Below are 57671 nucleotides of genomic sequence, written 5' to 3' on the forward strand. Positions count from 1 at the left end.
ATGTCGATGTGATTTGTGAAGAGCTTGGTTTATCTAAACCGACCAGCTATCGCTATTTAAAAGAATTAGTTTCGGCTGATATTTTGCAACGCTTAAATGGAACTTCAGGCGATTACACCCTTGGTCCTAAAATTGCTGTGATGGACTATATTTCTAGAACCACCGATCCATTGGTTCAAATCAGCAAACCATTTATGCAAGAAATTTCAGAACGTACAGAGCTTTGCTGTTTACTGACACATTTAAATGATGACTATTGTATTGATGTTCATCATGAGGTGTATCGTGATGAAACTTTACTTTCTTATGGTCGTGGTTGCCCTCGTCCCGTATTTATGGGCTCCTCACCTAAAGTGATCATGGCGCATTTATCTAAACAAAAAATTCATGAATATTACCTTCGCTTTGCAACACAATTAACTGAAGTTGGTTTTGCTGAAAATGAAGAAACCTTTGTTAATAAAATGAAAAAAATAAAAAAACAAGGTTATTATTTTTCACAAGGCGAACTTGATCCAAATGTTTCTGGCTTATCTATCCCGGTGAAGTTTTCAAGTAAAGAAGCGCCTTTAGCATTGACCGTACTTGCTTCAAAAAATCGTTTTGAATACGTCAACACCCCAAAACTAATTGAAACCTTGCAAGAGTCTGCTGCACAGATTGAAAAACGCTATCAAGCACTCTCTGCCAATGACCAATTATCTGAATTTCACCCATAAGCGCAATCATCTTGATAATTTAACATTTTGTAATGTTTTTATCTCTTGATAATGTTTTTATATTCTCATAATATGATTATGTTCTTCAGTAATCCATGATTTTTTTGGACATTGTTTTTGCGAAAACAATTCCTCCTCAGAGTAAGGAAGCCTATGTGTTTAAACATAGGCTTTTTTATGTGCAATTTTTTTATCCATTAAGTTTACTTTTAAGCCATTAAAAAAATAATTAGAGTAATTGGCGAATCATTTTCATTGAGGAATAATCTAAAGCAGCCAATAACAATGATGCATAATTTTAATTAAGGAATGTTATGAATATTCTCATCGTCCATGCACACCCTGAACCCCTTTCATTTACAACCGCAATGAAAGATCATGCTGTAGAGGTCTTGGAAAAATTAGGGCATCAAGTAGAAGTTTCAGACTTGTATGCCATGAATTTTAATCCAATCGCATCACGAGAGGATTTCTCAGAACTGAGTCATCCTGAATATATGAATTATGCTTTGGAGCAACGCCATGCTTGTAAAAATAAGCAGATTGCCGCAGACATTCAGATTGAAATTGAAAAAGTACAAAAAGCAGATTTAGTGATTTTAAGTTTCCCCATGTATTGGACGTCTGTACCTGCCATCTTAAAAGGCTGGATTGATCGCGTATTCGTTTCTGGTATTTTCTATGGTGGTAAACGTTTTTATAACCACGGCGGAATGGTGGGGAAAAAAGCCTTGTTAAGCTTTACCTTGGGTGGCCGTGAACATATGTTTGGTGATCATGCGATTCATGGTTCAATTGAAGACTTGTTACTGCCGATCCAACGTGGAACTTTAGCTTATGCAGGCTTTGACGTGTTGCCACCATTTACCGCTTACCATGTCCCATATATTTCTAATGAAGCACGCCAACAAATCCTGCTTGATTATCAGCAATATTTACATAACTTAGAAAATTTACCTGCATTAGACTTTCCTAAACTTGAACAATTTGATGACAAGCTTTATCCACTTGGATAAAAGTAACGAAAAGTCAAATTTACACGAGGCGCTAAAATTCGTGTGGATTTGGCGAGGGTATGTTTCCAATAACGTTGGGTCTGCCCTTGCATCACAATCAACTGACCACTGTGTAAAAGTAAATCTACTTTTTTAGCTTTCCACTTGTGCTTAAAACTGAATTTTCGAGTAGCGCCAAGACTCAATGAAGCAATCACCACATTGTGGTTGGGCGCTTCCAATGATGGCTCATCATCACTATGCCAACCCACGCCTTGTGAACCATTTTCATATAAATTTGCCAAACAGGAATTATAAGTTTGCCCTGTGAGTTGCTCGATATGCTGTTTGAGTCGATATAAAGCGGGATTCCAGATATGGGCTTGTTTTGCCATACCTGAATAATGATATTGGTAATCATCATCGCCATACCACACCACTTTGCGCTCAGTTTTATAATATTGACCATGCAAATAAACTTCATCATGTTGCCAAGCCAAATGCTGTAGAAAATAGTTTAAATATTTTTGACTTTGTTCATGATCCAAAATTAAGCCAAAGTCTTTTACTACCCCATCATAAGGCAGTAAATTATCTTGTGCTTCAGGTTCAAATAAATCTAAATTCATGGTCTAAAATGAGCTACGGGTTCATCCAACAATGAATCAATATTTAACATGAAACAAGTCATTTTTGATCAAAATTAAACAACTTTAATATGAAGAATAGTAGGTCATATCATGGATAAATATACAAATTAATTCAGCAAGTTGAAGAATTTAAATAGAATTTTGAGCGTGAAGATTTGGACTAGTGTAAGGCATTATTAAAATCTTTCACAATTCAAAACATAGCAATCACTTGTAGCAAAGTTTATTCAGCTTTAGACTAAAACCAAGCTGATAAAAAGCAAAAACCTATGAATTTATGGCAATTATTTCAAAAATTACGCCCCTTTGTACGCCCCTACCGCTGGCTTGTCATCGTTACCTTAGTGTTAACGTTGATTGGCTCACTCACCGCTCAGGTCAATGCCCTCACACTTAAATATGCTGTAGACAGCATTAACCATCTGATCCAAGCAGGACAAGGCCTAGCGGATGGATGGCACATTATCATTACCATTACTGTGGTTTTATTGGCCAAAGAAGTCATCAATGCAATTGTTCAATTTGGGCAAAAATCATTTGGTGAAAAACTCAGAATTTTAATTTCACAGGATTTATCTCAGGGCATTATCGAAAAGTTTATTACCTATCGATTGGCCTTTTTCGATCAGAAAAATAACCAAGCAGGAAAATTACAAACCCGTATCGACCGTGGAGTTAGCTCGCTCACTCGGCTGGTACAAATCTTTTTTATTGATATTTTACCGTTATTTACCAGTGCAATTATCGCTTTAGCCCTAATGTATTATGCCAATTTCTGGGTGGGTGTGGTCGCGACAATCATTGTACCAATTTACTTTTGGCTGACCTTTAAACAATCACAAAAGCTTTCCGGCAAACGCCGAGCCTTGCGCGATAACATGGAAAAGAAGAATCAAGGTATTTTGAGTATTATTAACTCAATTACAGTGATTAAATCTTTTAATAAAGAGGCTGTTGAATCCACCAAGCAACTGAATTTACAAAAGTCACTGACTGAAAATCAGATGCAAACTCGACAAACCAGCTATATTTTTGATGGTCTAAAAACCTTTATCGAACAAGTTGGTGTAGTCCTGATCATTATCTTAACTGCTTACTTTGTTTTAGATGGACAAATGAGTATAGGGATGATCATGTACCATGTATTGTTGTTCAATAACGTGTCTGCACCGATCCGCTCTTTGCATCGTATTTATGATGAAATTAACTCAGCAATGATCTATTCAGAAAGCTTCTTTGGTATCTTAGAAGCAGATCATGAAATCGAAGCAAGTGGTTTAATGAAACCTCAAATTCATGGCAAATTTGGATTGGAAAATGTTGATTTTATCTACCCGAATGGTCATCAAGCCTTACATCGGATTAACATGACTATTCAACCCAATAAAATCACAGCCTTAGTCGGCTTATCAGGTGCGGGGAAATCAACCTTAATCAGCCTACTGGATAAATTTTATGCCCCGAACTCAGGCTGTATCAAACTCGATGGGATTGATTTAGAGCAACTCGATACACACTATTTAAGAGAACATATAGGCTTGGTATTGCAAAAGAATCATATTTTCCAAGGCTCAATTTTAGAAAACATTCGTTATGGTAAGCCCCATGCAAGCAATGAAGAAGTCATCGCAGCTGCCAAAAAAGCCTCGATTCATGAGCAGATTTTAAAATTACCCCATGCCTATGAAGCAGATGCCTTGCTATTGTCTGGCGGACAGCAACAGCGAATCGCACTTGCTCGAATGTTCCTTAAAAACCCGCCAATTATCTTTTTAGACGAGCCCACAGCGAGTTTAGATGCCATCGCTTCAGAGCAAATCAAACAAAGCTTAGATGAGATTAAACAAGGCCGAACTGTGATTATGATCTCGCATAGCCTTTCACAAATTATTGATGCCGATTACACCTATGTGATGAAAGAAGGACAAATCGTTGAGCATGGTGAACATCATAATCTTTATCATCAAGATGGTGCTTATAAGGAAATTTTTGATGCAATGGCTAAAAGCTTAAATATCGAAAAAATTGCACGAACTTTTGAAGATGATGGCGAGGAAGAAACTCATAGCTAAAGTCTAGTTGGTGCTTTGTATTAACCTACAGAAGCTCATACTGATTAAATTGCTTTCTGCAGCATTGGATCATTCAAGATATGCCTATCTGCTAACGAGATAAATTATCTTTTATGGACTATTCCCACATACAAATAAAAAGCCACTCTATGTTCTAGAATGGCTTTTTTCTTTTTAGAGTAATAATTTAGAGGCTAATCATTTCCATTTTACTGCTTGGACTTCAACTTTTTTAGGATTGTCCGTTTCAGCACTACTGCAACCACAACCGCCACCGCATCCACTCACCATCGCAGGCTGAATCCATTTGGCTAAACGATTCCAACTTTGCGACTGACAAAATTGAGCCAGTTTAGAAAACACCGAATACGCTGACTTTGGGAAGACTTTCTTAAATACAAAAATTGCACTCCAAATCACCAATACCGCAATAATCAAAAATTCAATCATCTCTAGCTCCTTTGCTTCAAGATTCTGGCTTATAGACCAAAATAACGTGACGCAATTTGATAAGTGAGGAAAGCCATTAAATAAGCCAAACCAAATAGATAAACTGTCATACCAGCAACAGTTTTCCAAGAACCTGTTTCACGTTTTACCGTAGCCAATGTCGCTAAACAATGCGGTGCATAGATAAACCACACCAACAACGATAAACCTGTTGCAACTGACCAGCTTAAATCACCCTGACTGATCAGATGTGATAAACCTTGAGCGACTGCATCATCATCCGCTGCGGATAACGCATAAACCGTACCCAATGCTGCAACCACAACTTCACGTGCTGCCATCGCTGGAATTAAAGCAATACAGATTTGCCAATTAAATCCAAGCGGTTCAAAGATTGGGTGCATTACATGCCCCAACATCCCAGCAAAAGAGTAGTCAATATCGGGTAATGTCGCGCCTTCTGGCGGTTGAGGGAATGTACACAAGAACCATAACAAAATCGATAAAGCGAAGATAATGCCACCGACGCGCTTTAAGAAGATCTTGGCACGGTCTAACAACCCAATCCATACACTTTTTATATCTGGGATACGGTAGCTTGGTAATTCCATCAATAAAGCATGTTGTGATTTATCTTTCTGGAAAAACTTCAGCACGGTCGCAACAATGAGCGCACTCACAATTCCCGCCATGTATAAACCGAAGAGCACTAAACCTTGTAGATTAAGGAAACCCCAAACCATTTTCGCTGGAATAAATGCAGCAATCAGCAAGGCATACACTGGCAAACGCGCTGAACATGTCATCAACGGTGCAACCAGTATCGTCACCAAACGATCTCGTGGATCACTAATACTTCGAGTCGCCATGATCCCAGGTACCGCACAGGCAAAACTGGATAACAGTGGGATAAATGCCCGACCACTTAAGCCTGCTTTAAACATCAATTTATCGAGTAGAAACGCCGCACGCGGTAGATAGCCTGACTCTTCTAAAACCAAAATAAAGAAGAACAGAATTAGAATCTGTGGCAAGAACACCACTACACTACCTGCACCTGCAATGATCCCATCGACCACTAAGCTGTGAAGTAGTGGTTGGGTAATAAACTGCCCAATCCAGCCACCAAACCAGCCAAAAAATTCTTCAATACCATCCATAAATGGCGCTGCCCAAGCGAATACTGCTTGGAAAACAATAAACATCATCAGCGCAAGGCTAAGAAGTCCTAAAACGGGGTGTAAAAAAATCTTATCGAGAAAATCAGTACGTTTGTCTTCATGATCTAAAAAAATCACCACATCTTTTAAGATTTGGTCAATTTTTTCATGATTGGAACCTGAAAGCTTAACATCACTCAGTTCTGCACTTGGTGTGTGGAATTTTTCATTTTCCAAAGCACCCATCAAGTTTTCAATCCCTGCATTACGCACAGCAACCGTTTCCACCACGGGAATACCTAAACGCTGTGATAATTTTTGGGTATTGATCTGCATCCCACGACGACGTGCTTCATCCATCATGTTTAATACAAGCAGAATCGGTTTGCCTTGTTCAATGACTTCAAGCACAAGTCCCAAATGTAATTTTAAGTTGGTTGCATCCACCACACATAAAAATGCCTGTTGATCTTGTTCACCGGCAATTTTCCCCAAAACCACATCACGGGTAATGGCTTCATCAGGACTGGCTGCATCGAGGCTATACGTTCCAGGCAAATCCAGAACACGTACTGCACGACCAGAAGGTAAATTAAATGTACCCACTTTACGTTCAACAGTCACCCCAGCATAGTTGGCAACTTTTTGACGTGTACCGGTTAAATGGTTGAAAAGTGAAGTTTTACCGCAGTTAGGATTTCCCACTAAAGCAATACGTAAAGTTTCGCTCATGCGGAAGCTCCTTCTAATGCCTGATGTATTTCAATTTTTTCGGCTTCGATCTTACGTAACGCAAATCGAGTAAAACCAATTTGAATGAGAATAGGATCACCACCAAAAACACCTTTTGTGATCACTTGTACACGTGTGCCAGGCACAAAACCTAGAGTTTCTAAACGACTCGCCACTAAATCTGGCTGATTGACATTATCTTGCGAGGTGCGATTGACCTTTGCGATAATGGCAGTTTGCTTTACTTTCAAGTCTGACAAACGCACAGCAATTAACCCTAAAATTTACACGATAGACAGACTATTATACATACAAATGAGAATAATTACCAAGTAAGGTTTGATTACAATTCTCATTCAAATACGATATTCGACTTATGTTTTCTTTTAGTCTACATTCCATCAACAAATAAGTTTTAAACACCACCGAAGCCCATGCTAAATAAGAAACCACGTATTCCTGCTGCTGTTGCCATTCCTGAAAATCTAGGCTTTTTACAGGGATTCCGTGACTATTTAATTGCGCAAACGGTCAGTCCGCATACAAGAAACGCCTATTTATCGGACTTAATTCAATGTAGTGAATGTGTAAATTCTTACCTTCCGAATTGGACACATGAAGACATCTCCGATGTGCTTATTCAACTCACCAAACAAGGTAAAAGCCCTCGGTCAATTGCCCGTTCACTTTCTGCTTTACGTTCGTTTTTTAAGTTTTTACGTGAACAAAAGATTCGTTTAGATAATCCTGTCGCGACCCATAAAACCCCAAAACTCGGACGAGCACTGCCTAAAGATTTATCGGAGCAAGACGTTGAAGCACTGATCCAAGCACCAGACGTCACAACAGCGTTAGGTATGCGTGATCGCGCCATGTTTGAAGTGCTTTATGCTTGTGGTTTACGTGTTTCAGAGCTTTTAAATTTAAGATTAGATTTGATCAATTTAAAACAAGGCTATTTAAGAATCACAGGTAAAGGCAATAAAGAACGTTTGGTGCCTTTGGGGGGCATGGCATGTGAATGGGTAGAAAAATATTTAACAGAATCTCGCCCACAACTGTATAAATCCGCTACCGATTATCTATTTCTAACCCAACATGGTGGCATCATGAGTCGTCAAAACTTTTGGTATGCCATCAAGCGTTATGCCTTACAAGCTGGGATTCAAGCTGAGCTATCACCACATACCTTACGTCATGCTTTTGCAACGCATCTTTTAAATCATGGCGCTGACTTACGGGTGGTGCAAATGCTTTTGGGGCATAGTGATTTATCGACCACACAAATTTATACCCATGTCGCACAAATCCGTATGCAGCAACTGCATGAAAAATATCATCCACGTGCTTGATGGCTGAGCATGACGTGTATATCGGCAATTTACATCCCTTAATCAAGTTTTAAAGTACACTATTAAAAATTTTGTTATGCTAATTCCCTCAAATCATGCTGAAGAAACATAAAGAGTTATTTATGCAATTGAATCGTTCAAAATTGATGTTGGCTTGTCTTATTGCAAGCACGATGGCAGTGAGTGCTTGTTCAAAGAATCCAGACTCAAAAAAAGATGACACTTTAACTGCGACAGCACCTGCAACAGGTGAGGCATCGAATTTAACTGAGCGTGATGCAAAACAACGTCTAATCCAAACATTACAAGCCAATTTCAAAAAAGCTGGTGTTAAAGCCAAAATTTTAGATGCGAAACCGACTGAAATGCCCAATCTTTATTGGATCAGTATGGAAGGCATGAGCTCAGTCTATGCAACATCTGATGGTAAATTCCTGATCCAAGGCGATGTAATCCGTTTAGGTGGCGATAAACTCAGTAGCATTGGTGACAAAATACAAGCTGCAGAAAACAAGAAATATCTTGCTGAGTTAAATATTAAGGACCTGTTGGTTTACCCTGCGCAAGGTAAGGTTAAACATGTGATCTATGTATTTACTGATGCAAGCTGTCCTTATTGCCATAAACTTCATGAACATATCAGTGAAATCACGGCTAAAGGTATTGAAATACGTTATATCGCATGGCCACGTGGTGAACAATTTATACCGACGATGGAAAGTATCTGGTGTAGTGCAGACCGTAGTGCTGCATTTAATCAAGCCATTGCCGGTACTACACTTCCACCAGCAAGCTGTAAAAATCCTGTTCGCGACCTATATGCTTTAGGTCTAAAAATGGGTGTAAATGGTACCCCTGCAATCTACAATGCAGAGGGTGAATATCTGGGCGGTTATATGACTGCTGATGAAATTGAAAGCCGTTTAAATAAATAATTTTTATCAGTAAATTTACTATTATTTATAGCTCAATATAAAGATGCGTCAGACTCTAGAGTCTGGCGCATTTTTTAGCTATGATCTAAGCTTAATATAATTTATATACATAATTGGAGTGTGACGTGAAACCAGTTCGTCTGGCAATACTCGGTCTTGGAACCGTAGGCGGTGGTGCCCTTAAACTACTACAAGAAAACGCTGCTGAAATTAGACGTCGCACCGGCCGAGAAATTGAAATTACCCACGTAGGTACGCGTCGTCCACGTCCAGATCTAAATTTACCAGCAAGCATTAAACAGAGCGCCGACCTGCTAGATATCGTCCGCCAGCCTGATGTTGATGTTGTCGTTGAAGTCATGGGCGGTATCCACCCTGCTTATGAAGTCATGATGGAAGCCATTAAACATGGCAAGCAAGTGGTAACGGCAAACAAAGCTTTACTGGCAGAACATGGAAATGAGCTGTTTAAAGCAGCTGATGATCACCACGTACAAGTTGCCTTTGAAGCAGCGGTTGCCGGTGGTATCCCAATTATCAAAGTCATTCGTGAAGGCTTAGCAGCCAATAAAATTGAATGGCTGGCAGGCATCATCAATGGTACAGGCAATTTCATTCTGACTGAAATGAGTGAAAAAGGTCGTGCCTTTGCGGACGTACTCAAAGAAGCGCAAGAACTTGGTTATGCCGAAGCAGATCCAACGTTTGATGTTGAAGGCATTGATGCTGCACATAAGCTGACTATTCTTGCATCATGTGCCTTTGGTATTCCTTTACAGTTCGATAAAGTTTATACCGAAGGTATTACCAAGATTACTGCACAAGATGTGAAATACGCTGAAGAGCTTGGCTATAAGATCAAACACTTGGGTATTGCACGTCGTTCTAGCAAAGGCATCGAACTTCGCGTACACCCAACCCTGATTCCTGAAGAAGAACTTCTTGCCAATGTAAATGGCGTGAAGAATGCTGTTCTGGTTCAAGCCAATGCAGTTGGTCCTACATTGTATTATGGCGCAGGTGCAGGCGCAGGCCCTACTGCTTCTGCGGTTGTGGCAGATGTGGTTGATATTGTCCGTGATATCATTTACACAGAAGATGGTTCAGGTACTATTCCTCAGCTTGCCTTTGAAGCTCTTTCTGACTTGCATATCTTGTCGAGTGATGAGATGACTACAGGTTATTATTTGCGTCTAAATGCTGAAGACCAAACTGGCGTACTTGCAGATGTAACAACAATTTTAAGTCGCACGGGGATCAGTATTGATGCCATCATGCAGCAACCTCGCTTAAAAGATCTGATTCCTATCGTGATTTTGACTGATCCGATCGTCGAATCGAAAATGAATGAAGCGATTGCACAAATTCAAGCCTTACCTGCTATCCATGGCGAAATCGTACGAATTCGTTTAGAATTGCTCGATAACTAATCGGGTTTTAAACTCCTCTAAATTTGCAGCAATACCCTGCAAAGCGCCATTCAATGAATGGCTCAGCCTCTCCGAGTAGAGGCTTAGAGGTTAAAAGAATATCTTATTTGCTCTACACACAATTGGAACACCATCATGTCTAATGCCAATCGCTATACAGGACTTGTTGATCGCTATCGTGACCGCTTACCAGTATCGAAAACTACACGTGCTATTTCTTTAAATGAAGGTAATACGCCTCTCATTAAATTAGACAATATTCCCGGTATTATTGGTAAGAATGTTGAAATTTATGTGAAGTATGAAGGTTTAAACCCGACAGGTTCGTTTAAAGACCGTGGTATGACCATGGCAGTGACCAAAGCGGTAGAAGAAGGCTCTAAGGCGATTATCTGTGCATCTACAGGCAATACCTCTGCTGCTGCTGCTGCATATGCTGCTCGTGCGGGTATCAAAGCATTTGTGTTAATCCCAGAGGGCAAAATTGCCATGGGTAAAATGGCACAAGCGATGATGTACGGCGCGATCACTATGCAAATTCGTGGCAACTTCGATGACGGCATGCGTTTGGTTAAAGAAGTTGCAGACCAAGCACCGGTAACGATTGTTAACTCAATCAACCCATACCGCTTACAGGGTCAAAAGACCATTGCTTATGAAATCGTAGAAGCGTTAGGTCGTGCGCCTGACTACCACTGCTTACCTGTCGGTAATGCGGGTAATATCACTGCGCATTGGATGGGTTATACCGAAGCAGTTGCGAATCAACCTGTTGAAGCATTTGAACAAGTGGTTTATGACCCTGCAACAGATAAGTTTACAGGTCCAAACCCTGAAGGTCGTCCGATCATGGTCGGTTATCAAGCTTCTGGTGCTGCACCGTTCTTACGTGGTGGTCCTGTTGAAAACCCAGAAACAGTTGCAACAGCAATTCGTATTGGTAATCCTCAAAGCTTTAATCATGCTAAAGCGGTCGTTCGTGACTCAAATGGCTGGTTTGATGAATTGACTGATGCTGAAATTTTAGAAGCGCAACGTCTGCTTTCTATGTATGAAGGTGTATTTGTTGAACCTGCTTCTGCGGCATCTATCGGTGGTGCAATTCGTGATATCAAAGCAGGTAAAATTGCTGAAGGTTCTGTGATTGTATGTACTGTGACAGGTAATGGTCTAAAAGATCCTGATACTGCAATTAAACAATGTGAAGATGCAGTGATGCTGTCTATTGATGCAACAATGAATCAAGTGAAAGACTCTATTCTTTCAAATATGTAATAACGCATTCATTTATAAAAAACCAGTTGTGCGCAACTGGTTTTTTATATGCTCAAGCTCAACATTATTCTTCTTCATATTGGTCATAGCTATACTGTCTTGCCAAGTCCTTTTCTATACGTTGAATATCTTCAAGACTAATTTCCTTGATTTCAAATAAAGGCTGCTTGAGTAAAGGATTTACTGCATATAAAGCCTCATGTTTCGAATAAGCTATGCTTAACTTTTGCTCAGCCTCGTCATAGCTTAGACCTGATTCAGTTGCAATCAATGCTTCCAACAATCCTGGTTGCTCTGAAAGTTCTGATAAGGTTCCATTGAGATGAATAGAACAATAGTCATATTCAGCAAAAATTTTCCCCACACTCTTTCTAAGCACTTCTGAGTTTTCTGAATAAACCAAACCAGCAAAACCCTCATCATGCTCTTCAAACCATTGTTGCTTTTTCATCGACCATAAACCATAAAATTTCACTTCTTGATCAAACTGTATCAACTGAAATTTTTGCATCTCGGCAAGCTGAACAAATTCAAATGTATCCTCATCATTTAAGCTTGCAGGTAATACATCCATAGATAATTCATCATCATCCAGAATATGTTCACCACAACGCGCAAAGACAAAATCATCCAGTTGTTTTAATTGCGCCTCATCCGCTTCAAAAAGCGATTCAACTTCATATAGAGCAAAATCACGCGCACTCTCAATTTCAAGTTGCTTATAGGTTGCTTCTGCCTGTTGTTTATTGTCAAAAATATTGGCAATACGATTTCCCGCAATATAAAAAACCTCATCGTTATAGCCAAAGTATTTTGCACGTATCACATAAGTCGCCATACGAATCCCCTAATTTTTTGTTGATTGCATTGTCTGTTTTCGTTGATATAGACCTTGAGCACTGAAAGGTATTGCCATTCCATTATCCATCCACAATTCAAAATGCATGGCATTAAAAAAATCTGCTGGGCTATACACAATATTTTCCAATGGAGGTAATTCCCCAATACGCGGCAAAATATCGTAAATAAACCAACTGTTGTGGGTGATTAACAAAGAATGCAATTTGCCTGTTAAAGCCAGAGGTGACAACATCAGCTGTGAAAGCGCTTTATCCTGTAAATAATATTGATGTAACTGCTCGAGTTGCTGTTCAAAGTTTTTAGGTAAATGTTTAGCATCTATCGCATTAACAAAATCATTTAAGGTTGGAATAAAACGCTGTTGGTAGTCCACCAAGAGATGATCACGCTCACACAAGTCTTTAATATCAATTGACTTGCCTGCACTATTTTGAAGGCTATGCCCAAACACAGGAATCACCACCGAATTTACGCCCCATAATGTATGTAAAATTCGATGACGGGCATCACTGCATAAACTTTTGGTGCTATCAATAAATCCATGTATTTGATAATAGTCTTCTGCTTCACCGCCCCAACGTTTGGCAGAAATCCGTGCATGTTGCATTGCATTCATTATCTGAGGTCATCATTTCTTGTTGTTGCTCAACAGTAACCCATTTTAAAAAATAAGCGAATACAATTTATTGATGATGGTTTATTGATCTGCTTAATTTAAGCATAAAAAAAGCCCTTCATATTGAAGAGCTTTTTGTCATTTGGCTCGTTAAGTACCGTGAAAAACCAATTAGATACGTTTCGGTAAATTACTCACCCAATTTAATAAATTGGTTGCATCATTGGTACGTGCCTGAGAAGAACTTGCACCTAATAACACCACTACAGCTGGACGACTATTTACAGTGGTATGCATAACCACGCAACGCCCTGCTTCATTGATATAACCCGTTTTAGAAATATTAATATTCCAGCCACCATTACGTACTAAGGCATTGGTATTGTTTGATTTCAACACGCGATAACCTAAATTAAAGTCATAGTGTGCTGTTGTTGAAAATTGACGGATCAAGCCATATTGCGATGCAGCACTGACTAAAATCCCCAAATCTCGAGCAGAAGAAACATTACGTGGATCTAAACCAGTAGATTCAACATAATGGGTTGAGTTCATGCCCAATTGACGTGCTTTTGAATTCATTGCAGCAAAAAACGCTTGGCGACCACCTGGGTAAGTACGGGCTAAAGCCGCTGCAGCTGGATTTTCAGATTTCATCAATGCCACAAGTAACATTTCAGCACGATTCATGGTATCGCCAACTTTTAAAGTTGAACTTGAATTCTTACCACCAGCACCCGCAAAATCGATTTGTTGCAAAGTGATGTCTTCAGACATATTTAAACGGGCATCTGCGGTAATCACCGCTGTCATCAACTTGGTAATTGATGCGATAGGCAACGCCATATTGGTATTTTTACTAAACAGGACTTCACCTGTTTTTGCATCCATCACCAACGCAGCACGTGCATTTACCGATGGTTGGCTGTTATAGGTATTGGTGTCATAAATCTGTACAGACTTATTGGTCAATGTTGTCGGTGCAGCATTTGACGCACGAATTGTTGTGGTTAAGGTGGTTGAGCCTTTTGGAGAAATATCCTCGCCATCATCATCCAGAGAGTCACCATTGAGTAACTGGCTGGCATCTGAAGAAGACCAATTTACAGTTGCTTGTCCGCTCCCCCCCGATGAGTTCATAATGATTTCAGCAAAACCGGTAGAACTCAAACTGAGTAGTACTGACAAACTCAGCACATGCATTAACGTTTTTTTTGGTTTTTTCACGATAACTTACTCACCTCAAGGAGGTATTCACAAACTTGCTAATTACCTCAAATATGACTTACATTTACACTCAAACGTGACTATATTAAAACAAATATTTCAATCACGCCGTATTATGCGTAAATATTGAATGGATATTAGGAATAGGATTGCCAATTTTGTTATGTCTTTGCAAGTCTTTTTTGCTTTATGTAACAAAAATGTCGATATTGAGAAATTTAAGGAGGTGTAAGTGATTACTGTTTTAGTGGTAGATGACCATGAATTAGTAAGAACCGGCATCTGCAGAATGTTAGAAGATCAGACCGATATTCAAGTCATTGGACAAGCAGAATCTGGTGAAGAAGCAATTACGATTGTAAGGCAACAACATCCCAATGTGGTTTTATTGGATGTCAACATGCCTGGAATTGGTGGTGTAGAAACTACCCGTCGTTTGTTACAAACCGCACCTGATACCAAAGTACTCGCTGTGAGTGGTTTGGCTGAAGAACCCTATCCATCGCTATTATTGAAAGCTGGAGCTCGTGGTTACATTACCAAGGGCGCGCCAATCACTGAAATGGTTCGTGCAATCAAAAAAGTCATGCAAGGTGGTAAGTATTTTAGTGCCGATATTGCCGAACAACTTGCAAGCTCTTATTTATCCGATACACAAACCTCACCTTTTGACGCGCTGTCAGAACGTGAAATGCAAGTTGCCATGATGGTGGTAAATTGTGTCAGTGCACAAGAAATTTCTGACAAACTCTTTGTCAGTGTAAAAACAGTCAATACTTATCGTTATCGTATCTTTGAAAAATTAGGACTTGATAGTGATGTAAAACTCACTCACCTTGCGATACGTTATGGTCTAATTAAGCCATAAATTGATTAAAACAATAATTTATCTTGAGTACGATTTATGTCGCCTACGGTAACGGTTCCCATTTATCAAACAATTTACCGTCTAGGCACACTGTATTCAGGGTATAGATTGGTTATTGCCTTTTGCTTAGTCATTATTTTTCTGATTACCCTTGAACATCAACCCGTACATTACCAATATCCCAGCTTATATTTTTATTCTCTAACCGCATTTACGCTGATCGCAGCATTACAAATGATGCTGCTCAAGTTCTACCCGCATGGGGTTGGACGACAATTTATTGGTTTTTTTATTGTTGATATTCCCTTTCTAAGTACCTTGGTATTTGCCCTCAATGGGCCAAATTTAGCCATCAGTATTTTGTTCGTGATTGCCGTTTTTACCGCGAATTTTCTGCTGAGTAAAAATAAAGCGCTATTCGTAACACTGGTTTCTGTGATTGCGATTATTTACCAACAGTTTTTAGGCAGCTTCTTCGATTTTTCAAATTTAAATAATATTAGTAACAGTGCCTTATTGGCTTTTTTATTTTTTATGGTCTATGGCATTGGGCAGATTGCAATTAATCGCTTCCAAGTTTTAGAGTCGTTAAATACCTATCAATCTCTTGAATTATTTAAGTTACAGAACATTAACCGCTATATTTTAGAACAGATTGAAGTCGGTTATTTGGTGCTCGATGAAAAGTGCAAAATTATCGTCAGTAACCCTGCTGCCTGTTTACTTTTGGGTATTTCACCACTTTACGCGCATGAGCAATATCATTTATCCAGCTTTCAACCGGACTTATATGAAATCTTAAAAGATGCCATGTTACGTGATGGAGAACGCTTCCAATTTGAATCGCATCAGTCCTCGTATACGGTCGACATTCGCGTACAAAAATTGATTGTTCCGCATCAAGCACTCACGCTTTTGGTCCTCGAAGATGCACAAAAAATTAATCAAAAGGTACAACAGCTCAAACTTGCTGCACTTGGTCAATTGTCCGCCAGTATTGCCCATGAAATTCGCAATCCACTTGCTGCCATTGCGCAGGCCAATGATCTCTTTATCAGCAGTGATCCAGAACAACAAACCATTTTAAATCAAATGATTACCAAACAGACCATCCGTATCAATAATATTATTAAAGATACCTTAGATATGGCAAAAAATAAAAAGATCCATACCTCGAAAATTAATTTTCAAGAATTTGTTGATGACTTATTACGCCATGATTTAGGGGATGCTCAGGAAAAAATCAAATTAGAAATTCAAGTTGATGTTTGGATCTATTTTGATGATTCTCATCTTCGACAAGTTTTAATCAATTTAGTCCGTAATGCATTACGTCATAATGATCAAAATGCTGAACAGATTTTAGTGCAAACGTTTAAAAATGAATCACACGTATATATCGATGTGATTGATTATGGGAAAGGCGTCACAAAACAAGATCTTTCGCAATTATTTCAGCCATTTTTTAGTACCGAAATCAATGGAACTGGTTTAGGATTGTACCTATCGCAGACGATATGCGAAGCGAATCAAGCGAAACTAATTTACGTAGAGCAAAAACAACAAGGGGCGTGCTTCCGTATCGAATGCCCACTCATGGATTAGATTAGGTTTTTGGGGATATGACTACACGACAACCATTGGTTTTACTTGTAGATGATGAACAAGATTTATGTATGTTAATGCAAATGAGCCTTTCTCGAATGGGCATCAAAACGCATATGGCACACCATTTACAACAAGCCAAATATTTTTTTAGTGAATATAAATATGATGCCTGTATTACCGATTTAAACCTCCCTGATGGTAGTGGTTTAGATTTGGTTAAACATGTATCGCAGCATTATCCTAAAACGCCTATTGCAGTCTTAACTGCATATGGAAATATGGAAATTGCGATTGCCTCGCTGAAAGCAGGCGCTTTTGATTTTGTCAGCAAACCGATTAACCAATTACATCTGCAACAACTTTTACAAAAAGCTTTGCATGTACCACAGTTAAGAGAAACGATCAGCGATGCGCCGCTTGAGGAATCAATGCTCATCGGTGATTCACAGGTGATTCGTAAGTTAAGAGAATCGATTAAAAAAATTGCCCGGTCACAAGCACCCGTATTTATCACGGGTGAATCAGGAACAGGCAAAGAGGTTGTTGCCAACCTCATCCATCTACTCAGCAACCGCAGTGATAGCCCTTTTGTTGCGATTAATTGTGGTGCAATTTCTGAAGAGCTGATGGAGAGTGAGCTATTTGGGCATAAAAAAGGCTGCTTTTCAGGTGCAACTCAAGACAAACAGGGCCTTATTCAAGCTGCCAATGGTGGTACCCTGTTTTTAGATGAAATTGCAGAGCTGTCATTGGCGATGCAAGCCAAACTGTTACGGGCATTGCAAGAAAAGAAAATTCGTCCTCTAGGCAGTGATAGCGAAATCGAAGTTGATTTTCGTATTATCAGTGCAACACATCAAGACATTGAAGCATTCGTTGAACAAGGCAAATTCCGCCATGATCTGTTCTTTAGAATTCATGTGATGGATATTGTCCTGCCGCCATTGCGCGAACGTGATTGTGATATTCTAATTTTAGCCAATCATTTTCTTCAGCAAATTTGTACAGAGTGGCGTATTTCAACCAAGTCTTTCACTGAACAAGCCAAAGCTTTTCTTTTGCAACAACATTACTCAGGCAATGTTCGTGAATTACGCAATATCATTGAAAAAGCCATTACCATGAGTGATGAAGACTATATTGATATTCAACAGCTACAACCAGCTCCACATCGTGGTGTCCACAAAGTCGAACAGCATGATCTGATGCAAAGTAAAGCCTTGCCTATCATCATGCCGAATAAAGCACAAAACATTCCAGAAGAAGGTTTGGAGCAATATTTGGAAAAAGTTGAAAAAGAAGTGTTGTTATCTGCATTAAATCAAACCCATTGGAATCGCACTTTAGCTGCGAAGAAATTGGGCATGACCTTTCGTTCTTTACGTTACCGTTTGAAAAAGTTTGGTTTAGATACCGATGATGATGAATAAAAGCAGCCTCCATTCTTCATCATAATATCAACTCAAGCGTTTTTGTTTTTTTGTATGGTTTTATAGTAGCGACATAGATGTCGTCATTGAGTAAGGGGGTAGAACGCCCCCTTATCCAACACAACGTGATTTAACTGCCGAATGTCAGATATAGCAGCATAAAACGGCTACAGTGTTATAAATTCACTTCTCAGCATTCAACTTTATCTATCACGATGTTTTAATAGTTGATCTGCAACATTATTTAAATAAGTTTCTTCTTTTTGATCTAAAGCCCATGGATATTCCAAATTAGGGCGAATACCCTGCCCATCAATCATATTGCCATTAGGCGTATAATAATGCGAAACCGTCATTTGTAATGCAGCGCCATTTGGCAATGGAAATAACTTCTGTACAACGCCTTTGCCATAGCTTTTTTCACCAATGACCCAAGCACGTTGATGCTCTTTCATTGCAGCTGTAAAGACTTCTGCGGCAGATGCTGAACGACCATTAATCAAAATACCTAATTTGGTATTGGACGACTCATCACCGGGTAAGGCTTGGAATTGTTGATTGCCTTCTGAACGACTTTTGGTAGAAACAATCGTTCCCTGAGTTAAAAACAGATCAGCCGTTTCAACAGCAGCGGAGAGTAAACCACCGGGGTTATTGCGCAGGTCGAATAGCACGGCTTTTACTTTTTGAGTGCTGTATTCTTCGATTAAACGTTTAATTTCATTGGCCGTATCTTGTTGAAAAACTTTGACTTTAAGAACTAAAACCTGATTGTGCAACATAATCGGCTCTATATCTGCCACTTCTAATTTGCGATTTCTGACCACCGTGATGGCTGGGCTTTTTTCATTCAGTTGCAACTGAAAAGTTGAACCAATTGAGCCATGTAATAAATCTTCGACTTGTTGGGCATTTAAATTTTTAAGTTCTTGATTTTCAATTTTAAAAATAGTGAAGCCATTTTTTAAACCGAGTTTAAATGAGTCTGAATTATCGCGTAAATTCTTCACTTTCCATTGATGAATATGATTATCAAAAGCCAATTCAAAGTCAGCAGTCGCAAGGTCACTTTCCGTATATTGCATTAACTGTTTATATTCTTCAGGACTCAAATAACGTGAATAGCGATCTAAACCACCCACCAGCCCTTTGATTGCCTGTAGAAACAGAACATCATCCGGTTTTTCCTGAACATAATTATCTTTGACGATGCCGTAGATTTGCACAAACTGCTCAATCGATTCAATGGGCACTTCGGCAATACTTTCTTCGACATCACCATCAAAATCAAGTGCGGCAGCATTTTCTGCTGCCCAAACTGAATGGCTTCCACAAGCCAACAATCCTGTTAATACAGCAATATATTTCCAAGCTTGAGCCATTCACACACCTAGTTTTTAATAGAGATAATTTTATGCTTTTAATGTAATTAGATTACGGCCTTGCATTTCTGTCGGTACAGGGAGATGCATTAAACTTAAAATAGTCGGTGCAACATCTGCTAAAACGCCACCTTCAGCAATCGTCGCTGAGCTTGGTCCAACATAAATGAAAGGTACAAGTTCAGTGGTATGCTGAGTATGGACTTGACCACTCACATAATCTTGCATTTGCTCGACATTACCATGATCAGCGGTAATCAGCATGTGACCATGCTTTGCCATTACAGCTTCATATAAACGACCAAGACTCGTATCAACCGCTTCAACTGCTTTCACAGCTGCATCAAACACGCCAGTATGACCCACCATATCGCCATTGGCATAGTTCACCACCAAAAGGTCAAACTCGCCTGAATTGATCGCATCAACCAGCTTGTCAGTGACTTCTGGTGCGCTCATTTCTGGTTGTAGATCATAAGTCGCCACTTTCGGTGATGGGATTAGAATTCGTTTTTCACCTGGATATTCATCTTCACGGCCACCGCTAAAAAAGAAAGTCACATGGGCATATTTTTCTGTTTCTGCAATACGTAACTGCGTTTTGCCTAAAGAAGATAAGTATTCACCAATTGAATTTTTTAAACCTTCTGGCATATACGCCACTGGTGCATCGATCGTCGCTTGATAACGCGTTAACATCACAAATTTGGATAGATGTGGTACCACTTTACGCTCAAAACCAGCAAAGTCTTGCTCTACAAAGGCTTTGGTAATTTCACGTGCACGATCAGCACGGAAATTCATAAATACCACACTGTCACCATCTTGAATTTTTGCGATTTCACCAATACGGGTTGCTTTAACAAATTCATCATTTTCATTGGCTGAATAAGCTTGCTCTAAACCTTCAACTGCTGAATCAACAACACGTAAAGCTTCTCCTTCAGTCATCAGGCGGTAAGCTTGTTCCACACGATCCCAACGATTATCACGATCCATAGCAAAGTAACGTCCAATCATGGTGGCAATACGCCCTTGATTTGGATATTGTGCAAATACAGCATCGAGTTTTTCTAAAGAAGGTTTTGCACTCCGTGGTGGCGTATCACGACCATCTAAGAACGCATGTAAATAGACTTTTGCCCCACGTTTCAAGGCAAGCTCACACATCGCAATAATATGATCTTGATGAGAGTGGACACCACCCTCTGACAACAGCCCCATGATGTGTAATGCACCATTTGCCGCTTTGGCTTTTTCTACTGCATCAATCAGAACTTCATGCTCGAAAAAATCGCCGGTACGAATGTCTTTGGTGATACGGGTAAAATCTTGATACAGCACACGACCTGCGCCCAAGTTCATATGACCCACTTCTGAGTTACCCATTTGCCCATCTGGCAAACCCACATCTTCACCTGAACCTGAAATTAAACTATGCGGATGCTTTTCTTGCATCATGGTTAGATTTGGCGTTTTTGCTGCTAAAAACGCATTATCTTCGACCGCTTCACGATGACCCACACCATCCATAATCACTAGAACGTGAGGGATTTTGCCAGCAGTTGCATCCGTCATGATTTATACTCTTTACTGTTTACAAATTAATCGTTACATCTTACCGTTTTTTTACGGCAGACTCTATGCTAAGACCATGGCAAAAACGGGTTGCCATCATCTAAATTTCTAATCTAGTTAAAATTCAACCGATCTAAGCAATTGATTCATCAAATTATCTTGCTCTGTACAACAAATAACTGCCGATACCAAACATCAATACAATTGGCAAAAATACAAACCAAGCCGGCGATGGTGCATAGACCAAACTCGCATAGCCCAAGAAGTCTTGTATGTAATAGAAGCCCAAACCAACAAATAATGCGATGACTAAACGAAAACCCATCGATTGTTGACGCAAAGGTCCAAAAATAAATGAACAGGCAATCAACACCAATGCAAGTAACGCAAATGGTGAACCAATATTTTTCCAGAAAGCCAAAAGATATGTCTTCGGTATTTGGCTATATTCATGCATATATTGCATAAAACTTAACAACTGCGTAGGGGCTAAGTCCTCAGGATTGATGGTCACCATATGCACATATTTCGGTTGCAATGCGAGAGCTAAATCCTGTTGGTTTTTATTGACAACTTGAGCTTGACCATTGTCCAATAAATTGACTTGGGCACTGTTTTTTAAATTCCATTGACCCTCTTTGAAAAACTGCCCTTCTTCCGAATTTAGCAATGATTTCATTCGATAATTTTCGTCAAAATCGACAACTTGAACTTGTTTTAGCGTGCCTTGCGAGTTGGCATAATCAATATAAATAAAGCGTTGCCCTTCACGTGTCCAATAGCCTTTAACTTCCCCAAGCGCCGCGACACTGCGATGGCTTTTAATACTTTTCGCCTGTTCATTGGTATAGGGAATTACGAATTGGGTCAATAAAAATGAAAGCACCACCAAAAGCATCGCTGAACGCATCACCCAACCAACAATACGCCAGAGGCTAATACCCGCTGCTCGCATCACAATCAGTTCACTGTTGGAAGCCATTGAACCTAAACCCAATACAGCCCCGATCAAGGCTGCAATTGGAAGAATCTCATACAAATAACGAGGTGCGCCCCATAAAACATATTGCAACGCATTCCAAGCCGTATAGCCTTGTTTAAGATCACTTAACTCACCCAAATAGGTGAACAAGATCTGCAAACTGGCAAGGACTGCGGTCGCACCTAACATGGCGAGCAAGGTGGTTTTCGTCACATGTTTTGCGACAATTCTACGTGCTAACATTATGATTTTACTCGCTGTATTTGCTTCTTAATCTTAGGTGCTAATTTCTGCTTTCTTGAAAATAGAGCGGCAGCAACAGCATAGAATAATAACACTGCAGGATATGCCCAAACACCCACCTCATCTTTACTGATACGGGTTCGTATTGCCATGAGTGCCACAATTAAGCTGGCAAAAATCAATAATGCTGGGAAAAGTTTGAGATAGCGACCTTGTCTTGGGCTGACTTCACACAATGCAGTTGCCAGCATTAAGGCAACAATAATGGAAAACGGAACAAATAAGCGCCATCCCAACTCACTTGCCACAACAGGGTCATTTCTATTTTCAAGCAATTTGCCAAAAGATAGCCCCTCAACTTCATCACTTTCAAACTTGGCTTCTTTATTATTTTCTAAACGTAAACGATAAGATTGGAATTCAGTTTGGCTATATTTGGGTGTTCCTGGGTAAATTTCATAACGGCGACCTTCGACTAAATCGACCACACTGGCGGTTTCATTGGCAATTTCAATCCGTGTCGCTTCCTTTGCCAAAATCATGACATCAGGTTTGCCTTCTTTTTCAGCACGTTGATAAAAGAAAATATCTTTTAGATTTTTACGATCTTCAGATAAAGAGCCTGCATAAATCGTATAAGCCCCCGAAGAAATAAACTCACGTGGCCGAACTAAATCAAAGCCTGTTCGTACCGCTTGTGTAGAGATCAGTTGCTCATATTGACGGATCCCCCATGGAGACATCCAAATCATTAAGACACTTTGTACACACAAGTAAATAACAGTCAGTGGAATCAATAATCTGGCGACTTGAATACGGCTAATACCACTCCCGTTCAGTACCGCCATTTCATGATCGACATATAAACGACCAAAAACCAGCATCAACCCAATAAAGAAACCCAAAGGAAGAATTAAAGTCAAAAACTCAGGTAAACGAAAACCGATAATACTCAACAGAATACTCGGATCTACACGCCCCATAGCAGCTTGACCAAATCGTTTAATCAATTGCCCACCCATCATAATGACTGTCAATAATGTGACAACCACAAGAGAGGTCGAAACGACTTGTTTGACAAGGTAACGTCGAATAATCAAATTAATCTTCCAAATAAGGGTAATATCGTGATGTAGCGCTAGTTTACCCGAAGTTAAAATTATAAAACTAGATTGAAATTCTACCATTTGAAGTGGTTCAATGGTTTAATGATTTGAAATGTACAAAAGGCACAAAGACAACACATGAAACTTACGATCAATACGTCATTTTCAGCGTCTACATCTAGCCAGTCGTTATTTATTCTGGTGGATTCTGAAAACGCTAAACAAGCTCAAGAAACATATAAAATCAATGACTTGAACAGCATAATTGAAGACACTCAATTCAAAGCAAGTTTAAACGAAACTCTACCACTTATCGGAAAGCTAACTCAAGTTACGCAATGTACTTTAGTGGGCATAGATAAAGCCTCTGAAATTAAAGCTGCGAAATTAGCAAAAATCGCACAAACCATTATCAAAGCTTCACAAAAAAAATTCCAAAAAATCAGCATCGATATTTCGGCTTTACCGACTGAGTTACATTATCTATTTGCATTAAATTTGACGCAAGCTGCATATGCTTATGATGAATTCAAATCGAAGAAGAATGAGTTTACTTTAGAAAATATTGAATTTATTGCAACGCAATCAAGTCTGACTGCAGAACAGATCACGCTTATTGAAGCTGTTCAAAAAGGTCAAAACTTTGCCCGTGACTTAGGTAACTGCCCTCCTAATATTTGCTTCCCTGAATATTTAGCAGAACAAGCACGTGCTTTAGCAGCTGAATTCCCTGAGCTTTTACAAGTAACGGTACTTGAAGAACAACAACTTGCTGATCTAGGCATGCATGCTTTCCTTGCGGTAAGCAAAGGTTCTGATCGTCCAGGACGAGTGATTACCCTTGAATATAAAGCCAATCCTGATCAAGCACCAATCGTACTTGTGGGTAAAGGTGTGACTTTTGATACAGGTGGTATTTCATTAAAACCAGGCTTAGGCATGGATGAAATGAAATTTGATATGTGTGGTTCAGCATCTGTGCTGGGTACGATTCGTGCACTTTGTGAAGCGAAACTCCCGATTCATGTAGTTGGCGCAATTGCTGCTGCTGAAAACATGCCTTCTGGCCATGCAACTCGCCCAGGTGATATTGTAACCACCATGAGTGGTCAAACGGTTGAAATCCTGAATACCGATGCCGAAGGCCGTTTAGTCCTTTGTGATACCTTAACGTATATTAAACGCTTTAATCCTGCATTGGTGATTGATATTGCAACATTGACTGGGGCTTGTGTGGTTGCTTTAGGTTCAGTGGTTTCAGGTTTATTTACACCAGATGATGAACTTGCAGAAGAAATTACAGCAGCAGGACACACTGCATTTGACCGTGTATGGCGTATGCCCGTATATGACGATTATCAAGAACAACTTGATTCGCCATTTGCCGATATTGCCAATATTGGCGGGCCAAAAGCTGGTGCAGTTACAGCAGCCTGTTTCTTACAACGCTTTACTCGTGACTATCGTTGGGCACACTTAGACATTGCAGGTACAGCGTGGAATTCTGGTGCAAATAAAGGTGCAACAGGCCGTCCAGTACCATTGTTGATGCAATTAATCGCCAACCGTGTACAAAAGAATGGCTAAAATTAGCTTTTATTTGTTTGAAAAAAGCCCTGAGCGACAGGTGGAAAGTGCCTGTCGTTTATGTCGTAAAATTTTACGAAATGCAGCCAAAGTTTGGTTGCATTGCCCTGATGTAGACATGCAGCAACAACTGGATGAACGTTTATGGAGCTTTGATCCGACCAGTTTTATTGCGCATGGAATTGATCAAATTGATGCACCGATCTGTATTTCTTCAAGATTACCTGAGTCTTTAGACTGGATTGTGTTTAATTTTAACAATCAAGCACTTGAACAAGTGACACAATTTAGTCACATTATAGAAATTATTGAAAATGCTGAATCAGCAAAACAAATTGGTCGAGAGAAATATAAAGCCTATCGACGAATGGGTGTTTCGCCTCAAACATTTAAACTTTAATTCTTCATTCTCATTTTATATCAAGGAGATGCGTGGTGACATTAAATGTCGGTCAAGATTTTAAAAAGCGCTGGTTAGATACGCCTGAAGCAGTACGCCAAACTTTTGTAGATGACCTTAACCGCATCTGTGACCTTCTTAGCCCTAAAACAAATGTACAGGACTGGTTAAGTAACGACCAACGCCAAATGCAAGTGGCGCAACTCCAAGTTGAACATGCCTATGCTGAGCTAAAAGCCCAGCTGATTGAAGAAGCGCGAATCCGTAGACAATTGGCGCTTGAAAAATCTTTAGCGGAAAAACGAGCATTACAGCACGCCTATAATTTAACACTACAACAAGATGAAATTCAGCAGTTTGAACATCAACAAGTCACCTTACAAAATTTACGTCAACAAATTGATATTGAAATTTCAGAATATAGTGAAAAATACACTAAAAATCCTGATTATCCAGCAATAGATTATGCCAATGGGCAATTCCGCATCACAGATGCACAAATGACTTCAGAGTTGGAAAGTGTTCGTCTACGTCTTGAGTTAGAAGCAGAAACGCTCATCGAACAGAGCCTAAATGCTTTACGTAGCAAACTACAAACTGCGGCAAAAGAAGAGATTGAATATATTTTGGCAAATTCGAATTTTTCGGCAGAAAAAAAATAAAGTTTATTTATTTTAATCGGATATCCAAGTTTACTTGTCACGAAAATGCAATATTAATGTCACATGATAGTCATCTCGGATGGCTTTAGAGCTTATGAGTACAGGTTAAAAATATTTTAAGTGATCAACTCAGTGAGTTTTTATTTTCAAGATAAAAAGTTCCAATCACTTGCATCAGGATGAATAAAATGGATCTGCTTAACCACATTTCGAACCAAATTGCGCGACTACATTCAGGTGAAAAATGGACTGTTTCTATACAAGATTTACTGATTAGCCGTGTAGATTTTCAGTCACTTTCAGTATTTCTTTCTCGGGAATCTGAAAAAGGGACTTTTTCACTAGCTGATATGGACAAGCTAAAATCACGCTTTGAACATACTTCACTGACGATTATCAAAAACTAATTAAGCCTGATACTTTGTCTCCTTCTCAAAACAAGTTCGCAAATAAACCAAAGTATCATTTCAGCTTTGGTTTATCTTAAATGTAGTGTGGAAACACAGGATCTCAACAGATAATTTTTGAAATCAGCTTGGCTTCAACCCGTAAGGTCTCATTGTTGTTTTGATCAATTTCAACCAAATATTTTCCATTGGAATAAAAAATAGAATTGTCTTTTAAAGCAAAACTCATCACGCCTTTTTTTAATACAATCATCTCACCAGAAGCTGTCATCTTGATCAACTCCCAAGAATTTGGAATCATCCCTGGATATTTTTCGCCCGCCTTCTGATTACGTTCTAAATTTTGCTGAGCCTTAATCAAATTACCTTCAACAAATAACTCTTCTTCTGACTTTTGTTGCGATTTGGCTGGATTATTTCCAGACGTTGTTTTTAACGATTCACCCGTATAGCGTTGAGTAAAGAAATCCAACCACCCCACAATCGCACGAATAATTTTAAAAGGAGCAAAAATAATATCTTTAAAGGTTGTTAACGGGGATTGGTGAGCGCCATCACGGGAATACGGGCGTTTAATAAAATACAAATTGCCCTGCTCATCCATTTTGGGTTTAAAGAAATCAAACTTTGGATTTGAAGCGATTGTTTGCAACTCGCCTGTTCCCATATCCAAATGAAAAATTTCTTTGGGACTATAGGCAATACGGTGTTCGCCATAGGCTAAACCACACGAATCATAATACAACTGCATGGTATCTCGCGGATCAAAACATGGATTTGAATCCTGACAATCCCCTTCGGTCAAATACTGTGTTCGATTGGCGTCTAAAGGCAGAATACAAATATGCCGTTCATAACCCTGGGTGTTAACGGATAGTGCTAAACGCTTTTTAGATTCATCATAAGCCATGTCCTGCACCACAAAATCATTCTTTCGTAATACTAAGCCTTCGGTTTCGTGTAAATCTGTCAATGATTTGATATTGATCGAAGTGCCTTCTTGCAAACAAGCGGTATAAATCATTTTATGATCAGCAGTGAGAGCAACATCTGTGGGGAAAATATGGTTTAAATCCACCTCATCATTTTGTGACGATGCTCCCATGAACTGTGCGCCTGTACCTTTGGTTTTCCAATCTTTACGTTGTTGAATCTCAACTAAATTCTTTTTATATAAGTCAATGGCTTGGCAAGGAACCGTAATACTTTTATTCCCATCCAATAAATACAAATTTTGATTCGATAAATAGAGCAATGCTGCCATGTGTATTCCTTAATTTTACCTGCAATGGCGTGTTTCTCAATATTCCAGTTACAGTGTTTCTTGTAATTTGATTGATTTTCAATATAGCCCAAGATGATGCTTAACGATTTGTATCTGTTTTCATCAATCTTTCCATTGTACTGACTTTCAAGCACAAAAAAAGCCTTTCACGAGAGAAAGGCTTTGATCTGTATATTGCATTCAATTGCGCAGATTAAGGCTGTTTTAAATAAGGCCATGCCGCTTTTAAATAAATAAACATCGACCAGAGTGTCAAAATGACCGCGGTATATAACAAGGCATAAGCCAGTATTTCAAGCGGCTGCCAATTCAGTAAAAACACCGTGATCGCAATCATCTGAAAGGCTGTTTTATATTTACCCACCGTGGAGACTGCCACATTGGTACGTGCACCCAATTCAGCCATCCATTCACGTAGTGCTGAAACTGTAATTTCACGTGAAATAATCACAATTGCGGCAAATGCCATAGTGATTGATGGTTGCCACTGCACTAAAACAATCAATGCTGCTGCCACCATTAATTTATCTGCAACTGGATCTAAAAACCGCCCAAAAGCTGAGGTTTGATTTAATGTTCGTGCCAGATAACCATCAAACCAATCTGTGACTGCTGCAACAACAAAAATTGCAGTCAAGATAATATGACGCGTCATACCACCAGTATGTCCAGCCACTCCAATTGCAGGTGGCCAATAGGCAATAATTAAAAAAACAGGAATTAACGCGATTCGAGCAAGCGTCAAGATATTTGGAATATTCAGGATACGACCTGTAGTCATAGACACCGCCAGTGAGTCCCCTACTTACCCGAATGAAGGTAAATAATAATTTAGAGTAAAGCTCTATTTCGTTAGTACTTTAAACGATTCACATGAAACTGTCGACTAGGTAAATACTGTAACCGTCTGTCTTGCAATCGCAATGAGTCGATTTTGTTCATCCCAAAGATAGGCATGTTCTGTTGCATATCCATGCTCAGCAAAGTCTGTAATCACTTTATACTTGAACCAATCATTCAACTGATTTTGTAAAGGATGGATAAACGTTACTTGCCAAGTCAGTGTACTTGCTGGTGCTGGCAGTTTAAACATTGGCAATACACCCGGAGGCCAAACGTCCATTAAGGTCATGATGTCTGAGATATTCATTGTTCGATTGGCGTGCAACTCAGGGTCAAAACGACACCAACCCGAGAAATCAGGTTGCTTACTGCCTGACATTGGATAATCCCCTTCAATCCAAGCCAGTTGGAAATTTTTTACACATTCAGGAAAAGGTAAATATTTAGGGACAATATTAATCTGATCAAGTGGCGGAAAATCAGGGGCTTGAGGCTCTAAAGACACTTGAATTTTAGAATCGCGTTGGCTACCAAAACTCGCAATTAAAATACTTTGCACAGCTTCATTTTGCCACAGTCTGACTTCAATCGTCGTGACAGACTTGCCCTGTCTCAGGATTTCAGCAGTCAATTTCACTGGTGTTTCTTCAACAGGCCCAACAAAAGTGACACTACAACTTAACAACTTTTTAACTGGATCGTGAATGGTTGCAATTGCTTTATAAACCAACATACCTGCAACGAGACCGCCAAAGATGGTCCGCCCCTGCAACCACCCTTGAGGAATATCAATCCACTCTTCTTGTTCAATCTGCTGAAATAGCGCTTCTAATGACATGATCTGTCCAATTTTTCGATCTTTGTTGTACTGTTTCATATTTAACAGGAGATGAAAATGATCTGTGACTCATGCGTCAATGGTTGTTTTGGCAAATGCGATTAGGATCAATAGCGATCATTCATATTCCAAACCAGCTGGCTCACGTCTACAACGACAAGAATCAGGTTTTAACACATTGTATTAAATGGATATTGAGCCTCCTATTATTTATATTTCAGCGTTTCTTGTAACAGTACGATGCGCAGAATAAAGTAGATCTGAATCGAGGCTGATTGTTTAGAATCAGAGAATATCAGCACATATCACATAGAAGATAAGCGCTAATTGAACACTTTTCACCCTTCACTTGATCAGATAATGGATTGAAGGCAATATGTATAACGTACTTATCTTTAAGAAATTTCCAAATAGGAAATAAGAAACGTACGCTTAAAATAACAAATACAACCCAATGATAACTTCAAAAATATTGATCTAGGGTGTTCTTTAGCTTCATCAATTTTGGATTTTATGATGAATATACACAATCTTTGGCGAAACACGCTTAAACACTATTGTCGAAGTTGGATCGGGATTTGCTTTGTTCCAATGCTCCTCGCCTGCCAACAGACCAACACAGCAAAAACTATCAATACTGAAAGCATAGACTGGAACGCACTACACTTTACCTGTAGCAAAGAGCAAAACCCAGCATTCGATGACGCGTCTGATGCCTTGTTTCAACAAGCAAGAGCCTTAGAGAAAGCCAATAATCCAGCCAATGATGCCGAAATGGTTCGTCTCTATCAACAAGCTGCCAAACACGGTCACTATAAAGCAATGCTAAACCTTTCCATCCTCTACGCACGTGGAATCGGTGTAGCAGTTAATGAAGGAAAAGCTGTTGATCTGGTAGAAAAGGCAATGAAAATGCAATCTGCGCACGCCTACTACTCAATGGGTGTCTTTCTCCAGCAGGGTGTTGGTGTGAAAAAAGATAAGACGGCAGCACTTAGCTACTTTCGGAAAGCCGCAGATATGGGGAACAAGTATGGACAAGCAGCAACAGGTGAAAACATTATTCGTGCTTTTCAACTGCAACCGGAACCCGCTAGAAGTCGCGGCAAGGCTATTGGAAGGCAAGCACTAGAATGTGCACTTTCACAAGACTTGGCTGACGCAGCCTCCTCTCTTGGAATGGACTATCTAATCGCAGAAAAAGACATTCCTACTGCACTTGAATATTTCCAAAAAGCAGCATCTCTTGGCAGCAAAGACAGTTTATTTCGACTCTATTTTTCATTAGACAGGGGGGAACATGGAATCCCCAAAGATCCTAAACGCGCATCTTGCTATTACGAATTGCTAGAGCAACTTCGGGCCGATCCAAATAAACGTTTTCCTGATATTGATCAGATCTGTCCATTACCGCCGCTGTTGTTACCACACTGAAAACAACTACCGCATCATAGCTGCAAATAATCGATCAGCGCTGCTTGTATATATCAACATATAAGACCAAGACTGCATAAATATTTATTTAAAATCAATAAATTGAATTATACATACGACTTATGATCGAGAATAATAACAGTGTTATTCATGCAACACTTTATAAATCATTCGTGCCATAACATCGCCTAAACCGGGAACATTTTTTAAATCATGTTCAGAAGCTTTAAGTACCCCTTGAATCCCACCAAAATGGGTCAGTAAATCACGGCGACGTTTTGGACCCAAGCCCGGAATAGCCTCAAGTACCGAACCTCCACGACGCTTATCTCGCTTAGCGCGATGCTTGGTGATTGCAAAGCGATGTGCTTCATCACGAACTTGCTGAATCAAATGCAGAGCCTTATGGTCTTCAGGAAGCTGAATCTTCGTGCCATCGGTAAAATGTAGTGTTTCTAAACCGGGTTTACGCCCTTCACCTTTGGAGACACCCACCATAAATGCATCTAAACCAAGCTCTTGCATAACTTCCATCGCCATATGAAGTTGCCCTTTACCCCCATCAATCAGTAATAAATCGGGTAACATGGCTTTTTTATAACGGCGTGTTAAGGCTTGGCGCATTGCGGCATAATCATCACCGCCAGTAATATCTTCAATCGCAAATTGGCGATAATCGCGTTTACGTGCGCCACCTGCATCAAAAACCACACATGATGCAATGGTTGCTTCGCCCATAGTATGCGAAATATCAAAACATTCAATACGATCAACAGGTCGTCCACAGACTTGTTCCAGTTGATGAAAACGCTCATTTAATTCTAAATGATTGGCTAATTTTCCTTTGATCGCATGCTGAACATTCATCTCAGCCAACTCAAGCCATTCAGCACGAGTTTCACGAACATTGTGTTTAATCTGAATTTTCTTTTCAAACTGTTGATGTAAAGCCTCTTCCAGTTCCTTTCGGTCTGTCACATTTACATTGACAATCAGTTCAGCAGGAACTTCATCTGCGACCTGAAAATAAAAATTGGCGATAAAGTCAGATAACATTTGCCCCAAATCATCATCTAACATATCTGGAAAATAACTTTTTCCACCCAGCATTTTCCCATTACGCACATGCATGATCTGTACACAAGTCACACCTGCTTGATAGGCAATGGCAAGAATATCAGCTTCACCTTTGACTTTATAAATGGCTTGCTGTGCTTGGACATCACGCAGTAAGGCCATGCGGTCACGGTAAAATACTGCTTTCTCAAATTCTAGATTTTCTGCCGCCTGCTCCATTTTTTGAATCAATTCCTGATTCAGTTCTTTGGTATCGCCATTTAAAAAACGAATCGAGTTTTGTACGTCTTCATTATAAGCTTCGGCTGAAATTAGCCCCACACAAGGCGCAGTACAACGCTTGATCTGATATTGCAAACAAGGACGTTTACGCTGTGAAAAATAGCTATTTTCACATTGACGAACATTAAATAATTTTTGTAGAACTAAAAGCGTGTCTCTTGCATTATAAGCACTTGGATAAGGGCCAAAAAACTTACCCACTTGATGTTTGCCTTTGCCCCGTCCTGAAGCAATACGTGGATAAGGTTTATCTGCGGAGACAAAAATATAGACATAGGATTTATCATCACGCAACATAATGTTATACGGTGGGCGATGCAGTTTTATTAGATTCTGTTCGAGTAATAAAGCTTCTGTTTCAGAACGGACGACAAGGGTTTCAATATTATAAATACGTGCAACCAAAGCCTGTGTTTTCGGATGTTCAATGGTTTTGACAAAATAACTCAGTACGCGATTTTTTAGATTTTTGGCTTTTCCGACATATAATAATTCACCCTCTTTTCCCAGCATTTTATACACACCAGGTAAAGTCGTCATATTGGCTAGAATCTTTTCGATATTTTCACGTGCGTTTTCGTTCACAGTAGACTTTTAACTTTGGACTATAAATGGATGATGTAGTTAGATCATCCATTTTTCAAGTCTACTTGAGTGAATTACTTGCGCTTTCTATTGGAACATATCTTGATTCTTCATTTTTTAAAGGGCTGATTCGCAGCTTTATAGGCGATACGGTTCATCCAATTACACGCCAATTCATCAGATTTATGATAAAAAAATTCATTTTGAGGATGATATTTTCCACGATAGTCGTTTCCATCTATTGTGAGCTTTACATTGCTATATAGGGTGTTTTCCTTGTCTTTGAATCGCGTCCAAGCCACATTATTCCAATTTCCTGTTGCTTCTATTTCTAAATCTGCAAATACCTTTGCATCAACGATATACGGTAAGAACTCAATATATTCCTGATTACTATTGGCTGACAAACTTTGCCAACAAATAGAGCCTTTTGGAAATACTTCATTTGGCGAATAACCTAACCCTAAGATTGTAAGTAATATCTGACCTGCTGCACTACTCCTCATTTGGCGGATTGGATTATAAATATCATCCGTAATCAATTGCCCAGAGACATCAATTTTCTTATATTGATAAGATAAAACCAAAGGTTGTTCAGCAATATAATTACTCACGGAATATTGTAATTTCGTTCCATCAAATGTTGCAGACTCACCCAGCAAGTATGTATTTTGATCTAATTGTGGTGGGGTAAATGTCGAAATCGCATTTTGTGTTAGATAATATTTTGAAGTTTCTTCTATAGAAGCATCTTGAACCAAGAGATTTTTATTTTCATTAATATGGTAAGTTTTTGCTCCGAATAGTAAGTCAATGCCTCCACCTTGAAATGAATATAGGGTATCAAATTTATCTGATTCGCTTTTTGAATCATCCGATCCACCACCACAAGCTGTTAAAATTAAAGCATTGATTATAAAAAATATTGTTTTTTTCATTATAGCAGTTCACTCGACTATTTGTTTTGAATCATTATTAACCAATATTTCATAAAATCACAAGTGAAAATTGCTTAAAATTTGACTGTTTTTATTTCCATATAGTTGATTATTAACATTATTACAACCTTGTTTAGACCTCATCATTTATCTTTCATCTCTATAAAAAAGCTATTTTATCGTTTATGAAAATCAGGCTTGAGGATGATCTTTATCATGATATTGTCTCATCACTTTCTCTTTATAGACTTTAAATGCATTAAAGCCTTGTGAAAGCACAAGCAACATTTCTGCTGCACTGTTCACCCATACAGCATCATTCAAATCGGGAATATTGTGTTGATCATGATTAGTAGCTGGAATGATATACATGGGATTAGTTTGCGGATTGACGATCAGCATTTTTCCAGCCACGCACAGATCATAAATAAAGATGCATTCTTCTTCACTTAGTGTGGCATGGTATATTCCACCTGTAATAGGTTCAGATTGCTCTAATGGGTCTAAATATAAATCACTCAAATAACCATTAAAAGCTAAAGCCTTTTCATTCTGATCAACTAATGCTCCACTACCTACTTGAGTATGAACATATAATTGATTTTCCGCTAAAAATCTGGAGAGTCCATCACGATCGGCATCGACTATCTCCTGATTTTTTATCCGTATAAACAGTAGAGAAAAGCCCATAATAGGTTCCTTTATGATGATTCTAAAATATTTATCACAAACAATCGCTATTCTCTATTTATTTAAATCTGAGTACGACCGACTTCTACTGCCTGACGGAAGGCCTGTTGATCTCTTGGAGAAACCAAGACCTGTTTGATTTTTCCATCTTTCATATATTCGATTTTCAAACGATCTAGAGATAAGGCAGGTGATGAAATCGAATTATTGGTTTTGCTGATGTTTTGAATATTTGCCAATGGGATATGCCATTTTAAAAATAGACTATGAATGATCAATGCTTCATTTTCAATGATATAGCGTGTATTGAAAACTGGCCACCAAATCACAGCAATAGTTAAAATATACACCGCTGTATGCTCAGGATATTCAACCATAGTGCCTTTTGCATACATGGTATAAAGCAATTGAATCAGTAGACCTGTCATTGCGATTAAAAAGCCTAAAATCCACCAATCAATTTTAGTATGAAATTTTTGCATCACGCTCTTCAAAGTTTCCCCATACAAAATATTATTCTATCTGAATTTCGAGTTAAATATGACTATAAAATCATCGATTTACATAATAAAAAACGCCCTTTCGAGCGTTTTAATTTTTGACTAAATGTCTAAACATCAATTTTTTAAATAGCGATCAAAAATTTCAGAAAAATCATAATTCTCAATCTGTCGAATACGCTGGTTGGCATAATCTTCAACTTGTTGCGCAGTCTGATTGATGATTTCAGGTAAATTTAAAATTGCCTGTTCACTAAGCTCGCGTAAGTTAAACATTTTCTGCACATTGTCAGTGCTTTGTAATAGCACATTACGTTTACGATTGATCTCTTTGCAAGTTTCACCAATGGTAAATAAAGCTTTATAAAGATCACGAATTTTCTCGATTTGTTTTTTATCAATATCGATAGAAAAATGCTGTTCACCTAATTGGAACTTGATTTCAGCATCTAAATCCACGGTACCTGCTGTTTCTAAAAGTACATTTTTAATTGGATTGTGCTTATATAAGTAGCGATACAACATACGTTTTTTACTGATTGCACTTTTACCATCTAGGTGCATAAAGGCCACATTGGTAAAGCAATATTCATCTGTTTTACTTTTGATGACAAAGAAAATTTTCTCGTTATCTTCATGAAAAATATAATCATCAATATCTGTTTTATTGAAATCATGTGGCTCAATAATTGTTCCAATATCACTCATACCCATCATTTCTGAGGCTAAATTTTTAAACATTTTGTGTTTTCCAGCGCTTTTATAAATTATGAAAGTAAATTAAAAAAATCGAGCGTTAAACTCAAGTCAAAATTTGTTATTAAAAAACGCCCTGGCGGGCGTTTAAAATCAAATCATTTTTTCAAAAAATGCAATGATCTGTGACATATATGGTCGAATAAAAATCAGGAAGAAAATCCCTAACATCAAGAACCACTTTAAAAAGTAATACAACTGACGATTGGTTTTTTTCAAGGCTTTGGCTTTAATGCGGATTTGGTACACATAACCAAAAACTTTGTTTAACCCCCCTGTTTGATCACCTGCTTCATTTGGAGAACTGGCAGCTGTCATCACTTTTTTACCGAACCAGTGATTAAAGCGCTGCATAAATCTTGTTTTTAATGGACGCTCTACATCAGCAAAAAAGATAATACGATTTTGGTCTGTGGTATTTTCAGCATAATGAATATAGGTTTCATCAAAGACCACGCTTTCACCATCACGCCATGAATAACGCTGACCATCTACATCAATAAAGCAACGATCATCATTTGGCGTAATGAGCCCCAAGTGATAACGCAATGAACCTGCATAAGGATCACGATGGCGCACTAATCGACTATCAGGTGCAAGCTCGGTAAACATTGCTGCCTTGATACTTGGCAAGGTTTTCAGCAATTCAGTTGTTTTTGGGCAAAGCTCTGCTGCTGACGGATGCGCTGAGTCATACCATTTTAGGTAAAACCGTTTCCAACCTGTTTTAAAGAATGAATTAAAGCCTAAGTCATCATATGTACTTGAAGCCTTGATTCCACCTTTGGCATATAACGCTTGCGCCTCTTCACGAATCATTTCCCAGTTTTCATCTAACACTTTTAAATCTTTAAAATGTTGTGTGTCGATATACGGCTGATTCGGCACTTTTGAAAACATATACATGAGAAAATTAATTGGTGCGAGTATCGTTGAATGGTCAAAAAATTGACGATAAAACGAATGTCGCACTTTACCGCGATTTTGGATATACAAAGCAGAAATCACAAAAATCGCCAATATGATCCATTTAATCATACAGCACTCTTTTCATTAATCAGGTTAATCAAGCAACATGTGCTGATAGAATTTTAAATCTCAAAAAGTGAGAATGTTTCTACAAATTATAACAAACCTATAAATCAAAAAGCCATAATGACCTAATTGTATGTTTTTATTAATTATTATTAAAAATAAACCAAATTTGTAGTCACTTCTACAAATTTGGTTTAAGTTTTATTAGACAAACATCTAAGTTATTTTCTTATTTATTCCAATCAATCAGTCTTAAAGAAGCCAAAGCTGATGCAGCTTGCGTGTTATATATAAAACACCCATTCTTGAACCGTTCAATATTTAACGTTGCTGTTCTTCTTTGTTTGTCTGTTGTGGCTATGGCTAGCAGTTTTTCCCATTGTTTAATTTCTTTGGCTCTCGTCCATTCAATGTCACTTTCGTAATTAGCCAAATATGTTTTATCTTGATATTTAACTGCCACATAATCATCACTGGTTATGCCCGTATCAGTTTCATAAATAGTTGTCCAAGGAACATTTTGCCAATTACCACTTGAATAACGATAGGTTAGGTCTAATGGCTTAACTTGTTGATTTAAAAAATCAACATAACCAGAACTTGCTTCTTTTAATTCTTCAAATGTTCGCTTCGATTCAGTATCTGTCTTGAAACTAAAATAGTCTTGGTTGTTCTTTTGAGAGATAAAACGATAACAGTTACTCCCCTGTGGAAAACGATCATTGCCGTATGAAGCTAATAATTTTCGTGCTTCATTATAATTATTTTCACTGTCGAAACCTAAACTACGATAGCCTGGTAAAACCGTATCAAAAATATTTTTTCCTGAGACATCAACTTTTTCTAACTTAAGATCCGTTTTAACATTACCAATTAAGGTTGAGGTCCATGAAGTCATAGAGTTTAATGCAACTGTATTCGGTGCAATCTCACGTGGCGTATATAATTTGTTGGCTGTTAATATATATTCTCCTAGAAATTTGTTAGCGTCAGAACTCTTAAACTGTTTATTGAAAATCTCATAATATTCCATAGTCAAGTTATCAGAGTCATCATCTAATTCATAATTAACAGAGTAATAGCGTGTTCCATTATCCAAGCTGTCTTGTGCTGTTGAAGGTTTCGAATTATCTGATGAAGAGTCACTACCTCCTCCGCATCCAACCAAAGACAAGGATAAAAAAATAGCTGTAAATGCGAGGTTCTTGTTTTGTGTATTCATAATGGGTTCTTTTTTTGAGTAGATACAAAGCAAATATTACATATATAATACAAAACATTCAATAGATTATAAAGATTTTCTAAAGATATAATTAAATTTCACAGCAATTGACCTAAATGACAAAAAAAATGAATCACTATGGATGGTTTTTCTTATTCATTTTTGTAAAGAAAGGCACAAAGGAATTTACATTAAATAAATAAATTTCAAATATTTATGCAAAGAACATATAAAATTCTTAAAATTTAAAAGCTTAATTTAATCTTCTACTCAAAAAAAATTGATGACCCTTGCGTCACGGCTTGATACAACTTGTTAGGTTATTTTTAGATATAGTTATCGTAAGATTAGTGAAGTCGAAATGTGTGCGGGAATTGCATACACACTTCAAAACATCAACTTAAGAAGTCCTCCAAAAAAGGAGATCAGGGCATGATCCACGCTGGCAATGCCATTACCGTCCAATTGCTTTCGGACGGAATTGCAGAATTCCGCTTTGACTTACAAGGTGAGTCGGTTAACAAATTCAACCGTGCAACGATTGAAGACTTTAAAGCTGCTATTGAAGCTGTAAAAAATAACAGTGAAGTGAAAGGTCTCATCGTTACCTCTGGTAAATCAACATTTATCGTTGGTGCAGACATCACTGAGTTTGGTGAAAATTTTAAGCAAGGTGAAAGTGCAATTGTAGAATGGGCAATGCCTGTTCACGAGATTTTTAACGCTTTTGAAGATCTAGAGATTCCTAAAGTTGCTGCGATCAATGGTATTGCATTGGGCGGCGGTTTTGAAATGTGTTTGGTATGTGACTACCGCGTAATGTCAAATGCTGCAACAGTGGGCTTACCAGAAGTTAAACTGGGTATCATTCCTGGTTTCGGTGGTACTGTTCGTCTAAGCCGTTTGATTGGTATTGACAATGCGGTTGAGTGGATCGCGACTTCAGCAAACAAACGTCCAGATGCTGCGCTGAAAGACGGTGCTGTAGATGCAGTTGTTGCGGCTGACAAACTCCAAGAAGCTGCGATTGATCTTGTTAAACAAGCAATCTCTGGTCGTTTAGACTGGAAAGCAAAACGTCAAGAAAAATTAGAGCCTGTTAAATTAGACATGCTTGAACAAATGATGGCGTTTAACTCATCTAAAGGTGTGGTCCTTGCGAAAGCAAACCCTGCTCAATACCCTGCGCCAAAACTTCTTCTTGATTCACTTCAAGCTGGTGTAAGCCAAAAACGTGATGAAGCGTTAAAAATTGAAGCTGAAGCATTTGCTAAAGCTGCGATTACACCACAAGCAGGTGCATTGATCGGTTTATTCATCAATGACCAAGTTGTGAAAAAAGCCTCTAAAAAACATGAGAAAGGTGCTCACCCTGTTAACCAAGCAGCTGTTTTAGGTGCGGGTATTATGGGTGGTGGTATTGCTTACCAAGCGGCAAGCAAAGGCACACCAATCATCATGAAAGACATCGGTAACCCACAGCTTGCTTTGGGTATGTCTGAAGCGAATGGCTTGTTGACTAAACAAGTTGAACGTAAAAAGATGACACCTGCAAAAATGGGTGAAACACTTGCACGTATCCGTCCTACTTTAAGCTATGACGAGTTTAAAGAAGTTGACATCGTGATTGAAGCAGTCACAGAGAATCCTAAAATCAAGGAAGCTGTGTTACGTGATACAGAAGCAAAAGTTCGTGAAAATACGATCATTGCTTCAAATACCTCTACGATTTCAATCACGCGTCTTGCAAATGCATTGACTCGTCCTGAAAACTTCGTGGGTATGCACTTCTTTAACCCAGTTCACATGATGCCTTTGGTTGAAGTGATCCGTGGTGAGAAAACATCTGAAGAAGCAATTGCGACAACTGTTGTTCTTGCTCAGAAAATGGGTAAAACACCAATCGTTGTAAACGACTGCCCTGGCTTCCTTGTAAACCGTGTATTGTTCCCTTACTTTGGTGCGTTTGACCTTCTGCTTAAAGATGGCGCGGACTTCCAACAAGTTGACAAAGTCATGGAAAAATTCGGCTGGCCTATGGGACCTGCTTACTTGATCGACGTTGTGGGTATCGACACTGGTGTGCATGGTGCTGAAGTTATGGCTGAAGGTTTCCCAGACCGCATGAAGCCTGACTATAAAGGCGCGATCGAAATCATGTACGAAAACAAACGTCTTGGTCAAAAAAATGACATTGGTTTCTACAAATACGAGCTTGATCGTAAAGGTAAGAAAGCAAAATCTATTGATCCAACTGCGTATGAGCTTGTTGCAACGATGGCAACAACTGAAAAGCACGAGTTTGATGCTCAAGAAATTATTGACCGTATGATGCTAGCGTTCTGTAACGAGACTGTTCGTTGCTTAGAGGACAACATTGTTTCTACTGCTTCTGAAGCAGATATGGCAATGATCATGGGTGTAGGTTTCCCTCCATTCCGTGGTGGTCCAGCGCGTTACATCGACCAAACAGGTGTTGCTGAATATGTTGCGCTTTGCGACAAATATGCACACTTAGGTAAGGCTTATGAAGCGCCACAAATGTTGCGTGACATGGCTGCAAACAACAAAAAATTCTACGGTTAAGGAGCAACGTGAATGGCTACTTTAAATCCACGTGACGTTGTCATCGTTGATGGCGTACGTTCTGCAATGGGTAAAACCAAAAACGGTATGTTCCGCAATGTACGTGCTGACAGCTTATCTGCTGAATTGGTTCGTGCTTTAGTTGCTCGTAACCAGTTTGATGTCAATGAAGTTGAAGATTTGATCTGGGGTTGTGTTAACCAAACCCTAGAACAAGGTATGAACATTGGCCGTAACATCGTGTTATTGGCTGACTTACCGAAGACTGTTGGTGGTCAAACTGTAAACCGCCTCTGTGGTTCTTCTATGCAGTCAATCCATACTGCTGCGGCGCAAATTGCAACCAACCAAGGTGATGTATTCATCATCGGTGGTGTAGAGCACATGGGTCACGTTGGTATGATGCACGGCATCGACCTTAACCCAGAAGCATCTAAGCATTATGCGAAAGCATCTAACATGATGGGCTTAACTGCTGAAATGTTAGGTCGTATGAACGGCATTAGTCGTGACGAACAAGATGCGTTTGGTGTTGAATCTCATCGTCGCGCTTGGGCTGCAACTCAGGAAGGTCGTTTCAAAAACGAAATCGTGGGTGTTGAAGGTCATGATGCCAATGGCTTCAAAATCCTTTGCGACATCGACGAAGTCATTCGTCCAGATGCAAACCTTGAAGCATTCAAAGCGTTACGTCCAGTATTTGACCCTAAAGGTGGTACTGTAACTGCTGCGACTTCTTCTGCATTGTCTGATGGTGCATCAGCAATGTTGTTGATGTCTGCTGAACGTGCTCAAGCTTTAGGTCTTAAGCCACGTGCTGTAATTCGCTCAATGGCGATTGCAGGTTGTGATGCTGCGATCATGGGTTATGGTCCTGTTCCTGCAACACAGAAAGCGCTTAAACGTGCTGGCTTAACGATGGAAGACATTCAAACCATCGAGTTAAACGAAGCATTTGCTGCTCAAGGTCTTTCTGTAATGAAAGGCTTGAACATCTATGACAAGCAAGACAAGATCAACTTAAACGGCGGTGCGATTGCATTGGGTCACCCATTGGGTTGTTCTGGTGCACGTATCACCACTACATTATTGAATGTGATGGAACAACAAGATACTCAAATCGGTCTTGCAACGATGTGTATCGGTCTTGGCCAAGGTATCGCGACAATTATCGAACGTGTTTAATTCTTAATTAAATACCAAGATATAAAATCCCCGCTTAATGCGGGGATTTTTTTGAATAAAAAATAATAGTAAAGATAATTTAAACTTTATTTTTAATAAAATTTAACTTAACCTGTTCATTCTTTACACTGAAATTAAACTTTGCTAAATAATGACAGAACGTAGCCATGAAAAAATTTGTATTTCCCCTTGTTGCAAGTTTCGTATTTACAGGCTGTGCAACAACAAAAATTTCGACTGAAACTCGTAACCAACTTAACCAAACACAACCAAGACTTAAAGCTGAACCTGTGGCTATTTTAGTTAATAGCTGCTTACTCACCAATGAAGTGGGCAAAGATCTTATTTTGAATCAGCCCTCACAATTAACCAGTGAAAAATTTATTCAGATATTTTCTCAACAATTAAATCAGAATGGTGTTCAAATCGGTGAAATTGCATCACCGTTTATTTGTGGTTCTATGCCAGAAGAACAACTTAAAAAGTATGATTTTCTGGAAAATAAAGACTCAAAACGTAAAGAGATTACAAACTATCCACTTTTGAACGCTAATCACTCAAATATGAATGCTGATCAACAAAAGGCTGTTTTAGCTTTTAATCAGTTTACTTCAAAATCAAATGAAGTCATTTTGGCAAATGCTCGAAACAAAAAAGTGACTTTAGCACTTCCGATCCTTGAGAAGGAGACATTAAATACTTTAAAAAACTGGTCAAAATCGAATTATATTTTTGTGGTATCGATTGATGGTTTAAAGGCATCAACAGGTTCTAAAGTAGCGCTGGGTGCACTAAGCCTTGGTGTAACACTTGCAACTTTAGGAGCAGGTTCTAGTCTTGTAACAACTTATATACCCAAAGAAGGTCAATTTTATTCAGTAAGCTTATTTGATTTAACCAAACAAGAATTTGTATGGAATAAACATAGCACGCTCAAAGGAAATATTTTTTCCACTAAAAATCATTCAACAGAAGCACATACAATCTTGGATCCTTTATTTGAAAATAAAGAAAAATAAATCGGTATTCATCACAATATAGCAATAATGATCCAATACATTTAATTTTCAATAAAATCGCCAAACACAAAAAAGCCAATCCACAGATTGGCTTTACAATATGCTTAAAATTTAAAAGATTATCACTTCGGTAAGCCGCTTCGCCATTTATCACCTAACATCAAATCTAAACGGTCAGCATCGATATTCAACTTAAAAGTTCCATTACGTACTGCTTCTAAGGCTTTCTCACGATTCATCCCCATCGAAAGTGGCTCCATCATGGTAAACAAACCTGATGTTGGGTCAGAGGACTGCAAACCAGCAGCCACAGCTAAAACATACTCTCTGAGTAATGGTGAAGAAATTTGATTTATATTCGGTTCAGAGGCTTTGGGCTGCATATCAAGCACAGCAAAATTATCGCCTATCACATAATTTTGGATCTCATTCTCTTTTTTAATGATCTGATGCTGTAACGCTTTACGTACATCCTTATCTTCTTGATAAGGAACAACACCTACAGCTTCTTGACGCAGTTCAGAATCCGCCATCACTTTAATGGTAGGCAATGAGGCAACTTCTTCTGCCTGTACAGTGGGTAACCAAACAGAAAGAGCCGTTGCAAGTATCGAAACTTTGATAAAGTTCATACATTTCACCTAAAAAATAAATCATCCTATACATTCAATAAAATGATTCAATACATTTAATATTGTCTATTAAATAGGCTATAACAAATTATAGCGAGATTCACTAAAGCTCAGATAAACGGTAAATACTGTTAAAATTCTAAAATAAAGATTAAATAGGTTTTACTCATTCAACAGCTTGAATAGAGCCACCGATAAATTTTTTCCAACTGATCCGTTTCAGTTTATAAGAGGTCGATTATGAATCTTGCTAAAGTTGCTGAGATAACTCAAGTCAGCCCGCGTATGCTCCGTTATTATGAAGATCTCGGATTAATTCGTCCGCGACGAACAGCGAATCACTATCGAGATTATAATCAAGCAAACATCGAGGATATTCAAAAAATTAAAGTTCTCAATGATGCTGGCATGCATTTAAAAGACATTAAATTATTATTGCCATGTTTCGATTTGGCTGAGGAAAAACTTACCTTATGCTCAGTTGCCAAAGAGACATTAGAAATGGAGTTAGAACATATTTCAGAAAAATTGGCCAAACTCAAAAAATCTCAAAGCTTATTAACATCTTTTCTAGTGCAAGGAAAAGTTGAAGAAACTAAACGCTAATCGAGATCAACCTCATTGAAGTGCTTTGGCCCGCTCTTTTTCTTCACTATTCATATCTTTCCAAGCTTTTCGATCATTCCAAAACCAATAGCCATTTTTATCCTGTGCAACACATCCCTCATCAGATTTGGTTTTAAAACTTGCATAATCTGCATCCTCAAGTTTGCCAAAACGTTCTTCATAAATATGATGCTTGTCTTTTGCGTAGCAATCTCCGAGCAGTTCAAAACTACTGGCATCTGCACCCTCCAAAATAGAAAAACTGCCCCCATCCAGCATGCTAAAGTAGCGATAAACATGCCGTTTATCTTTATACAAATTAGAAGGGTTTAACTGCTTAAAGCTCGCTAAATCTATAGTGTCATTCAAAGAAGGTCCATCTTCACCACCAAAACCCAAATGTCGATAAAAACGCTCACCCATCATCGACAGGCTTTTGCTGGGCAAAACATGTTCAGATAGAAATATGCTACAACGATTTGCATAAGGAAACTTTAAAGCCAATTCTCGTTGAGGATTGATATATAAATTGTCCCGCACAAGGCTCCATTGCTGTTTTTCTTGCTCAGCATTTAAAGCCGCTCGCTTTTCCTCCACGACACATTGGTCATACTCAATTTGTTCAGCACATAAAATAGGGGCTAAGCCTAAAAAATGCTTCCATCCATAAACCTTTTTATAAGTATCGACATCCAGAATGGAATCTCGGTCAATTTGATACACAGCAAAATGATAACGATATAAAGCAACGCTTTTACAATCCTGCTGAACGAGAATTGGCGTCTGGTAGACATAGCCAATTCCACCCAGCAATAGCAGTATAGATATTGCAAAAAACAGCGATACTTTTATATTTTTCATTTATTTACTTCTAAAATTTACAAGGCTTCTTCTAATACTTCCGCATTTTGCTCTTTTTTCTGATTGATTTGGCTATTCAATTTCAGTACATCCTGAAACAACTGGTTAAACTGTTTCACTTGAGCATCTTCCTTAAACAAAATTTGATTGCCCTTCTTTTGCCACTCATATTTTTTTAACAGATCAAACATGGTTTCAGCTTTACCTAAAATTTGTAGCTCATTTAAGATTAAGGTATTTTCAGGATCAAGTTCAGCATTCTGTTCGAGCTTATCCTGTAATGGTTTTTTGAGGTCCTTGCGCAAATCTATTTTTTTTAATTCGTTTAAAGCCTCAATTTTATTTTGTCTATTTTTTTGCTGATATTGCTGCATCGCTTGTCGTACAGTCACCAGCATCTGTGTTGTTTCGACATAGTTCTGTTTACGGTCAGCATCCAAACGATTTACATCTAAAAAATGATCCCATTTGGCCGCTGCGAGCTGATTTAAATAAGTGTTTCGTGTATCAATATTCTTGGCCCAATATTTGAGTAAAAATTCGGACAAGGTTTTGTAATCACCTTTGAGCCGATTATCATGAATATCAATATTTACTGGTTTCGAGCGGTCTTGAGCTTGTTCAGAAAGTTGCCGCATTTTTTCAGTCATCACCAAATCAAATGCTTGGCGATTGGCTTCTTCATTCTTTACTGAAGTATGGTCATAGTAGAAAAATCCAATAACAGCCAGAAAAATGATACCGAAAACAATCAAAAGTCGACGCATACCAAGCTCCGAACATCCTTATAGATTACTTAGAATATCCTAAGCGACTCTTTTTTGTATATTAATTATGCAAAATAACAATAAATAACCTTTGCTGAATAAGCTTAAAATGAGCATCGCTTAAAAGTTTCACTTTAAATTTATGCAAACAAACCCCATCATAATCCAGAATTAGATTGTTAGAGATTTCCCATGCGCGTAGATATTTGGTCAGATGTGGTTTGTCCTTTTTGCTATATCGGTAAAAAACGTTTAGAAGCTGCTGCTGAACAAGCAGGTATTGAGCTTGAAGTCCATTGGCACAGTTTTGAACTTGATCCTGAAGCACCTACGCGTCAAGAAGTTTCAAACTCTGAACGTCTTGCGCAAAAATATGGACGTAGCATCCCTGAAGTTGAAGATATGCAACGTAATATTGCAGCAATGGCGAAAGAAGAAGGCATCCAATTTAACTGGGAAAATGCCAACTCAGGAAATACCTTTAATGCCCATCGTATCATTCACCTTGCACAAAGTAAGGGTTTAGGTTCAGAAGCAGAAGAAGCTTTTTTCTATAGTTATATGACTCAAGGCCTACCGATTGGTGAACGTGAAACAATTGAAGATGTCGCATCTCGTATTGGCTTAAATCCGATCGAAGTTGATGATGTTCTAGACTCTGAAGAATATGCTGACTTTGTAAAATTCGATGAACAAGTTGCTCATGAACAATTAAAAGTAACAGGTGTACCATTTTTTGTCTTTGATCAACGTGTGGCTTTAGCGGGGGCTCAACCACGTGAAGTCTTTGTACAAGTGTTAGAAAAAGCCCTTGAAACTGCAAATGATGCTGAAATCGAACAACAGGATGGCCCTGTTTGTGCTGATGAGTCTTGTGAAGTTCCCAACAAATAAACTCAGCCAATGAAGAAATTCCTTGAAGGAATTTCTTCATTGTTCAATAACTATCATAATATTTAAGAAAGTGGTTAAAAAACCAACGTAAACAGATCATAAAAATATATTGAATAATATCTATGCCTTATTTTTAATGGGTCATTTTTTAAAATTTTACGTGCCATTTTTGCAATACAGCGTTGCAGAAAAGGAACTATTCATCACCTTTTTCTTAGACTAAGATCTGTAAATATTTTTCGTTCCCACGAAATTCATGCGCTGTAGTTTCTTTTTTAATTTTCTTATTTTTTAAGACACAACACCTCCTCTTTTGGAGGTGTTTTTGTTTATGCCATAATAAAATCAGCCTTGAGGATAAAATTAAAGTTATCCACAACAGCGTATAATTTTTCTTCATTCTCGTTTTCAAACGTGCATGGCAGCTATAGTCCAAACCACCTAATTATTAATACAAGTGATTTGCATCAAGTGATTGATCAGAAATGAAGCTTATATTTTTGTATGAGCTTTTTAAAACTATTAGTTATCAATTCGTTTTTTGTGCTTTTGAATCATAGATGGTTATCCTATCGTGGGGCGACAGGGATGTCGCTGTTGGGCGGGGGTATAGGACGTACCCCTCGCCCATGAGCAAAAACAAAGCACAGCTTTGTTTGCAGCGCAAGGTTTAGCATCGCCTACGCAAAAAGATTTAAACTTTGAATGTAAGGTGTGGCATTGCAAGCTTTTTATAATCAAAAAATTTTCCATTCAATTGATTTTACTAAAAATATTAATTAAGAGAAATTATATTCTTTTGTGTAAATTTTTTGATAGATTGACGATATTAGGCTTCTTTCATAAGTCCTTTTTAAAACTATAAATCAACATAAAATCCCCCTCATCCTAGCCTTCTCCCAGAGGGAGAAGGAACTTTCGATACGCAAAAGAATTTTTAGCTTAAAAGCTTTACTACAATTGGGCTTTGTACAATAAAAGCACTTATCTATTCAAAAACAGCTTAAGTCACGCTTTGATTCGCGATATCGCTGATAGAATGCGCTTCATTTTAAATAAATTTATGTTTTTTGTACTTAAAATAGCGATTTCATTGAAATTCAGTGTTTTTTTAAGGCATAGTTATACTGAAAATTAAAAACTGAATGACTCAAAGTTTAAGAAGTGGGCATATGAATAAAATATCAATCTTCTCAAAACTACCTTATGTCTTAATATTAGGCGGTTTTTTTGGGAACGCTGCATTTGCAGAAGTAAATAGCAGTCTTGAAGCGAATGCTAAAACGGGGAAAGTTGATCAGCAACCTTCTTTAGCCACCACCAAAGACAATGAGATCGGCTTGCTCAACTATATTCCAAAAATTGTTGACTCAACACCGACCATTTTCCCAGAGCAATCTGATCAGGTTATTGTTCCCCCAACAGACGCGACAGAAGATCAAACCTGGGCCGACAAAAAGCAGAAAAAAATTAGCAACTGGGCAGACCGCACAGCCAATAAAATGGATAACTGGTTTGGAAAAACTGATCCAGCACATCCAGCATCAGCAACGTTGCGGATCATTGTTGATAATCAATGGAACAAACATGATGGTTATGATGTCAATCCACGTATCCGAGGCAAAGTAAAATTACCCACACTTGAAAACCGTTTAAGTGTGGTGTTTGGTGATGATTCATTAGATGATGAAATTTCCAATAATATCGCGATCAACAACAATCATGCTGATGGTGATCCAGATAAACGCGTGGATGGTAAACAAATTCGCGATGATAACAGCTCGATTGCTTTACGTTGGTCACAGCTTTCTAAACGCTTACCTTTTGACTTAGATGCAGACCTTGGTATTCGTTCAGGTGATGATATTTATGCACGTTTAAAGGCCCAAAAGGATTGGAAACTGGGGAATGATTTTACTTTTCACGCGGAACAAATTTATCGCTATGGCATCGACAGTGAAAACTATTTGAGAACCAACTTAGAGCTAACCCATGCTCGCCCCAATCAGCCCTTTATTTCTAACCAATTCTATGTGACGTATGCAGATGAACAAGACGATGATTTAACTTGGGATAACCGTACTTATCGTCAACATCAGTTCTTTAAAAACAATCGCTTTAACTACGGTATCTATACTGGCGGTTATTATAATAATAATGACCTTAAGCTCAACAGTTGGGGGCCTTTCGTGTCTTGGCGACAACCTGTTTGGCGTGAATGGTTTTACGTACAAGGCGATTTAAATTATTTTAATGATCGTCGTGAAGATCGTAGCCATTTCCCAAGTGCTTTGGTCCGTTTAGAAGCGCTATTTTAAACATCAGCTGAATCTTTAAGCTGAACTGTGGATAAGTTTCGACTTATCCACTGATGTTGATAAAACGCCTGCTATATCCTTTTAATTCAATGAGGCAATTGAAAACAATTCAAAAGTAAAACTATAAGCGGGACCAAAGTTGCTAGAATTTGGCATATACATTGTTTCGTAGGTCATTCGCCCAATCGCCCTAACTTCTTTATCGACTAAAGCATCGTCTATTTTAAGGCTTGGATGTACTGCTATCGGTAACGCCATTCCCCCTTTCCCATCGCTAGCTGCAAGTTCATAGTTCTGACCATTTTTTTTCAATATACCAATCACAGCAGCCTGTGTATTTTGTCGTAAGAACATGGCGTTATGTACTGAAAGATCTGTGGTATTTGCATTGCGCTTTTCAACAGGTGGAAGTTCATATGCCATTCCTACTGTTGTAGCTAAACTGAGCAATACAGAACAGCCTATACATTGAATTCTTTTAAATTTATTCATTGAATGTTTTTTATAAAAAAAGCCTATCTTTAAGATAGGCTCTGTTAAAACAAATGACGACTTATTTAAGCAATAAATTGTTAATACGTTTTACATATTCCGCAGGATCATCAGGTAAACCACCCTCAGCAATTACGGCCTGATCAAAGATTACATTGGCTAAATCATCAAACTGGGCTGAACCTTCCAATTTTTTCACTAAAGGATGTTCTGGGTTAATTTCCAGAATTGGCTTAGATTCAGGTACAGCCTGACCCGCTTGTTTTAACATACGAATCAATTGCGGCGAAAGCTCACCATCACTGGTCACTAGACATGCTGGTGAGTCCACCAAACGCGTTGTCACGCGTACTTCTTTGGTCTTAGCTTTTAATGAATCAGAGAGTTTTTCAACCACAGGTTTAAACTGTTCTGCTGCAGCTTCAAGTGCTTTTCTCTCTTCTGCATCTTGTAAATCACCAAGATCAACTGCACCCTTTGCGACATTTTGCATAGGTGTGCCATCAAAGTCATGCACAAACTCCATCGCCCATTCATCAACACGGTCTGCCATAAGCAAAACTTCAATGTCTTTTTTACGGAACAATTCGAGTTGTGGTGAGTTTTTCGCAGCCGCTAAGCTATCGGCAGTCACATAATAGATGGCTTTTTGCCCTTCTTTCATGCGTGCTTTATACGCTTCCAATGATGTTGATACCTCATCATTGTTCGAAGTAGAGAAGCGTAAAAGTTTTAGAATACGTTCACGATTACCAAAGTCTTCACCTAAACCTTCCTTGATTACTGAACCAAATTCAGCATAGAAGGTTTTAAATTTGTCTTGGTCAGCCTGATCTTCTGATTTTGCTAAAGCATCCAATGTTGTCAATACACGACGTGCATTTCCTTCACGGATGGTTTTCACATCACGGCTTTCTTGTAAAATCTCACGGCTTACGTTAAGCGGCAGATCAGCACTATCCACCACACCTTGTACAAAACGTAGATAATTTGGAATCAGATTGTCTGCATCATCCATAATAAATACACGTTTTACATAAAGTTTGATGCCTGCTTTGGCTTCACGCGTGAAAATATTACTTGGTGCTTTACTTGGAATATAAAGCAATTGGGTATATTCAGTACTGCCTTCAACTCGGTTATGTGCCCAAGCCAATGGTGCATCAAAGTCATGCGTTAAATTCTTATAGAATTCTACATACTGCTCTTCAGTAATTTCGCCTTTGCTACGTGTCCACAAAGCACTTGCTGAGTTAATCGCTTCCCATTCATCTGTTTTAACATAATGACCTGGTTTTTTCTCTTCACCTTCAGCAGCTTCCTCTTCCTGCCAAACTTCCTTCTGCATCTCGATAGGTAAGCTGATATGGTCAGAGTATTTATTGATAATTTGTTTAACTTTATAAGATTCTAAATAATCCAGCGCATCATCACGCAAATGCAAAATAATCGACGTTCCACGTGAAGCCTTCTCAATTTGTTCAACTTCAAAGTCACCCGTACCGCCACTGATCCAACGTACACCTTCTGATGCATCTAAACCTGCACGACGAGATTCAACGGTAATTTTATCAGCAACGATAAAACCAGAATAAAAACCTACACCAAACTGACCAATCAGTTGCGCATCTGCTTTTTGATCACCAGATAACTTTGACATAAAGTCTTTGGTGCCCGATTTAGCAATCGTTCCTAAGTTATCAATTGCTTCTTGTTGGCTTAAACCAATACCATTGTCTGAGATAGTGATTGTTTTGGCATCTTTATCTAAGCTTACACGAACATGTAAGTCTGGATCATTCTCATAATATTCAGGATGATTAATTCCTTCAAAACGTAACTTATCACATGCATCTGAAGCATTTGAAATCAGCTCGCGTAGGAAAATTTCAGGGTTAGAATAAAGCGAATGCGTCACTAAATGTAAAAGCTGAGCCACTTCTGCTTGAAAGCTATGCTTTTTTGAACTGTGTTGTACGTTCTGTTCACTCATAAAATCACTCCGTAAATTCATAACGCTTTTTTATTGAATGCATTAGAAATGGAGTGGTTTAAGCATATTTCAATAGGCAAATTTAATTTTTTTTAAAATGGGCCTTGTTGATAAACTCGATTCATATAAATCTCTAGTTTTTGCTGACGCATCTGATACGCATCGGTTAAACAACGCAGATTGTCCTGACATTGATTGCGCAGTTGTAACCATTTCACTTGCTGATCCTGTATCACACCCCTTGTTCCCATTGGAACGAGTTTACGGATAATGGTATAGGTGGTCGCCATTTTGACATCTGCATCGTTTAAACTGCGATGCTCACAAATGGCATGTTCGCTTTTGGTCTGAGCATGCTCACAATTAAAACTTGCAGCATTGGCTATAGTGCTGCTACTTAACCCTACAAATATTATAAAAATTAAATTTTTCATATCATGTCAAAGTCTTATTGATGTTCTGATAGATTAAATGGATTTAATCAGCGCTTATATAGCTAAAAATAACGATTTTCTATTGCTTCTTGTTTCAATATATAAGGCTCTGTAAAAATAAAAAAACTCGGTAAATTTACCGAGTTTTTATGATTCTAAAGCGACTTAGAATCTATAGCTATAACCCAAAGTATAGATAACTGGATCAATATCTAAATCAAATTTTGCAGCAGTGGTATTACCCGCTTTAACAGTCACTTCTGGACTTAATTGAGCATAACGGGCATCAAAGAAAACACCCCAGTTTTTTGCATCAGCAGGTTGGAAGTTAAAACCGATTTGGCCAGCAAAACCAAAATCATCTTTAACTTTAACCTTAGTGCCCGCCAATGCCCCAGATGATTCCTCATCCCATGCAAGGAATGCTGTACCACCCACACCAATATACGGTGTAAAACGTGTAGAGTTTTTAAAGTTATATTTAAACGTTACAGTTGGTGGTAAGTGTTTAAGGTTAACTGCTTTTTCACCATCTAATTTCACATCGTGGCTAATTGGTGTCGCTAATAAAACTTCCGCAGAGAAAGGTGTTTCACCAAAGATATATTCTACAGAAGGTGTAAAAGCATATTCATGGTCTGCTTTCACAGTACCAACACCTGCAACTTTGGTGTCTTGTGTTGGTGCAATCACCGAACCACCAACTTTGACTTGCCAATCTGCAAATGAAGCAGAAGAAATTGCCATTAATGCAATAAGAGCAGTTTGCTTTAACATTATAAATACCCCAGCGTTGTTATTAATAAACATTAAACATAGGTATTAATAATATTGCAACATTTATTTAAATCAAAAATTATTATATATTTTCAAACAATTGTTATATAAGTAAATTTATTTTAATCATATCAATATAGTTGGTTTTTAAATCCAACTTAATTAATCAAGATTATTTAATTAAAACCAAGTATTTTAATCAAGATAATATTATCTATTGGTTAGTTATTTTAAATAAATCAAATCACAGCTATTATTTTATTTTCTCAATATTTATAGTAAATTTCCTGCAAATACAAGTTATTTTAGACCAAATAACCATAAAAAAAGGAGATTCATCAATCATTTAATGAATCTCCTTATGTTTGATCAATGCCGGCTTATAAAACCATCGCAGCAATCCAACCAAACACCAATAATGGAATATTAAAATGGATAAATGTTGGAACAACCGTATCCCAAATATGATCATGTTGCCCATCTACGCCCAAACCAGCCGTAGGTCCCAAGGTCGAATCTGAAGCTGGTGAACCCGCATCTCCTAGTGCTGCCGCAGTACCAATTAAGGCAACAGTTGCAAGCGGAGAGAAGCCGAATTGTACACATAAAGGAACATAAATGACTGCAAGTACAGGCACACTTGAAAATGATGAACCAATTCCAATCGTTACAAATAAACCAATAAATAACATCAAGAAAGCAGCCAGCGCTTTATTGTCACCAATCAAATGTACAACACCGTTAACCAACTGATTAATGTCCCCAGTATGGGTCATCACAGATGCAAAACCCGCGGCAGAGATCATGATAAAACCGACCAATGCCATCATACGCATCCCTTGTACAAAAACATCATCCGCTTCTTGCCATTTAAAAATCCCTGCGGCAGAGAGAACAGAGAACCCGACCAATCCACCAAGAATCATTGAGCCTGAATACAATTGAGAGATCAGGGTTAAAATGATTGCCAGCAATGCCATAAGAATAGTTTTCTTGGCAATCACAGGAGCTTCTTGCTTGGCTTCTTGCTCTAAGGCAATGCCATCAGCTTTTAATACCTCAACATTTACCGCACGAAGTGGTTTATCTAAATCAATCGTGGTAATTGGTGCAACATTACGATCAACATAAATACGCGGTTTACGATAACTGACAAAAACGGCAAATAAAGTACCAATCACCATACCCAATACAGGAATAGCCATCCCCATAGGCATCATGCTTCTTTCAACATGCAGATGATAAGCAGCGCCAATTTTGTTGATATTTCCCATCAGAATTTGTTCAAGAAAAATTGCACCAAAGCCTACAGGCAAGAAGATATATGTGCCGACTAAACCTAAGGTCAGTACACATGCTGCGGCACGACGGTCGAGTTTCAAGTGATTCATCACTTTTAATAACGGTGGAACAAGCACAGGAATAAACGCGATATGCACAGGAATTAAGTTTTGTGAACAAATCGCGGCAATCAGTAAAATACCCAATAATAAGAATTTTACTTTGGTTGCTTGTTTCTGCGTGGCTTCCATACCGAGTAAGCCGATCAGTTTATAGGCCAATAAATCAGGCAAGCCTGACTTTGAAAGTGCCAAAGCGAAAGCGCCTAATACCGCATATGCCAAGGCAACTTCTGCACCATCACCCAAGCCCGCATTAAATGCTGTAACAGTATCTGACAGACTTAAACCTGCAACCAACCCACCTATAATTGCTGAAATAACCAATGTTAAAACAACAGAAACTCGTGCCAGTGACAAGATAAACATCACGGCAATCGCAATAACGACAGCATTCATGGAGAAATTTACGAAAATTTGAAAGCCGATATTTTATCAGATTCACTACAATGAAGCTGTAATTTAGTCGAACTGGTCATAAAATGAATAGGCCATGTGAAAACATGGCCTATTTTTATAAGAGTTCACATCACTTTAAGCGAATCAACTCTCACTATTTTTGAGTGCAAATGTTTGAATATATTGTGCAATCTCTTGTGGTTGGCTAAGTACTGCCCAATGGTTTGCATCAACTTCTACACGTTCAAAATCTGTTGCCCATTTAGGCACTTCATCAATCAATTCTGGGCTTACAAATTTATCTCTTAACAGTACAACCGCCTGTACAGGACATACTGCATAACGCTGACGCGGTCGAGTTAAACGTGGAAGAAAGTTAGCACGGTATAGTCCGATACCATGTTCACCATCTTTTGCAATATTTTGATTTAACGGTAAGCCTTTCTTTTTCTCAAGTTGCGTTAAAATTGCGCCCCAGCGTTGTGGACTAAAGAAATGCCAAACGGTCGGTGCAAGAAATGGTAACTGGAATGCAACGATATACCAAGATTTAAATAACTGCTTAAAAAATTTAGGCTTTTCATGTAAAAACTGTTCACGCATCCAAAAAGCAGCGTGATCCAAGCAAGGTCCAGACATGGTGGTATAAGACAAAATACGGTTTTTAAATTTAGGTTCAGTCACAGATTCCCACGACTGAATCGAGCCCCAATCATGCGCTGCAAGATGAAAATTACGATTGGGCAGTAGCTCATTTACCACGCACTCTAAATCCAGAGATAAGCGTGCTAAAGCATAATCACGAATTCGTTTCGGCACAGAAGACTGTCCTGCCCCACGTACATCATAAGTAATGATGTAAAATTTTGAGATCAATTGCTCAATAATCGGTTCCCAAACTTCCTGATTATCAGGATAGCCATGCACTAAAACCAATGCAGGGTTTTCAGCATTACCCCATGTTTTTGCATAAAGTTTTTGCTTATCTTGTGTGGATATCCAATAAGTTTGCACTTGCATTGAGTCACCTTTTATTGTTTTACCATTGGCTGTGATTTCGTAGTAGAGGGCATTTGGATCAATGCCACATTCCATTCAGTTCTTTATTATGGTTTAAAAATCGATAACTAGAATTGACCATGAATGCGCTAATCAAAAAACTACAGACAATCCCATTTGTTTCCAAATTTATGTTGAATCATTTTTCTCCATATAAAGGTGCAGGGATTGAAATCGAAAAAATTGATCTAAAAAACTATCATGTTCGGGTCAAAATGCCACTGACACACAGCAATCAAAATATTGTTGGTGTGCACTTTGGCGGTAGTTTGTATTCAATGGTTGATCCATTTTATATGCTTCTTTTAATGCATCATCTGGGTCCGAAATATATGGTTTGGGATAAAACCGCAAGCATCAACTTCCTTTCCCCTGGACGTAGTACGGTTTATGCAGATATTCGTTTAGATGCGATTGAAATTGAACATGTCAAAGATTTAGCTGAAAACTATAGTCCAGTCTATCGTAACTATACCGTGAATATTTTTGATGATTCTGGTTTAAGAATTGCTGAGGTACAAAAAACCGTATATATCCGTCGTAAAAACCCCCACCCCTTAAAACGCTAAACAAGATTTAAATCAGTTTTGCTAAAGCGAAACATCAATAGAATGCCGCAACAGTACTAAGATGGTCAGATCTTTTAAGCTTAGATATGAATAGGGATAAAAATAAGCGCATCACGTAATCAGCAATGCTAATACGTTGCGCTTATTTTTATTGAGTCTTGGGTTTAGACGCTTACTTATTTTGCTCAATAGCAGCACCAGCACCACCACCGATCGCGCCACCAATTGCAGCACCGGCATCACCGCCAAGAACACCCTTACCAAGGACTGAGCCAATACCCGCACCGATACCACTATAAGTTGCATTGCGATTTGAACCATTGTTGGCTTTGCTTCCAACAGCAGCACCACCACCTGCACCAACAGCAGCACCAACGCCATTACCTGCATGATTACCTACACCGCCACCAACAGCACCACCAAGGGCCGCTGAAGCAATACGCTTATCGTTTGCTGACATGTTTTCACAACCTGTAAGCATCACAATAGGTAAACTCACACACATCATAGTCATTACTATTTTTTTCATGTTATTCATCCTTTCTATCTGAACTTACAAATGCAATTGATTAACACTGATTTTATGAAAACACTAATTTATGGATTAAATTAAATTTTCATGTTGCCATTTGTAGCCTTTGATTATCAAAGATGCACAATCGAATTTAAATAACATTCATGTTAATAAGAAATTATTCGATCGCTTTCATAAAGCAAAAGATGATCATGTTGAGTGAATCATATTGGTATTGAAAGTCCCTTCTCGCTTTGGGAGAAGGCTAGGATGAGGGAAATTTCATGTTGATTTATCGTTTTAAAAAGGCGTTATGAAAAAAGCCTACCTTTGAGCAATCACTTTCTAGTTAAATATTTAAAAACAACGGGTTAATCATCAAATAACTCATATTGAATCTTAATTTTTTTATTTAAATTTTTCTTTGAGAAAACGATAACTTGCATAAACAAGCATCAAGATTGCCAGCTGGCTGAATACCAAGAAAAGCATAAAAAAGAGTTCAGCAAAGACAACGCCAAGTTGATAGTGATACAAGGATTGGAATAAATAGCCATTTCGACCTAAACCTATGGTCATATCTTGTTGAGCGAAATGCCATTGCATCATCGAAAAACTAAACCAGATAAAACCAAGAATACATACAACCACAAGCACCGCATCCCATAACTTAAACTGCGCTGTCTGGGGTATTGTTTGAGGTGTAGTTTCACGCCCTTCTTGCCAAATCATGCAAAATATAAAAACGGCCCAAATGCTGCTCAATAGCGAAAAATATGCAGTCACCGATACCGTATAAAAAGCCAAGGGACCAAACCTTCCCGTTTGAATCTTTAATTTTTCTGTGATGAATTGAAATACATCGTGCTGCCAATTCATTTCTGGCTGAGCTGGTAAAAACATCAACAAACAGACGGGAACGAACATGACTGCCAGTAAAACTATCCATATATT

General features: G+C 38.5%; 54 protein-coding genes (2 of these 54 running past the window's edge). 22 read left to right on the forward strand and 32 right to left on the reverse strand.

The features are described from left to right. Window positions 1–719 carry the 3' portion of an IclR family transcriptional regulator C-terminal domain-containing protein gene (locus PYV58_RS20500; RefSeq protein ID WP_004818582.1) on the forward strand. It extends 70 nt beyond the left edge of the window, so the window shows 719 of its 789 coding nt (coding positions 71–789); its start codon lies beyond the left edge, outside the window; it ends in the stop codon at window positions 717–719. Between the two features lie 314 nt (window positions 720–1033). Continuing rightward, complete coding sequence (locus PYV58_RS20505; RefSeq protein ID WP_034613588.1) at window positions 1034–1735, forward strand: NAD(P)H-dependent oxidoreductase; 702 nt, start codon at window positions 1034–1036, stop codon at window positions 1733–1735. Here PYV58_RS20505 and PYV58_RS20510 read toward each other — a convergent pair. Beyond that, window positions 1720–2343, reverse strand: a complete 624-nt coding sequence (locus tag PYV58_RS20510) for an alpha-ketoglutarate-dependent dioxygenase AlkB (RefSeq protein ID WP_004718376.1) — start codon at window positions 2341–2343, stop codon at window positions 1720–1722. The two genes, PYV58_RS20505 and PYV58_RS20510, sit on opposite strands and share 16 nt — an antisense overlap. Before the next feature lie 290 nt (window positions 2344–2633). Between PYV58_RS20510 and PYV58_RS20515 the strand changes: the two genes are divergently transcribed. Further along, window positions 2634–4436, forward strand: coding sequence for an ABC transporter ATP-binding protein (locus PYV58_RS20515; protein ID WP_034613582.1), 1803 nt, complete (start codon window positions 2634–2636; stop codon window positions 4434–4436). A gap of 198 nt (window positions 4437–4634) precedes the next feature. Here the strand turns inward: PYV58_RS20515 and PYV58_RS20520 are convergent, their stop codons facing one another. The 3 genes from PYV58_RS20520 to PYV58_RS20530 are packed head-to-tail and all read right to left on the reverse strand — an operon-like array spanning window position 4635 to window position 7044. Further along, a complete protein-coding gene (locus PYV58_RS20520) occupies window positions 4635–4886 on the reverse strand; it encodes a DUF6587 family protein (RefSeq protein WP_034613579.1) in 252 nt (83 codons plus the stop codon). 29 nt (window positions 4887–4915) lie between these two features. Next, on the reverse strand, window positions 4916–6778 hold the full coding sequence (gene feoB / locus PYV58_RS20525) for a ferrous iron transport protein B (protein WP_034613576.1): 1863 nt from the start codon (window positions 6776–6778) through the stop codon (window positions 4916–4918). After that, window positions 6775–7044: a FeoA family protein gene (locus PYV58_RS20530; protein ID WP_004718380.1), complete on the reverse strand. Its 270-nt coding sequence runs from the start codon at window positions 7042–7044 to the stop codon at window positions 6775–6777. Before PYV58_RS20530 ends, feoB begins: the two co-directional genes overlap by 4 nt. A gap of 168 nt (window positions 7045–7212) precedes the next feature. Between PYV58_RS20530 and xerD the strand changes: the two genes are divergently transcribed. The 4 genes from xerD to thrC all read left to right on the forward strand — a co-directional run bounded on the left by xerD (window position 7213) and on the right by thrC (window position 11770). Continuing rightward, the gene (gene xerD, locus PYV58_RS20535; protein ID WP_034613571.1) at window positions 7213–8130 is read left to right on the forward strand and encodes a site-specific tyrosine recombinase XerD; all 918 of its coding nucleotides are present in this window, start codon (window positions 7213–7215) and stop codon (window positions 8128–8130) included. Between the two features lie 122 nt (window positions 8131–8252). Then, complete coding sequence (locus PYV58_RS20540) at window positions 8253–9065, forward strand: thioredoxin fold domain-containing protein (protein ID WP_034613569.1); 813 nt, start codon at window positions 8253–8255, stop codon at window positions 9063–9065. Window positions 9066–9190: 125 nt separating this feature from the next. Beyond that, complete coding sequence (locus PYV58_RS20545; RefSeq protein WP_004718385.1) at window positions 9191–10495, forward strand: homoserine dehydrogenase; 1305 nt, start codon at window positions 9191–9193, stop codon at window positions 10493–10495. Window positions 10496–10630: 135 nt separating this feature from the next. Then, on the forward strand, window positions 10631–11770 hold the full coding sequence (gene thrC / locus PYV58_RS20550) for a threonine synthase (RefSeq protein WP_004818568.1): 1140 nt from the start codon (window positions 10631–10633) through the stop codon (window positions 11768–11770). A gap of 64 nt (window positions 11771–11834) precedes the next feature. Here the strand turns inward: thrC and PYV58_RS20555 are convergent, their stop codons facing one another. The 3 genes from PYV58_RS20555 to pbpG all read right to left on the reverse strand — a co-directional run bounded on the left by PYV58_RS20555 (window position 11835) and on the right by pbpG (window position 14474). Continuing rightward, window positions 11835–12608, reverse strand: coding sequence for a hypothetical protein (locus PYV58_RS20555; protein ID WP_034613565.1), 774 nt, complete (start codon window positions 12606–12608; stop codon window positions 11835–11837). A gap of 9 nt (window positions 12609–12617) precedes the next feature. After that, on the reverse strand, window positions 12618–13247 hold the full coding sequence (locus tag PYV58_RS20560) for a hypothetical protein (protein ID WP_034613562.1): 630 nt from the start codon (window positions 13245–13247) through the stop codon (window positions 12618–12620). A gap of 171 nt (window positions 13248–13418) precedes the next feature. Then, the gene (gene pbpG, locus PYV58_RS20565; RefSeq protein WP_004718389.1) at window positions 13419–14474 is read right to left on the reverse strand and encodes a D-alanyl-D-alanine endopeptidase PBP7/8; all 1056 of its coding nucleotides are present in this window, start codon (window positions 14472–14474) and stop codon (window positions 13419–13421) included. Window positions 14475–14706: 232 nt separating this feature from the next. Here pbpG and PYV58_RS20570 point away from each other — a divergent pair, with 232 nt between their 5' ends. From PYV58_RS20570 to PYV58_RS20580, 3 genes are read left to right on the forward strand one after another with little or no spacing between them, the layout of a single operon-like run. After that, complete coding sequence (locus PYV58_RS20570; protein WP_004718392.1) at window positions 14707–15342, forward strand: response regulator; 636 nt, start codon at window positions 14707–14709, stop codon at window positions 15340–15342. Window positions 15343–15378: 36 nt separating this feature from the next. After that, a complete protein-coding gene (locus PYV58_RS20575) occupies window positions 15379–16947 on the forward strand; it encodes an ATP-binding protein (RefSeq protein ID WP_034613557.1) in 1569 nt (522 codons plus the stop codon). Between the two features lie 17 nt (window positions 16948–16964). Next, entirely contained in the window at window positions 16965–18380 is a 1416-nt protein-coding gene (locus PYV58_RS20580) for a sigma-54 dependent transcriptional regulator (protein WP_004818559.1), read from the forward strand. 203 nt (window positions 18381–18583) lie between these two features. Here PYV58_RS20580 and PYV58_RS20585 read toward each other — a convergent pair whose 3' ends face one another. From PYV58_RS20585 to lptF, 4 genes are all read right to left on the reverse strand, one after another. Next, complete coding sequence (locus tag PYV58_RS20585) at window positions 18584–19762, reverse strand: S41 family peptidase (RefSeq protein ID WP_034613554.1); 1179 nt, start codon at window positions 19760–19762, stop codon at window positions 18584–18586. Window positions 19763–19792: 30 nt separating this feature from the next. Continuing rightward, window positions 19793–21340, reverse strand: coding sequence for a 2,3-bisphosphoglycerate-independent phosphoglycerate mutase (gene gpmI / locus PYV58_RS20590; protein ID WP_034613550.1), 1548 nt, complete (start codon window positions 21338–21340; stop codon window positions 19793–19795). Between the two features lie 154 nt (window positions 21341–21494). Continuing rightward, on the reverse strand, window positions 21495–22565 hold the full coding sequence (gene lptG / locus PYV58_RS20595; protein WP_034613546.1) for an LPS export ABC transporter permease LptG: 1071 nt from the start codon (window positions 22563–22565) through the stop codon (window positions 21495–21497). Then, window positions 22565–23665, reverse strand: coding sequence for an LPS export ABC transporter permease LptF (gene lptF, locus PYV58_RS20600; protein WP_034613617.1), 1101 nt, complete (start codon window positions 23663–23665; stop codon window positions 22565–22567). The genes lptG and lptF overlap by 1 nt, the downstream gene beginning before the upstream one ends. A 144-nt stretch (window positions 23666–23809) precedes the next feature. Here lptF and PYV58_RS20605 point away from each other — a divergent pair, with 144 nt between their 5' ends. The 4 genes from PYV58_RS20605 (at window position 23810) to PYV58_RS20620 (ending at window position 26727) form a co-directional block, all read left to right on the forward strand. After that, window positions 23810–25258 (forward strand): leucyl aminopeptidase, encoded by a 1449-nt coding sequence (locus PYV58_RS20605; protein WP_034613544.1) that lies wholly within the window; start codon window positions 23810–23812, stop codon window positions 25256–25258. Continuing rightward, window positions 25251–25658, forward strand: a complete 408-nt coding sequence (locus PYV58_RS20610; RefSeq protein WP_004818553.1) for a DNA polymerase III subunit chi — start codon at window positions 25251–25253, stop codon at window positions 25656–25658. The genes PYV58_RS20605 and PYV58_RS20610 overlap by 8 nt, the downstream gene beginning before the upstream one ends. A gap of 32 nt (window positions 25659–25690) precedes the next feature. Continuing rightward, window positions 25691–26320 (forward strand): hypothetical protein, encoded by a 630-nt coding sequence (locus PYV58_RS20615; protein ID WP_227504232.1) that lies wholly within the window; start codon window positions 25691–25693, stop codon window positions 26318–26320. Window positions 26321–26508: 188 nt separating this feature from the next. Further along, the gene (locus tag PYV58_RS20620) at window positions 26509–26727 is read left to right on the forward strand and encodes a hypothetical protein (protein ID WP_034613536.1); all 219 of its coding nucleotides are present in this window, start codon (window positions 26509–26511) and stop codon (window positions 26725–26727) included. 103 nt (window positions 26728–26830) lie between these two features. On the opposite strand, the gene PYV58_RS20625 is transcribed toward PYV58_RS20620, so the two are convergent. The 3 genes from PYV58_RS20625 to PYV58_RS20635 form a co-directional block, all read right to left on the reverse strand. After that, entirely contained in the window at window positions 26831–27991 is a 1161-nt protein-coding gene (locus PYV58_RS20625) for a hypothetical protein (RefSeq protein WP_034613533.1), read from the reverse strand. Between the two features lie 214 nt (window positions 27992–28205). Beyond that, the gene (gene pgsA, locus PYV58_RS20630; protein ID WP_004718416.1) at window positions 28206–28793 is read right to left on the reverse strand and encodes a CDP-diacylglycerol--glycerol-3-phosphate 3-phosphatidyltransferase; all 588 of its coding nucleotides are present in this window, start codon (window positions 28791–28793) and stop codon (window positions 28206–28208) included. 105 nt (window positions 28794–28898) lie between these two features. After that, entirely contained in the window at window positions 28899–29693 is a 795-nt protein-coding gene (locus PYV58_RS20635; protein ID WP_034613528.1) for a thioesterase family protein, read from the reverse strand. 516 nt (window positions 29694–30209) lie between these two features. Here PYV58_RS20635 and PYV58_RS20640 point away from each other — a divergent pair. Continuing rightward, a complete protein-coding gene (locus tag PYV58_RS20640; protein WP_034613524.1) occupies window positions 30210–31127 on the forward strand; it encodes a tetratricopeptide repeat protein in 918 nt (305 codons plus the stop codon). Between the two features lie 144 nt (window positions 31128–31271). Here PYV58_RS20640 and uvrC read toward each other — a convergent pair whose 3' ends face one another. From uvrC to PYV58_RS20675, 7 genes are all read right to left on the reverse strand, one after another. Then, complete coding sequence (gene uvrC, locus PYV58_RS20645) at window positions 31272–33071, reverse strand: excinuclease ABC subunit UvrC (RefSeq protein ID WP_034613521.1); 1800 nt, start codon at window positions 33069–33071, stop codon at window positions 31272–31274. Between the two features lie 110 nt (window positions 33072–33181). Next, a complete protein-coding gene (locus tag PYV58_RS20650) occupies window positions 33182–34009 on the reverse strand; it encodes a hypothetical protein (RefSeq protein ID WP_034613518.1) in 828 nt (275 codons plus the stop codon). 192 nt (window positions 34010–34201) lie between these two features. Continuing rightward, on the reverse strand, window positions 34202–34699 hold the full coding sequence (locus PYV58_RS20655) for a hypothetical protein (RefSeq protein WP_034613515.1): 498 nt from the start codon (window positions 34697–34699) through the stop codon (window positions 34202–34204). Between the two features lie 62 nt (window positions 34700–34761). After that, window positions 34762–35181, reverse strand: coding sequence for a PH domain-containing protein (locus PYV58_RS20660; RefSeq protein WP_004818543.1), 420 nt, complete (start codon window positions 35179–35181; stop codon window positions 34762–34764). A 135-nt stretch (window positions 35182–35316) separates the two neighbouring features. After that, window positions 35317–35940, reverse strand: a complete 624-nt coding sequence (locus tag PYV58_RS20665) for a PH domain-containing protein (RefSeq protein ID WP_004718435.1) — start codon at window positions 35938–35940, stop codon at window positions 35317–35319. A 108-nt stretch (window positions 35941–36048) separates the two neighbouring features. Then, window positions 36049–36993 carry a lipid A hydroxylase LpxO gene (gene lpxO, locus PYV58_RS20670; RefSeq protein ID WP_004718437.1) on the reverse strand — a complete coding sequence of 315 codons (945 nt, stop codon included), beginning with the start codon at window positions 36991–36993 and terminating at the stop codon, window positions 36049–36051. 226 nt (window positions 36994–37219) lie between these two features. Continuing rightward, complete coding sequence (locus PYV58_RS20675; protein WP_034613511.1) at window positions 37220–38212, reverse strand: hypothetical protein; 993 nt, start codon at window positions 38210–38212, stop codon at window positions 37220–37222. Between the two features lie 432 nt (window positions 38213–38644). Between PYV58_RS20675 and fadB the strand changes: the two genes are divergently transcribed. The 3 genes from fadB to PYV58_RS20690 all read left to right on the forward strand — a co-directional run bounded on the left by fadB (window position 38645) and on the right by PYV58_RS20690 (window position 43002). After that, window positions 38645–40798 carry a fatty acid oxidation complex subunit alpha FadB gene (fadB, locus tag PYV58_RS20680; protein ID WP_004818537.1) on the forward strand — a complete coding sequence of 718 codons (2154 nt, stop codon included), beginning with the start codon at window positions 38645–38647 and terminating at the stop codon, window positions 40796–40798. 12 nt (window positions 40799–40810) lie between these two features. Further along, window positions 40811–41983, forward strand: a complete 1173-nt coding sequence (gene fadA / locus PYV58_RS20685; RefSeq protein ID WP_004718442.1) for an acetyl-CoA C-acyltransferase FadA — start codon at window positions 40811–40813, stop codon at window positions 41981–41983. Window positions 41984–42150: 167 nt separating this feature from the next. Then, window positions 42151–43002 (forward strand): hypothetical protein, encoded by an 852-nt coding sequence (locus PYV58_RS20690; RefSeq protein ID WP_034613507.1) that lies wholly within the window; start codon window positions 42151–42153, stop codon window positions 43000–43002. A 122-nt stretch (window positions 43003–43124) separates the two neighbouring features. On the opposite strand, the gene PYV58_RS20695 is transcribed toward PYV58_RS20690, so the two are convergent. Continuing rightward, a complete protein-coding gene (locus PYV58_RS20695; RefSeq protein ID WP_034613504.1) occupies window positions 43125–43634 on the reverse strand; it encodes a hypothetical protein in 510 nt (169 codons plus the stop codon). A 240-nt stretch (window positions 43635–43874) separates the two neighbouring features. Between PYV58_RS20695 and PYV58_RS20700 the strand changes: the two genes are divergently transcribed. Further along, window positions 43875–44240: a MerR family transcriptional regulator gene (locus PYV58_RS20700; RefSeq protein WP_034613501.1), complete on the forward strand. Its 366-nt coding sequence runs from the start codon at window positions 43875–43877 to the stop codon at window positions 44238–44240. 12 nt (window positions 44241–44252) lie between these two features. Here the strand turns inward: PYV58_RS20700 and PYV58_RS20705 are convergent, their stop codons facing one another. Both PYV58_RS20705 and PYV58_RS20710 read right to left on the reverse strand, forming a co-directional pair. Next, window positions 44253–45101 (reverse strand): DKNYY domain-containing protein, encoded by an 849-nt coding sequence (locus PYV58_RS20705; RefSeq protein WP_034613498.1) that lies wholly within the window; start codon window positions 45099–45101, stop codon window positions 44253–44255. Window positions 45102–45118: 17 nt separating this feature from the next. Further along, window positions 45119–45868 (reverse strand): hypothetical protein, encoded by a 750-nt coding sequence (locus tag PYV58_RS20710; RefSeq protein ID WP_034613493.1) that lies wholly within the window; start codon window positions 45866–45868, stop codon window positions 45119–45121. A gap of 192 nt (window positions 45869–46060) precedes the next feature. Between PYV58_RS20710 and PYV58_RS20715 the strand changes: the two genes are divergently transcribed. Both PYV58_RS20715 and PYV58_RS20720 read left to right on the forward strand, forming a co-directional pair. Next, window positions 46061–46762 carry a DsbA family oxidoreductase gene (locus PYV58_RS20715; RefSeq protein WP_004818526.1) on the forward strand — a complete coding sequence of 234 codons (702 nt, stop codon included), beginning with the start codon at window positions 46061–46063 and terminating at the stop codon, window positions 46760–46762. Between the two features lie 1172 nt (window positions 46763–47934). Beyond that, complete coding sequence (locus PYV58_RS20720; RefSeq protein WP_034617322.1) at window positions 47935–49080, forward strand: hypothetical protein; 1146 nt, start codon at window positions 47935–47937, stop codon at window positions 49078–49080. An 81-nt stretch (window positions 49081–49161) separates the two neighbouring features. On the opposite strand, the gene PYV58_RS20725 is transcribed toward PYV58_RS20720, so the two are convergent. The 6 genes from PYV58_RS20725 to PYV58_RS20750 all read right to left on the reverse strand — a co-directional run bounded on the left by PYV58_RS20725 (window position 49162) and on the right by PYV58_RS20750 (window position 55595). Further along, window positions 49162–49572: a hypothetical protein gene (locus PYV58_RS20725; RefSeq protein ID WP_034617319.1), complete on the reverse strand. Its 411-nt coding sequence runs from the start codon at window positions 49570–49572 to the stop codon at window positions 49162–49164. Between the two features lie 61 nt (window positions 49573–49633). Then, the gene (htpG, locus tag PYV58_RS20730; protein WP_034617317.1) at window positions 49634–51565 is read right to left on the reverse strand and encodes a molecular chaperone HtpG; all 1932 of its coding nucleotides are present in this window, start codon (window positions 51563–51565) and stop codon (window positions 49634–49636) included. A gap of 92 nt (window positions 51566–51657) precedes the next feature. Next, window positions 51658–51999: a hypothetical protein gene (locus PYV58_RS20735; protein WP_004818519.1), complete on the reverse strand. Its 342-nt coding sequence runs from the start codon at window positions 51997–51999 to the stop codon at window positions 51658–51660. A 165-nt stretch (window positions 52000–52164) separates the two neighbouring features. Further along, window positions 52165–52776 (reverse strand): OmpW family outer membrane protein, encoded by a 612-nt coding sequence (locus PYV58_RS20740; RefSeq protein ID WP_034617314.1) that lies wholly within the window; start codon window positions 52774–52776, stop codon window positions 52165–52167. Between the two features lie 380 nt (window positions 52777–53156). Continuing rightward, window positions 53157–54575: a Na+/H+ antiporter family protein gene (locus PYV58_RS20745; protein WP_004818515.1), complete on the reverse strand. Its 1419-nt coding sequence runs from the start codon at window positions 54573–54575 to the stop codon at window positions 53157–53159. Between the two features lie 144 nt (window positions 54576–54719). Beyond that, the gene (locus PYV58_RS20750; RefSeq protein ID WP_034617325.1) at window positions 54720–55595 is read right to left on the reverse strand and encodes an alpha/beta fold hydrolase; all 876 of its coding nucleotides are present in this window, start codon (window positions 55593–55595) and stop codon (window positions 54720–54722) included. Between the two features lie 119 nt (window positions 55596–55714). Here PYV58_RS20750 and PYV58_RS20755 point away from each other — a divergent pair, with 119 nt between their 5' ends. Next, window positions 55715–56203, forward strand: coding sequence for a DUF4442 domain-containing protein (locus PYV58_RS20755; protein ID WP_004818511.1), 489 nt, complete (start codon window positions 55715–55717; stop codon window positions 56201–56203). 172 nt (window positions 56204–56375) lie between these two features. Here the strand turns inward: PYV58_RS20755 and PYV58_RS20760 are convergent, their stop codons facing one another. Both PYV58_RS20760 and PYV58_RS20765 read right to left on the reverse strand, forming a co-directional pair. Beyond that, entirely contained in the window at window positions 56376–56732 is a 357-nt protein-coding gene (locus PYV58_RS20760) for a hypothetical protein (RefSeq protein ID WP_004718470.1), read from the reverse strand. A 393-nt stretch (window positions 56733–57125) separates the two neighbouring features. After that, a protein-coding gene (locus PYV58_RS20765) for a hypothetical protein (RefSeq protein ID WP_034617310.1) crosses the window boundary here: on the reverse strand, window positions 57126–57671 show its 3' portion. Its footprint extends 18 nt past the window's final position; the window shows 546 of its 564 coding nt (coding positions 19–564); its start codon lies off the right edge, out of view — the gene reads right to left on this strand; the stop codon is at window positions 57126–57128.

The sequence above is a fragment of the Acinetobacter sp. TAC-1 genome, assembly GCF_029025845.1.
GTDB lineage: Bacteria > Pseudomonadota > Gammaproteobacteria > Pseudomonadales > Moraxellaceae > Acinetobacter > Acinetobacter guillouiae.

What these genes read in the sequence shown, in the direction of transcription:
- PYV58_RS20745 (WP_004818515.1), bottom strand. Translation starts at nt 54,575, where the DNA reads ATGAATGCTGTCGTTATTGCGATTGCCGTGATGTTTATCTTGTCACTG.
- PYV58_RS20640 (WP_034613524.1), top strand. Translation starts at nt 30,210, where the DNA reads ATGAATATACACAATCTTTGGCGAAACACGCTTAAACACTATTGTCGA.
- PYV58_RS20700 (WP_034613501.1), top strand. Translation starts at nt 43,875, where the DNA reads ATGAATCTTGCTAAAGTTGCTGAGATAACTCAAGTCAGCCCGCGTATG.
- gpmI (WP_034613550.1), bottom strand. Translation starts at nt 21,340, where the DNA reads ATGACGGATGCAACTGCTGGCAAAATCCCTCACGTTCTAGTGATTATG.
- PYV58_RS20540 (WP_034613569.1), top strand. Translation starts at nt 8,253, where the DNA reads ATGCAATTGAATCGTTCAAAATTGATGTTGGCTTGTCTTATTGCAAGC.
- thrC (WP_004818568.1), top strand. Translation starts at nt 10,631, where the DNA reads ATGTCTAATGCCAATCGCTATACAGGACTTGTTGATCGCTATCGTGAC.
- PYV58_RS20715 (WP_004818526.1), top strand. Translation starts at nt 46,061, where the DNA reads ATGCGCGTAGATATTTGGTCAGATGTGGTTTGTCCTTTTTGCTATATC.
- PYV58_RS20675 (WP_034613511.1), bottom strand. Translation starts at nt 38,212, where the DNA reads ATGAATACACAAAACAAGAACCTCGCATTTACAGCTATTTTTTTATCC.
- PYV58_RS20585 (WP_034613554.1), bottom strand. Translation starts at nt 19,762, where the DNA reads ATGGCTCAAGCTTGGAAATATATTGCTGTATTAACAGGATTGTTGGCT.
- htpG (WP_034617317.1), bottom strand. Translation starts at nt 51,565, where the DNA reads ATGAGTGAACAGAACGTACAACACAGTTCAAAAAAGCATAGCTTTCAA.
- fadA (WP_004718442.1), top strand. Translation starts at nt 40,811, where the DNA reads ATGGCTACTTTAAATCCACGTGACGTTGTCATCGTTGATGGCGTACGT.
- PYV58_RS20705 (WP_034613498.1), bottom strand. Translation starts at nt 45,101, where the DNA reads ATGAAAAATATAAAAGTATCGCTGTTTTTTGCAATATCTATACTGCTA.
- PYV58_RS20580 (WP_004818559.1), top strand. Translation starts at nt 16,965, where the DNA reads ATGACTACACGACAACCATTGGTTTTACTTGTAGATGATGAACAAGAT.
- lpxO (WP_004718437.1), bottom strand. Translation starts at nt 36,993, where the DNA reads ATGATTAAATGGATCATATTGGCGATTTTTGTGATTTCTGCTTTGTAT.
- PYV58_RS20710 (WP_034613493.1), bottom strand. Translation starts at nt 45,868, where the DNA reads ATGCGTCGACTTTTGATTGTTTTCGGTATCATTTTTCTGGCTGTTATT.
- PYV58_RS20635 (WP_034613528.1), bottom strand. Translation starts at nt 29,693, where the DNA reads ATGTCATTAGAAGCGCTATTTCAGCAGATTGAACAAGAAGAGTGGATT.
- PYV58_RS20740 (WP_034617314.1), bottom strand. Translation starts at nt 52,776, where the DNA reads ATGTTAAAGCAAACTGCTCTTATTGCATTAATGGCAATTTCTTCTGCT.
- PYV58_RS20625 (WP_034613533.1), bottom strand. Translation starts at nt 27,991, where the DNA reads ATGGCAGCATTGCTCTATTTATCGAATCAAAATTTGTATTTATTGGAT.
- PYV58_RS20735 (WP_004818519.1), bottom strand. Translation starts at nt 51,999, where the DNA reads ATGAAAAATTTAATTTTTATAATATTTGTAGGGTTAAGTAGCAGCACT.
- PYV58_RS20650 (WP_034613518.1), bottom strand. Translation starts at nt 34,009, where the DNA reads ATGAAAAAAACAATATTTTTTATAATCAATGCTTTAATTTTAACAGCT.
- PYV58_RS20610 (WP_004818553.1), top strand. Translation starts at nt 25,251, where the DNA reads ATGGCTAAAATTAGCTTTTATTTGTTTGAAAAAAGCCCTGAGCGACAG.
- PYV58_RS20560 (WP_034613562.1), bottom strand. Translation starts at nt 13,247, where the DNA reads ATGAATGCAATGCAACATGCACGGATTTCTGCCAAACGTTGGGGCGGT.
- PYV58_RS20555 (WP_034613565.1), bottom strand. Translation starts at nt 12,608, where the DNA reads ATGGCGACTTATGTGATACGTGCAAAATACTTTGGCTATAACGATGAG.
- fadB (WP_004818537.1), top strand. Translation starts at nt 38,645, where the DNA reads ATGATCCACGCTGGCAATGCCATTACCGTCCAATTGCTTTCGGACGGA.
- PYV58_RS20690 (WP_034613507.1), top strand. Translation starts at nt 42,151, where the DNA reads ATGAAAAAATTTGTATTTCCCCTTGTTGCAAGTTTCGTATTTACAGGC.
- lptG (WP_034613546.1), bottom strand. Translation starts at nt 22,565, where the DNA reads ATGTTAGCACGTAGAATTGTCGCAAAACATGTGACGAAAACCACCTTG.
- PYV58_RS20695 (WP_034613504.1), bottom strand. Translation starts at nt 43,634, where the DNA reads ATGAACTTTATCAAAGTTTCGATACTTGCAACGGCTCTTTCTGTTTGG.
- PYV58_RS20605 (WP_034613544.1), top strand. Translation starts at nt 23,810, where the DNA reads ATGAAACTTACGATCAATACGTCATTTTCAGCGTCTACATCTAGCCAG.
- PYV58_RS20655 (WP_034613515.1), bottom strand. Translation starts at nt 34,699, where the DNA reads ATGGGCTTTTCTCTACTGTTTATACGGATAAAAAATCAGGAGATAGTC.
- PYV58_RS20725 (WP_034617319.1), bottom strand. Translation starts at nt 49,572, where the DNA reads ATGAATAAATTTAAAAGAATTCAATGTATAGGCTGTTCTGTATTGCTC.
- PYV58_RS20515 (WP_034613582.1), top strand. Translation starts at nt 2,634, where the DNA reads ATGAATTTATGGCAATTATTTCAAAAATTACGCCCCTTTGTACGCCCC.
- PYV58_RS20720 (WP_034617322.1), top strand. Translation starts at nt 47,935, where the DNA reads ATGAATAAAATATCAATCTTCTCAAAACTACCTTATGTCTTAATATTA.
- PYV58_RS20750 (WP_034617325.1), bottom strand. Translation starts at nt 55,595, where the DNA reads ATGCAAGTGCAAACTTATTGGATATCCACACAAGATAAGCAAAAACTT.
- pgsA (WP_004718416.1), bottom strand. Translation starts at nt 28,793, where the DNA reads ATGACTACAGGTCGTATCCTGAATATTCCAAATATCTTGACGCTTGCT.
- PYV58_RS20755 (WP_004818511.1), top strand. Translation starts at nt 55,715, where the DNA reads ATGAATGCGCTAATCAAAAAACTACAGACAATCCCATTTGTTTCCAAA.
- feoB (WP_034613576.1), bottom strand. Translation starts at nt 6,778, where the DNA reads ATGAGCGAAACTTTACGTATTGCTTTAGTGGGAAATCCTAACTGCGGT.
- xerD (WP_034613571.1), top strand. Translation starts at nt 7,213, where the DNA reads ATGCTAAATAAGAAACCACGTATTCCTGCTGCTGTTGCCATTCCTGAA.
- PYV58_RS20665 (WP_004718435.1), bottom strand. Translation starts at nt 35,940, where the DNA reads ATGTTTAAAAATTTAGCCTCAGAAATGATGGGTATGAGTGATATTGGA.
- PYV58_RS20660 (WP_004818543.1), bottom strand. Translation starts at nt 35,181, where the DNA reads ATGCAAAAATTTCATACTAAAATTGATTGGTGGATTTTAGGCTTTTTA.
- PYV58_RS20520 (WP_034613579.1), bottom strand. Translation starts at nt 4,886, where the DNA reads ATGATTGAATTTTTGATTATTGCGGTATTGGTGATTTGGAGTGCAATT.
- PYV58_RS20510 (WP_004718376.1), bottom strand. Translation starts at nt 2,343, where the DNA reads ATGAATTTAGATTTATTTGAACCTGAAGCACAAGATAATTTACTGCCT.
- PYV58_RS20575 (WP_034613557.1), top strand. Translation starts at nt 15,379, where the DNA reads ATGTCGCCTACGGTAACGGTTCCCATTTATCAAACAATTTACCGTCTA.
- PYV58_RS20505 (WP_034613588.1), top strand. Translation starts at nt 1,034, where the DNA reads ATGAATATTCTCATCGTCCATGCACACCCTGAACCCCTTTCATTTACA.
- PYV58_RS20760 (WP_004718470.1), bottom strand. Translation starts at nt 56,732, where the DNA reads ATGAAAAAAATAGTAATGACTATGATGTGTGTGAGTTTACCTATTGTG.
- PYV58_RS20620 (WP_034613536.1), top strand. Translation starts at nt 26,509, where the DNA reads ATGGATCTGCTTAACCACATTTCGAACCAAATTGCGCGACTACATTCA.